At 36.3% G+C, this 57,671-nt stretch carries 48 protein-coding genes, 10 tRNA genes, 7 pseudogenes and 1 riboswitch (2 of these 66 running past the window's edge); of the genes and pseudogenes, 10 read left to right on the plus strand and 55 right to left on the minus strand.

Annotated elements, in window-relative coordinates:
- From THEBR_RS08275 to THEBR_RS12650, 11 genes and pseudogenes are all read right to left on the minus strand, one after another.
- Nucleotides 1-654: the 5' portion of a glycosyltransferase family 2 protein gene (locus tag THEBR_RS08275; protein WP_012269528.1), read on the minus strand. It extends 258 nt beyond the left edge of the window; only the first 654 of its 912 coding nucleotides appear in the window; its start codon is at nt 652-654; its stop codon lies off the left edge, out of view.
- Nucleotides 647-1,564 (minus strand): glycosyltransferase family 2 protein, encoded by a 918-nt coding sequence (locus THEBR_RS08280; RefSeq protein WP_012269529.1) that lies wholly within the window; start codon nt 1,562-1,564, stop codon nt 647-649. Before THEBR_RS08280 ends, THEBR_RS08275 begins: the two co-directional genes overlap by 8 nt.
- Nucleotides 1,561-2,697 (minus strand): glycosyltransferase family 4 protein, encoded by a 1,137-nt coding sequence (locus tag THEBR_RS08285; protein WP_012269530.1) that lies wholly within the window; start codon nt 2,695-2,697, stop codon nt 1,561-1,563. Before THEBR_RS08285 ends, THEBR_RS08280 begins: the two co-directional genes overlap by 4 nt.
- Nucleotides 2,666-4,066: an O-antigen ligase family protein gene (locus THEBR_RS08290; protein WP_012269531.1), complete on the minus strand. Its 1,401-nt coding sequence runs from the start codon at nt 4,064-4,066 to the stop codon at nt 2,666-2,668. Before THEBR_RS08290 ends, THEBR_RS08285 begins: the two co-directional genes overlap by 32 nt.
- A 111-nt stretch (nt 4,067-4,177) precedes the next feature.
- Nucleotides 4,178-5,191, minus strand: a pseudogene (locus tag THEBR_RS08295) (Rpn family recombination-promoting nuclease/putative transposase); the annotation flags it as partial.
- Between the two features lie 63 nt (nt 5,192-5,254).
- Complete coding sequence (locus tag THEBR_RS08300; RefSeq protein WP_009052698.1) at nt 5,255-6,454, minus strand: RNA-guided endonuclease InsQ/TnpB family protein; 1,200 nt, start codon at nt 6,452-6,454, stop codon at nt 5,255-5,257.
- Nucleotides 6,442-7,042: pseudogene (locus THEBR_RS11850) on the minus strand (IS607 family transposase). Before THEBR_RS11850 ends, THEBR_RS08300 begins: the two are co-directional and overlap by 13 nt.
- 454 nt (nt 7,043-7,496) lie before the next feature.
- The gene (locus tag THEBR_RS08310) at nt 7,497-9,191 is read right to left on the minus strand and encodes an ATP-binding protein (RefSeq protein ID WP_012269535.1); all 1,695 of its coding nucleotides are present in this window, start codon (nt 9,189-9,191) and stop codon (nt 7,497-7,499) included.
- A gap of 23 nt (nt 9,192-9,214) precedes the next feature.
- The gene (locus THEBR_RS08315; RefSeq protein WP_012269536.1) at nt 9,215-10,915 is read right to left on the minus strand and encodes an ATP-binding protein; all 1,701 of its coding nucleotides are present in this window, start codon (nt 10,913-10,915) and stop codon (nt 9,215-9,217) included.
- Nucleotides 10,916-11,106: 191 nt separating this feature from the next.
- A complete protein-coding gene (mgtE, locus tag THEBR_RS08320) occupies nt 11,107-12,456 on the minus strand; it encodes a magnesium transporter (RefSeq protein WP_012269537.1) in 1,350 nt (449 codons plus the stop codon).
- Between the two features lie 202 nt (nt 12,457-12,658).
- The gene (locus THEBR_RS12650; protein WP_083758527.1) at nt 12,659-12,955 is read right to left on the minus strand and encodes an AAA family ATPase; all 297 of its coding nucleotides are present in this window, start codon (nt 12,953-12,955) and stop codon (nt 12,659-12,661) included.
- A 66-nt stretch (nt 12,956-13,021) separates the two neighbouring features.
- Between THEBR_RS12650 and THEBR_RS08325 the strand changes: the two genes are divergently transcribed.
- The 5 genes from THEBR_RS08325 to THEBR_RS08345 all read left to right on the plus strand — a co-directional run bounded on the left by THEBR_RS08325 (nt 13,022) and on the right by THEBR_RS08345 (nt 18,259).
- Entirely contained in the window at nt 13,022-14,032 is a 1,011-nt protein-coding gene (locus THEBR_RS08325) for an ABC transporter substrate-binding protein (RefSeq protein ID WP_003868362.1), read from the plus strand.
- 81 nt (nt 14,033-14,113) lie between these two features.
- Nucleotides 14,114-14,860, plus strand: a complete 747-nt coding sequence (locus tag THEBR_RS08330) for an ABC transporter ATP-binding protein (protein ID WP_003868363.1) — start codon at nt 14,114-14,116, stop codon at nt 14,858-14,860.
- Nucleotides 14,853-15,665, plus strand: a complete 813-nt coding sequence (locus THEBR_RS08335; RefSeq protein ID WP_003868364.1) for an ABC transporter permease — start codon at nt 14,853-14,855, stop codon at nt 15,663-15,665. Before THEBR_RS08330 ends, THEBR_RS08335 begins: the two co-directional genes overlap by 8 nt.
- Before the next feature lie 71 nt (nt 15,666-15,736).
- Nucleotides 15,737-17,368 carry an NAD+ synthase gene (locus THEBR_RS08340; RefSeq protein WP_009052702.1) on the plus strand — a complete coding sequence of 544 codons (1,632 nt, stop codon included), beginning with the start codon at nt 15,737-15,739 and terminating at the stop codon, nt 17,366-17,368.
- Between the two features lie 30 nt (nt 17,369-17,398).
- A complete protein-coding gene (locus THEBR_RS08345) occupies nt 17,399-18,259 on the plus strand; it encodes a DMT family transporter (protein ID WP_009052703.1) in 861 nt (286 codons plus the stop codon).
- Here the strand turns inward: THEBR_RS08345 and yihA are convergent.
- The 23 genes and pseudogenes from yihA to THEBR_RS08455 all read right to left on the minus strand — a co-directional run bounded on the left by yihA (nt 18,236) and on the right by THEBR_RS08455 (nt 38,847).
- Entirely contained in the window at nt 18,236-18,814 is a 579-nt protein-coding gene (yihA, locus tag THEBR_RS08350; RefSeq protein WP_003868369.1) for a ribosome biogenesis GTP-binding protein YihA/YsxC, read from the minus strand. The two genes, THEBR_RS08345 and yihA, sit on opposite strands and share 24 nt — an antisense overlap.
- A complete protein-coding gene (lon, locus tag THEBR_RS08355; RefSeq protein ID WP_012269538.1) occupies nt 18,804-21,140 on the minus strand; it encodes an endopeptidase La in 2,337 nt (778 codons plus the stop codon). Before lon ends, yihA begins: the two co-directional genes overlap by 11 nt.
- 99 nt (nt 21,141-21,239) lie before the next feature.
- The gene (clpX, locus tag THEBR_RS08360) at nt 21,240-22,514 is read right to left on the minus strand and encodes an ATP-dependent Clp protease ATP-binding subunit ClpX (protein WP_003870584.1); all 1,275 of its coding nucleotides are present in this window, start codon (nt 22,512-22,514) and stop codon (nt 21,240-21,242) included.
- Between the two features lie 21 nt (nt 22,515-22,535).
- Complete coding sequence (gene clpP / locus THEBR_RS08365) at nt 22,536-23,123, minus strand: ATP-dependent Clp endopeptidase proteolytic subunit ClpP (RefSeq protein WP_003868372.1); 588 nt, start codon at nt 23,121-23,123, stop codon at nt 22,536-22,538.
- 5 nt (nt 23,124-23,128) lie between these two features.
- Nucleotides 23,129-24,427: a trigger factor gene (gene tig / locus THEBR_RS08370; protein ID WP_009052705.1), complete on the minus strand. Its 1,299-nt coding sequence runs from the start codon at nt 24,425-24,427 to the stop codon at nt 23,129-23,131.
- Nucleotides 24,428-24,600: 173 nt separating this feature from the next.
- Nucleotides 24,601-24,685, minus strand: a tRNA-Leu gene (locus THEBR_RS08375).
- A 142-nt stretch (nt 24,686-24,827) separates the two neighbouring features.
- Nucleotides 24,828-25,319, minus strand: coding sequence for an energy coupling factor transporter S component ThiW (gene thiW / locus THEBR_RS08380; RefSeq protein WP_012269539.1), 492 nt, complete (start codon nt 25,317-25,319; stop codon nt 24,828-24,830).
- Nucleotides 25,312-26,106 carry a hydroxyethylthiazole kinase gene (gene thiM, locus THEBR_RS08385; RefSeq protein WP_003870579.1) on the minus strand — a complete coding sequence of 265 codons (795 nt, stop codon included), beginning with the start codon at nt 26,104-26,106 and terminating at the stop codon, nt 25,312-25,314. The genes thiW and thiM overlap by 8 nt, the downstream gene beginning before the upstream one ends.
- A 1-nt stretch (nt 26,107) precedes the next feature.
- On the minus strand, nt 26,108-26,743 hold the full coding sequence (thiE, locus tag THEBR_RS08390; RefSeq protein WP_012269540.1) for a thiamine phosphate synthase: 636 nt from the start codon (nt 26,741-26,743) through the stop codon (nt 26,108-26,110).
- Between the two features lie 3 nt (nt 26,744-26,746).
- On the minus strand, nt 26,747-27,541 hold the full coding sequence (gene thiD / locus THEBR_RS08395) for a bifunctional hydroxymethylpyrimidine kinase/phosphomethylpyrimidine kinase (protein ID WP_012269541.1): 795 nt from the start codon (nt 27,539-27,541) through the stop codon (nt 26,747-26,749).
- Nucleotides 27,542-27,598: 57 nt separating this feature from the next.
- Nucleotides 27,599-27,701, minus strand: a riboswitch (TPP riboswitch).
- A gap of 65 nt (nt 27,702-27,766) precedes the next feature.
- A complete protein-coding gene (locus THEBR_RS08400; RefSeq protein ID WP_003870575.1) occupies nt 27,767-28,495 on the minus strand; it encodes a GltB/FmdC/FwdC-like GXGXG domain-containing protein in 729 nt (242 codons plus the stop codon).
- Nucleotides 28,492-29,760 (minus strand): NAD(P)/FAD-dependent oxidoreductase, encoded by a 1,269-nt coding sequence (locus tag THEBR_RS08405; protein ID WP_012269542.1) that lies wholly within the window; start codon nt 29,758-29,760, stop codon nt 28,492-28,494. Before THEBR_RS08405 ends, THEBR_RS08400 begins: the two co-directional genes overlap by 4 nt.
- Nucleotides 29,757-30,206, minus strand: a complete 450-nt coding sequence (locus THEBR_RS08410) for a 4Fe-4S dicluster domain-containing protein (RefSeq protein WP_012269543.1) — start codon at nt 30,204-30,206, stop codon at nt 29,757-29,759. The genes THEBR_RS08405 and THEBR_RS08410 overlap by 4 nt, the downstream gene beginning before the upstream one ends.
- A gap of 11 nt (nt 30,207-30,217) precedes the next feature.
- Nucleotides 30,218-31,723: a glutamate synthase-related protein gene (locus THEBR_RS08415; protein WP_012269544.1), complete on the minus strand. Its 1,506-nt coding sequence runs from the start codon at nt 31,721-31,723 to the stop codon at nt 30,218-30,220.
- Nucleotides 31,720-32,844, minus strand: coding sequence for a class II glutamine amidotransferase (locus THEBR_RS08420; RefSeq protein WP_009053034.1), 1,125 nt, complete (start codon nt 32,842-32,844; stop codon nt 31,720-31,722). The genes THEBR_RS08415 and THEBR_RS08420 overlap by 4 nt, the downstream gene beginning before the upstream one ends.
- Nucleotides 32,845-33,207: 363 nt before the next feature.
- Nucleotides 33,208-33,918, minus strand: a complete 711-nt coding sequence (locus THEBR_RS08425; RefSeq protein WP_009053035.1) for a type 1 glutamine amidotransferase — start codon at nt 33,916-33,918, stop codon at nt 33,208-33,210.
- A 19-nt stretch (nt 33,919-33,937) separates the two neighbouring features.
- Nucleotides 33,938-34,084 (minus strand): annotated as a pseudogene (locus THEBR_RS12125) (transposase); the annotation flags it as partial.
- Nucleotides 34,085-34,192: 108 nt separating this feature from the next.
- Nucleotides 34,193-34,531, minus strand: coding sequence for a P-II family nitrogen regulator (locus THEBR_RS08430; RefSeq protein ID WP_009053036.1), 339 nt, complete (start codon nt 34,529-34,531; stop codon nt 34,193-34,195).
- Nucleotides 34,532-34,577: 46 nt separating this feature from the next.
- Nucleotides 34,578-35,918: an ammonium transporter gene (locus THEBR_RS08435; protein ID WP_012269545.1), complete on the minus strand. Its 1,341-nt coding sequence runs from the start codon at nt 35,916-35,918 to the stop codon at nt 34,578-34,580.
- Between the two features lie 320 nt (nt 35,919-36,238).
- The gene (locus tag THEBR_RS08440) at nt 36,239-38,338 is read right to left on the minus strand and encodes a glutamine synthetase III family protein (RefSeq protein WP_012269546.1); all 2,100 of its coding nucleotides are present in this window, start codon (nt 38,336-38,338) and stop codon (nt 36,239-36,241) included.
- A 228-nt stretch (nt 38,339-38,566) separates the two neighbouring features.
- Nucleotides 38,567-38,642: transfer RNA gene (locus THEBR_RS08445), tRNA-Lys, on the minus strand.
- A 38-nt stretch (nt 38,643-38,680) separates the two neighbouring features.
- Nucleotides 38,681-38,757: transfer RNA gene (locus tag THEBR_RS08450), tRNA-Arg, on the minus strand.
- Nucleotides 38,758-38,771: 14 nt separating this feature from the next.
- Nucleotides 38,772-38,847: transfer RNA gene (locus THEBR_RS08455), tRNA-Gly, on the minus strand.
- Nucleotides 38,848-39,152: 305 nt separating this feature from the next.
- Here THEBR_RS08455 and THEBR_RS12655 point away from each other — a divergent pair.
- Nucleotides 39,153-39,275, plus strand: a complete 123-nt coding sequence (locus tag THEBR_RS12655; RefSeq protein ID WP_003868173.1) for a hypothetical protein — start codon at nt 39,153-39,155, stop codon at nt 39,273-39,275.
- 116 nt (nt 39,276-39,391) lie between these two features.
- Here the strand turns inward: THEBR_RS12655 and THEBR_RS08465 are convergent, their stop codons facing one another.
- The gene (locus THEBR_RS08465) at nt 39,392-40,834 is read right to left on the minus strand and encodes an ISLre2 family transposase (RefSeq protein ID WP_003868174.1); all 1,443 of its coding nucleotides are present in this window, start codon (nt 40,832-40,834) and stop codon (nt 39,392-39,394) included.
- A 104-nt stretch (nt 40,835-40,938) separates the two neighbouring features.
- On the opposite strand from THEBR_RS08465, the pseudogene THEBR_RS08470 reads away from it, so the two are divergent.
- Both THEBR_RS08470 and THEBR_RS11860 read left to right on the plus strand, forming a co-directional pair.
- A pseudogene (locus THEBR_RS08470) lies at nt 40,939-42,028 on the plus strand (transposase family protein).
- A 63-nt stretch (nt 42,029-42,091) separates the two neighbouring features.
- Nucleotides 42,092-42,361, plus strand: a pseudogene (locus tag THEBR_RS11860) (transposase); the annotation flags it as partial.
- A 385-nt stretch (nt 42,362-42,746) separates the two neighbouring features.
- Here the strand turns inward: THEBR_RS11860 and THEBR_RS08475 are convergent.
- From THEBR_RS08475 to THEBR_RS12800, 3 genes and pseudogenes are all read right to left on the minus strand, one after another.
- A complete protein-coding gene (locus THEBR_RS08475; RefSeq protein WP_003868179.1) occupies nt 42,747-43,004 on the minus strand; it encodes a type II toxin-antitoxin system RelE family toxin in 258 nt (85 codons plus the stop codon).
- Nucleotides 42,988-43,230 carry a hypothetical protein gene (locus THEBR_RS08480; RefSeq protein WP_003868180.1) on the minus strand — a complete coding sequence of 81 codons (243 nt, stop codon included), beginning with the start codon at nt 43,228-43,230 and terminating at the stop codon, nt 42,988-42,990. The genes THEBR_RS08475 and THEBR_RS08480 overlap by 17 nt, the downstream gene beginning before the upstream one ends.
- Nucleotides 43,231-43,638: 408 nt before the next feature.
- Nucleotides 43,639-43,892, minus strand: a pseudogene (locus tag THEBR_RS12800) (zinc ribbon domain-containing protein).
- A 29-nt stretch (nt 43,893-43,921) separates the two neighbouring features.
- Here THEBR_RS12800 and THEBR_RS08485 point away from each other — a divergent pair.
- Nucleotides 43,922-45,311, plus strand: a pseudogene (locus THEBR_RS08485) (IS1182 family transposase).
- Between the two features lie 35 nt (nt 45,312-45,346).
- Here the strand turns inward: THEBR_RS08485 and pdxA are convergent.
- The 16 genes from pdxA to rph all read right to left on the minus strand — a co-directional run bounded on the left by pdxA (nt 45,347) and on the right by rph (nt 55,817).
- On the minus strand, nt 45,347-46,342 hold the full coding sequence (gene pdxA / locus THEBR_RS08490) for a 4-hydroxythreonine-4-phosphate dehydrogenase PdxA (protein ID WP_012269549.1): 996 nt from the start codon (nt 46,340-46,342) through the stop codon (nt 45,347-45,349).
- Entirely contained in the window at nt 46,339-47,598 is a 1,260-nt protein-coding gene (locus THEBR_RS08495; RefSeq protein ID WP_012269550.1) for a four-carbon acid sugar kinase family protein, read from the minus strand. The genes pdxA and THEBR_RS08495 overlap by 4 nt, the downstream gene beginning before the upstream one ends.
- Nucleotides 47,599-48,564: a 2-keto-3-deoxygluconate permease gene (locus THEBR_RS08500; RefSeq protein WP_012269551.1), complete on the minus strand. Its 966-nt coding sequence runs from the start codon at nt 48,562-48,564 to the stop codon at nt 47,599-47,601.
- 18 nt (nt 48,565-48,582) lie between these two features.
- Complete coding sequence (locus THEBR_RS08505) at nt 48,583-49,743, minus strand: UxaA family hydrolase (protein ID WP_003868185.1); 1,161 nt, start codon at nt 49,741-49,743, stop codon at nt 48,583-48,585.
- Nucleotides 49,740-50,042 (minus strand): UxaA family hydrolase, encoded by a 303-nt coding sequence (locus tag THEBR_RS08510; protein WP_003868186.1) that lies wholly within the window; start codon nt 50,040-50,042, stop codon nt 49,740-49,742. The genes THEBR_RS08505 and THEBR_RS08510 overlap by 4 nt, the downstream gene beginning before the upstream one ends.
- Before the next feature lie 214 nt (nt 50,043-50,256).
- A complete protein-coding gene (locus THEBR_RS08515; RefSeq protein ID WP_012269552.1) occupies nt 50,257-52,134 on the minus strand; it encodes a sigma-54-dependent Fis family transcriptional regulator in 1,878 nt (625 codons plus the stop codon).
- 634 nt (nt 52,135-52,768) lie between these two features.
- Nucleotides 52,769-52,885, minus strand: a complete 117-nt coding sequence (locus THEBR_RS12805) for a tyrosine-type recombinase/integrase (RefSeq protein WP_156770936.1) — start codon at nt 52,883-52,885, stop codon at nt 52,769-52,771.
- A gap of 389 nt (nt 52,886-53,274) precedes the next feature.
- Nucleotides 53,275-53,361, minus strand: a tRNA-Leu gene (locus tag THEBR_RS08525).
- 33 nt (nt 53,362-53,394) lie between these two features.
- Nucleotides 53,395-53,470 (minus strand) — tRNA-Lys (locus tag THEBR_RS08530).
- Between the two features lie 7 nt (nt 53,471-53,477).
- Nucleotides 53,478-53,552: transfer RNA gene (locus THEBR_RS08535), tRNA-Gln, on the minus strand.
- A gap of 3 nt (nt 53,553-53,555) precedes the next feature.
- Nucleotides 53,556-53,632 (minus strand) — tRNA-His (locus THEBR_RS08540).
- 11 nt (nt 53,633-53,643) lie between these two features.
- A tRNA-Arg gene (locus THEBR_RS08545) sits at nt 53,644-53,720 on the minus strand.
- Nucleotides 53,721-53,724: 4 nt separating this feature from the next.
- Nucleotides 53,725-53,798 (minus strand) — tRNA-Gly (locus tag THEBR_RS08550).
- A gap of 176 nt (nt 53,799-53,974) precedes the next feature.
- The gene (locus tag THEBR_RS08555; protein WP_003870473.1) at nt 53,975-54,475 is read right to left on the minus strand and encodes a metallophosphoesterase; all 501 of its coding nucleotides are present in this window, start codon (nt 54,473-54,475) and stop codon (nt 53,975-53,977) included.
- Entirely contained in the window at nt 54,476-55,072 is a 597-nt protein-coding gene (locus THEBR_RS08560) for an XTP/dITP diphosphatase (RefSeq protein WP_004405389.1), read from the minus strand.
- A complete protein-coding gene (gene rph / locus THEBR_RS08565; RefSeq protein WP_003870475.1) occupies nt 55,032-55,817 on the minus strand; it encodes a ribonuclease PH in 786 nt (261 codons plus the stop codon). Before rph ends, THEBR_RS08560 begins: the two co-directional genes overlap by 41 nt.
- A 460-nt stretch (nt 55,818-56,277) precedes the next feature.
- Here rph and THEBR_RS08570 point away from each other — a divergent pair, with 460 nt between their 5' ends.
- Nucleotides 56,278-56,457, plus strand: coding sequence for a hypothetical protein (locus THEBR_RS08570; RefSeq protein ID WP_003868191.1), 180 nt, complete (start codon nt 56,278-56,280; stop codon nt 56,455-56,457).
- Between the two features lie 285 nt (nt 56,458-56,742).
- On the opposite strand, the gene THEBR_RS08575 is transcribed toward THEBR_RS08570, so the two are convergent.
- Nucleotides 56,743-57,671, minus strand: partial view of an ABC transporter ATP-binding protein gene (locus THEBR_RS08575; RefSeq protein WP_003868887.1) — the 3' portion only. 34 nt of this gene lie beyond the right edge of the window; the window shows 929 of its 963 coding nt (coding positions 35-963); its start codon lies off the right edge, out of view; its stop codon occupies nt 56,743-56,745.

The following is a 57,671-nucleotide window of genomic DNA, read 5'->3' on the forward strand; positions in this document are numbered from 1 at the left end:
CGCAGAAGGTTCATATAAGATTTTAATACCTGCTCTTTTAGCTCTCACGCAAAAATCTGTATCTTCGAAGTAAAGAAAATATTCTTCAGCAAGAAATCCTATTTTATCAAATACTGATTTATGTATTAAAATACAACAACCTGTGGCAAAATCTATTTCTTTTTGCTCATCAAACTGTCCCTTATCTATTTTATTAAATCCATAATGATAACTCAATCCTTTTTTCCAGTTGATGCCTCCACCTGCTGACCATATTTTATTAGGTTCATTATAATAATAAATTTTAGGCGATATAATAGCATTATCATTGCTTAACGAGGTTGAAACCATATTATGTATTAAATCTTTATCAATCACTGTATCATTATTTAATAAAATAACAAATTCACATCCATTTTGAAGCGCATATTCTATTCCAATGTTATTTGCACCCGAAAAACCAAGGTTTTCATTGTTTTTTATTATAGTAATCCGGTCTTTGAATTCTTCTTCTAAATTTTTGACTGAGTTATCAGTTGAAGCATTATCTACAACTATAACCATGTAATTCTTATAAGTTGATTCAAAAACAGAACGGACACAATCATTTATATACTTTCCTCCATTATAATTTACAATAACAATTCCAACTCTGAAATTATTTATCTTAATCACTTCCTTTTGTCCAATAATTTGGATTCATGCTTAATTTCTTTTTTAAAAATAATGGAATATGTTTGTGTTTTAATCCTAATCTATAACCTATAAATCTAGTTCCATTTTCCACAATGGCATACGGTATCCAAAGAAATTGTTTCTTTTCAATTAAATATTTTAACTCATTTATTAAGAATCTGATACCTTCACTTTCAGCAGTGACATATTTTAATATAAAATCATTTTCCATTAATGAAACGCCTATATCAAAATTCCGTTGAAATTGTTTTTTTAAGCCATAATTATGAGAATGCAATACTTCAGCAGTTGAAACATAAGCTACCTTGTACCCTTTTAAAATCAACTTTGACGCTAATATCATATCTTCATTTAATATTGTGTTATCTGGAAATTTACCAACCTCATAAAATTCTTTTCTCTTAACTGCTGAACATACATTTGTAAAGAAAAATGTTTTAATACCCATTGCTTTTATATCATCTTTTGATTTAAGTTTATCTTCTGGTGGATAATTAAACAGTCTTGAAAACTTTTCTGTTGGAATTGCCTCATCTCTAGGGACCTGCCTACCATATGAAGCTGCAATCGTAGGATCTTCCAAGGGTCTAATTAAGTTTTCTAAAAAATATTCATTTTTTGGTAACGCATCTTGTGTTAGAAATACTAATATATCTCCAGCTGAATGTTCAGCAGCTAAATTTCTTGTACCTCCATGATTAAAGTCTTTTCTTTTAATTTCTATAACATTTGCTCCTGCTTTTCTAGCAATTTCGCGTGTATTATCATCAGATTCAGAATCAATTACTATAACTTCTAGCGGTTTTATTGTTTGATTCCATAATTTTTCTAATAATAAACCGATAACATTTTCACAATTTAACGTAGGAATAATAACCGATATTTTCATTTCTTCTCACCTATTTCTTTTATCACTTTATAAATTTCTTCTGCTGTTTTCCTCCACGAAAATTTTTGAGCTTGTTTTAATCCTTTTTCTATCATTTCTTTACGTAAATTTTCGTTAGACAATACCATGTCAATTGCCTTTGCTATTTCTTCTATACTATGCGGATTTATCATTACTCCTGCATCACCTACAACTTCAGGTAACGAGGAAGTATTTGAAGTTATTACTGGACATCCACAAGCCATAGCTTCTAAAGGTGGTAACCCAAAACCTTCGTATAAAGATGGATAAACTAAACACCTCGCAGCTGAATATAAATATGGTAAATCTTCTTGAGGAACATAATTAATAAACAAAACTCTGTCCACTAAATTTAATTCTTTTGTTAATTTTTTTAAATAGTTTCTATACTCATCCTTACCACCAGCAATGATTAATTTGATATTTTTATCTAATGTTAAAGTGATAGCTTTAATTAAATTATCGTAATTCTTATGAGGATAAGATGCACCAACAGCTAATATATAATCTTCTATCCCATATTTTCCATAAATATAACTTTTTGCATCATCTCTTGGAAAAAATAAATTTCTATCATATCCATTATATATCCTTACGATTTTTTCTTCTTGTACATTGAAATATTTTACTATATTACTTTTAGTACAATCCGAAATAGTTATTATTTTTTTTGCTCTTTCAATTATTCGAGGTAATATGAATTTAAAATAATTTGTCTGCAATATTCTCTGTAAAGAATCCTTATAATTAAAATGAATTGGCAATAAATCATGAATAGTTATTATTTGGTTTTTATAAAATAATGGTCCATGATGAGTAGTAGAGTAAAGCAAATCGACTTTTTCTCCTTTTAGATTTTTTAACAAAGAGGTATTTATCCATTTAAATCTATAAATTGCAGCTTGTTTGCCGTATTTAGGCTGTGTTATTTCAGGTATTTTTTTTATTTTTATATTACTTTGCTCTGTAAAATATTGGGGAACAGAAGTATAAATAATTAGCTCATCATTTTTATCAACAATCTGGCATAAATAATTTACCACGTTTAAAGTATATATCCCTAAGCCTGATGGCCTGTCATCAAGAATCGAAGCGTTTATTGCTATTCTCATTTGAAACCTCCACAACTTTTGGTATAGTAAAAATAAATCCTAATATAATCCAAAAATAAAGAAAAATTAAATCGGGTATTGATATTGTAAATGCAAATATTGCATTTAATAAAGAAAACAATAAGCCAATCATTATAAATTTCTCATCATTCCTAGCAACTTTAATGTACTTCATCAAAATCTTTATCGCAATAATAATTATCATTGAAAATGAAATAAACCCCAGTATACCGGTATTCGATAATATTGTTGTTATCAAATCATATGTTCTATTTGAACCATATCCCACCCCTAAAACAGGATAATTAATGAATAAATTTAAACCATTTAAAAAACCTTGTAATCTTTCTTGCCCAGAAAGAGTATTAAACTTGTCAACTGTTAGTGAGGTAAATGCATTAATTACATTAGCTAATCCAAATACAAAAATATATATAATACTCAGCCCTGTAATAATACCAACTGTTCTAATTATGTAATAAAGATTTTGTTGATATTTTCTTCCTCCTCTTATACTATGCAGAAAATTATAGATAGTATAGATTGAAACAAAAAATAGTAAACCAATATAACCGGTAGAACTCGTAGTTAAAATAATTTCTGCAATAGTTAAATACAATAAAATATTAGCCATTTTTTTGCTAATTACGTTATTTTTACTTGTTATTACACTTAAAATTATTGGAATCATCATAAGCAAAAAAAACGCATACATAGAAGGTTCAGTTGCTATAGAACTAATTCTTTTTATATTTTCAACCGTTTGGCTAAAGCCTTGGCTATATCCAATATTATTATTAAATAGCCAATACGGAAAAGGTAACTTTAAGAGATAACACACTAATTGATATATACCATATACCAGCGCAAAAAAACAAGAATATAGTAATGTTTTTATTAATTTCTTCACTTCGGATAAATTCCTCAACCCTAATACTATTAATATTGTTACAGTTAAATTTGTTAATAAATATAGCAATTGTGTAATATTCGTCTTGCTAAAGGAAAGTAATACATCATATCCTTTTGGATTATGGACAGTTATATTTTTATCACTTAAAAACAACGGCATGATAATACTGGCCGTTGATACAACAAAGAAATTAATTAATAACATAATTATCGTTTTTTGTTCCTTTACTATCGTAAATTTTTTCCTTCTAAGAATATTAATTATTTCATGTATAATCCACAATATTGCAAAAAAATAACCCGGTTGCAAACCAAAATTTAAATTTTTAAAATTAATAACTGATGCCGCTTGAAATGGTGAAAAAAATACCAACAATCCTAACAAATATGATGGATATGAAAAAAATACAAAAAAACCCATCGGTATTAAAATATATCCTAATGGTGTTATAATCACTTTACCTTCTACCACCTTACAATTATACTAAATTATGATTTCGTACAATTAGTTTCTCTTTCTCGCTTTCTCTCCCTTAGGTAAGAGAAAATAATTCAAACTCATCTCAATTTATATATATTTCTTCAACTCTTCTAATTTCTCTATCTTTAAAATGTCTTTTGCTAACTGAAGTAAAGTTTTATCATCCAATTTTGCAATACCTTCCAAATATTCTGCTGGAATATCTGTGAATTTTTCCTTGAGTTGCTCAAACACTACCATGCGTATTCCTTCTATTTTGCCTTCCATTCTCCCTTCCATTTTTCCTATTTTTAAGCCTTCCAACTTCCCTTTTTTAAGTCCTTCTTTTAATCCTTCTCTTCTCGTTTTCCTAAACTCTTCTCTTAAGCTTCGTTCTAAATTTGAAATCATCTCTTCCACCCCCTCACTTTGTACTAAAATTTCTTTTATCTCTTTTTCTTTATCCTCTGGTAAAAATCTCGATACAACTGAGAAAAGCCAATTTCTAAGTATTATGAATTCTTCTTCCGATATGTCCTTTAAAACATCTGCTAATTTCCCCAATTTTTCTGTCAGCTCTTCCTTGTCTATTTTTCTATCCAATAGAAATATACTGCTTATCAAATTTGACAGCTGTAAAAGTTCTTCTTCATTATATCTGTTTACGTCAATTAGAATATACTTGAAATCTATTATATTTTCTCCAAATAATTGATATGAATCTATCGTTTCTTTAAAGCTCAAAGAAGCAGTCCATCTATTAACACCATTATACAACACGATAGGAATAATCGCTGGTAATTTATAGTCCTTCCTTTTTTGCTGGTTTAATGATGTATCTTTAAGAATTTCTCTCCACACTTCAATTATATACAATAACAATCTGTATGGCATTTGAAAATCAACTTTTGATTGTAATTCCAACAATATATAAAAGAAAACTTCTTTATCCTTCAATTTTACTTGATAAACCAAATCAGCCTCTTTATTTTTAAAATCTTGTAATATGAAGGATTTGTTTATTCGTATTACTTTAGATTCGTCTATTTCACTTACCCAATCTTTTTTGACAAAACTTCTTAAAAGTTCAATAAATACTTTTTTATGAGAAAGTAGGTATTTAGGTTATGAATAGTGTTTAACATATAAAAAATTATTAAAAATTTTGTTAAACACTATTCTTTGTTAGGCTACATTTTGCCTAACTGGATGTAACCCCACGCCCTCTATCCCCTCTGCAAATGCGTTGGGGAATACTTTTACCATGATATTATATGCAGCATTAACATCAGCATTTATTAAAATGCCTTTATTGCTTTTAAATAAACCTCTTGTAATACGGCGTTTTGGATTATAGTTCTCTTTACATACTTCTTCGCTATCAAGAAAACTGCATCCACTTGTGTAACCTTCTTCTACTAGAATTAAATTAATTCCTTCTTCCTCACATTTGTACTGAAGCATGTTAATAAATTGATAGTAAGGAATTCCAACAAAGTTTTGATTATTTACTTTTCCTAATTCTATTTCCTGCTTCCATCCTTTGTTATAACCAATGACAATAGTATCTATGTCGTGTTCTTTACACCAATTAACTATAAATTTACTTGCTTTATGCATAAAGTCTTTTATTTTGTTATTCCTTTTTAGAGTAAGTTTTTCTATTCTTCTACTTGTTCCTTTACTGCCAACATAACTCATAAGTTCTGCTTTTTTCTTATTATAATACTGATTTATTGACTTGATAACTTTGCCGTTAATAACAATAGGCTTTATACCTATGTTATTTGTTAACGTTACAAAGTTATCAAGTCCTAAATCTATTCCTGCTATCCTTTGAGGTTTTTTGAAAGTTTTATTTATTAGTACTCTTTCATAAACTATTTCAACAATATAAATATTTCCTTTGGGGATTACTCTCACCTCTTTTAAATTGCCTTCTACCATTGTTTTTAGTCTTAAATTTGTTTTCGGAAAAGTTAAATAACCACTTTTAATTTTGCATTGTTGATTTGTAAATATAGCAATTGCTCTACCATTTTTCTTTTTATATTTTGGTAATCTGGGCCTGCCTGAAAATTTACTTTTATCTTTTTCCCATTCTTTTATAGCTTTGAAAAATGATTTCCAATTTCTATCAAGCAGTTTCAATGTATGCTGTGCTGTTTGTGCAGGTAAGTTTTTATAAGTCTCGTGGTTCTTTAATTCTCTATTTAATTGCCTGTATCTTATCCACTTATTATTGTTTATAAATTCTTGTCTTATAATATAATTGGCATAATTGTATAAGTTTTTTGTAGCAAAACATATTTTATCAAAATATTTCCACATTTCATGATTTCTATTTATCTGAATTTGTTCAGCTCTTTTAACTACCTTTTCCATCTTCCATTCTCCAATATTTCTTTTATTTTTTTAATTTTTCTTTTGCTGTATAACTTCATGTTGTAATAGTGAATAAAATTTACGATTTCTTCAAATATTTCCTGAGCATCAAGTTTTTCGTCACCCACTTCTGACATAACTACTATTTCAGTGTTAAATTTTTTAACTAAATTTTAAAAAGTCCAAATACAACTCTGTTCAATCTATCTTTATAAGTTATAACAACTCTTTCTACTCTGCCAGCAAGAATATCATCGAGCATTTTAAAGAAATCTTTTCTTTTTTCAAAACTGATTTCACTGGCTATATCACTGAATACTCTATGTATTTTATAACCATTGCTAAAACAAAACTATTTTAATAACTCAATTTGATTTTCTAAATCCTTTTTCTGCTTTTGTGTTGAACTCTAGCGTAAATATAAGTCTTTCTTTCAACTTCTTTCATAAAGATTTTATACACATCTTCTTCATTATAATCGTAAAATCCGTTTGGCATAACTGTTACTCTTATTTTGCCTTCTTTAACATACTTGGTTAGTGTTGATCTTGATATCCGCAGTAGTTCTAAAAGTTCTTTTGCTTTCATATTTATATCGCCTCATAGATATTATAGCAACAACCAGCAAAGTGAAGTAAATATATTTTGTTAAAAATTTTAGTATGTTTAAACAAATAGGTTGATTTTTTAGTACTATATTATATCATTTTATTACCTACTTATAAAAAAGTACAAAAAAGGTAATGCTTCGCCATGCGGGCGCAAGTGCTTAAAAAGCACCGCCTCCGCTTTTTGTATCTATAATCTATATTACCACCAATAAAACTTATGGGCGCCGAAACAGCCTCATAAGTCCTATCGGATCATGTCAAAAAAAATGAATAACCAATCCAATTAATATATATTCGACATAAAATACTATTTTCCTTCTTTTCCAAAGGAATTTTTTATAATTTTATAGAATGATATTCCATGAAAAGATTATAGTAAACCTTTGAAGTCTGATATTATTCCTTCCTGATGCTGGATAACTTTCTTCTCATTACTCTTCAAATATTTTGTAATCTCCTTTTCCTATAAATACCACTAATGCTTTCTTTAAATTTTGTTTATCTTTAAATTGCATACTTTCACGGTATCTCTTTAATTGTTCTTTCCCTTTTTCTATTATCTCCTCAATATATTTTTCGTCACTTTTCTTTACATACTTTAGCTCTATCAACCATTCGTATTTTACATCTGGCATTCTTATGTCTTTTTCTAAATAAATATCTATATAACCTCCCTCTGTTTCTTTCTCACTTATAGGCTTGTATATGTTACTCATTGTCAAGTATGAAAAGAGTATTATTTTTATATATTTTTCATCAAATTTTATTGTATCTCTATTGGATAATACTTTTAGAACTTTTTCACTTATAAATTTTATAAAGTTCTTTATTTTTCCTTCAAATGCCATTTCCCATATGGCTTTTGCTATTTCCAGCATTTCATATTTTATGTTGTTTTCTTCCTTTAATTTTCTACCGAAGTACTCCCAATACATTGTTTTTATTACGTAATTAGGTATGCCAAGTTCTAAGATATTGTACCTGTAATCTTTTATTGTTAATAAGCCCATATAAAATAGAAGAGAAATAAAGTATTCTTCGTCGTACATTCTATCAAATGAAAATTTTGTTACTATCTCCGCTACTATCCCTTCCTCTTTTATGATCCTCTCTAATAATGCCCTGTTCTCTTCATTCATTGTAAGCCTGTTTAGCCTACCATAGTCTGTCTTTACATTGTCGTCTATTAGATACTCTGGATATCCTCCTGTGTTTTTGTATTGTGCTAAAAAGTATAGTACCATGTCTGGATTGTATACCCTTGTCTTGGCATTTTTGTTGAATTTATAGCCATCGTATAATTCCCTTAAGTTATTTATTAAATTCTCTTTTTCCTCTATCCCTACTTCTTCTAGTATCTTCACCACTTCTTCTTCTGTAAATCCCAGCATCTCATTTAAGCTTAAATCCATTGTGACGTTTAATGCTATGTTAAATCCACTTGTTAAGTCGTCCAACATTATTGGAGATATCCCTGTTATGAATATCCTGTCTATTACACTCTCTGTCCCTATCTTCAATGTCTCATAAAAGTCTCTTACAAAACCTGATGCCCTCACTATCTCTCTGTAAAATTCACTCTCACCCATCGCTATTATGTCATTGGCAAAATGATCATATTCGTCTATTATTAGGTATACCTTTTTACCTACTTTTTTTACTTCATTTATTATCGTCATTATAACCGCATTTATATCAGTTATTTGGTCAATTTTCTTCCTTATTTCTTCCGTATTTTCTATTATACCCTCGTATCTGTCTAATAAAGCATTTATTGAATTTTTCACACTTAACAAAAAGGACTCTTTTAGTTGGTCTTTGTTTTCTGTGTTTAGGCCTGAAAAATTCAGTTTGAGTATCATATAACTGTTCTTTAGTTTTGTAGGATTCTTCCCTATATATAAGTCGCTAAATAGTTTCTCAAAGTCTTTCTCATTTTTTATGTCATAGTAGTTCTCTAATGTGGAAAGAAAGAGACTTTTCCCAAACCTCCTCGGCCTTATGAAAAACAGGTATTTGCTATTTAAGTTCTCTATCTTCTCTATATACATCGTCTTGTCTACGTACAGGTATCCTTCTTCTCTCATCGCTCTGAAATTGGACATCCCATAGGGTATTTTCTTCATCTTTACCACTCCTAATTTCCCTTTTACACTTCAATTACTTGGTATTCGTCCTTGCCTATGAATATAAGCAGTGCTTGTTTTACATCTTTTCTCTCTTGTAGCCCTCTGCTTTCTCTATACCTCTTAAGCTGCCTTATACCTTCTTCTCTTATCTTGTCTACCTTGTCTTTTTCACTTTTCTTTATGTATTTTAGCTCTATTAACCACTCGTATTTTACATCCGGTATCCTTATGTCCCTCTCCAAGTATATGTCTATATACCCTCCCTCTGTCTCCCTCTCACTTATTGGCCTATAGGCTTTACTGTTTACAAGATACGTAATTAATATCACTTTGATATATTTTTCGTCAAACTTTATTATATCCCTGTTCGAAAGCACCTTTAGCACGTTCTGGCTTATATACTCTATATACGGTTTTATTCTCCCTTCATACGCCATCTCTTCTATGGTCTTCCTTAACTCATTTAGGTCAAGATTAATTTTGTATTCTTTCTTTAAATTCGTTTCTATATATTCCCACATTATTGTCTTGATTACGTAATTGGGTATTTTTAAAAATAATCTCGTTTTTTCTTGTCTCTCTATCGTTAGTAATCCCATATAGAATAACAGTGATACAAAGTATTCTTCATCGTACATCCTGTCAAATGAAAATTTTGTCACTATCTCCGCTACTATCCCTTCTTCTTTTATGATTCTCTCTAGTAATACCTTGTTCTCTTCATTCATTGTAAGTCTGTTTAGCCTGCCATAGTCTGTCTTTACATTGTCGTCTATTAAATTTCTAGGCGGTTTTTTGTATCTTACTATGCTGTCAAGATAATACAATACCATGTCGGGATTGTATATCCTTTTCTCCGCTTCTGCACTAAATAAATAACCATCGTATAATTCTTTTAATTCTTCTAGTGATTTTTCTCTTTCTTTTTCCTCTATCCCTACTTTTTCTAGTATCTTCACTACTTCTTCTTCTGTAAATCCCAGCATCTCATTTAAGCTTAAATCCATTGTGACGTTTAATGCTATGTTAAATCCACTCGTTAAGTCGTCTAGCATTATTGGGGATATTCCTGTTATGAATATCCTGTCTATTACACTTTCTGTCCCTATCTTCAATGTCTCATAAAAGTCTCTTACAAAACCTGATGCCCTCACTATCTCTCTGTAAAATTCACTGTCCCCCATCGCTATTATGTCATTGGCAAAATGGTCATATTCGTCTATTATTAGGTATACCTTTTTACCTACTTTTTTTACTTCATTTATTATCGTCATTATAACTGCATTTATATCAGTTATTTGGTCAATTTTCTTCCTTATTTCTTCCGTATTTTCTAATATACCCTCGTATCTGTTTAATAAGGCATTTATTGAATTTTTCACACTTAACAAAAAGGACTCTTTTAGTTGGTCTTTGTTTTCTGTGTTTAGGCCTGAAAAATTCAGTTTGAGTATCATATAACTGTTCTTTAGTTTTGTAGGATTCTTCCCTATATATAAGTCGCTAAATAGTTTCTCAAAGTCTTTCTCATTTTTTATGTCATAGTAGTTCTCTAATGTGGAAAGAAAGAGACTTTTCCCAAACCTCCTCGGCCTTATGAAAAACAGGTATTTGCTATTTAAGTTCTCTATCTTCTCTATATACATCGTTTTATCCACATACAGGTATCCTTCTTCTCTCATCGCTCTGAAATTGGACATGCCATAGGGTATTTTCTTCATCTTTACCACTCCTAATTTTTCCTTTTTCTTTAGAGTGAACTACATCGCCAATGAATTGGCGAGCTTCGTGCTCTCGGTGAAACCTTGTTGAAAGTCCCATCGGTACGCAACTGGGGTGTCCAACCCAAGTAACAGGCAAACCGCCGCCTATATAAAGACACGGTGCCGCTTATAAGCACCTGCCTGCATCTTTATATTTTAATGAACAATCCGGCGATATAAAAATATACCACTAACGCCATGGCGTCTACGATGGTGGTTATGAGCGGACTGGCCATGATGGCGGGGTCAATTTTAACCATTTTTGCTAAAAGCGGCAGTAAACCGCCGACTATCTTGGCCATAATCACTGTTACCACCAGTGTAAGACTGACCACCAGAGAGATGGTAGTGCTCACCTGCTCAATAACAACAAGCCGTAAGAAGTTCAAGCCAGCAAGAGAAAGGCCGACAATAACGCTCACCATAAACTCTTTTGCCACTACTCTAAAAACATCCCGTGTTTTTATTTCGCCCAGGGCAAGGCCCCGAATTACCATTGTCGACGACTGGGAACCTGCATTTCCTCCTGTATCCATTAGCATAGGTATAAAAGCGGCCAGGATTACCATATTCTGGAGAAAGTCTTCAAACTTTTGTATGATCCGGCCAGTGAATGTGGCCGAAATCATCAGAGCCATAAGCCAAAACAGCCTGTTTTTGGCCATGGTAAAGGGGCTCTGACTTATATAAGATTCTTCGGTAGGGCTTATTCCACCCATCCGCTGAATATCTTCGGTGTTTTCCGCTTCCAGAACGTCCATCACGTCGTCTATGGTTATAATGCCAACCAGCCGATTTTCCTGGTCTACTACAGGCATGCTTAACAGGTCGTATTTTTTAAACAATGATGAGACGAATTCCCGGTCATCGTGGGTTTTTACAGCGATGACCTGTTTGTCCATCAGGTCTTCGATCCTGGTGTCAGGGTCTGCCACCACCAGGTCTTTCAGGGAAACGACACCTAAAAGATGTCTTTCCTGGTCTATGACGTAACAGGTATAAATAGTCTCCTTTTTAGGAGCGGTATAGCGAATATGAGTAAGTGCTTGAGCCACCGTCATGTCGGCTTTCAGGTCTACAAATTCGATGGTCATGATGCTGCCGGCGGAATCTTCGGGATAATTTAAAAACTGGTTAATAAGCCTTCGTTCGCTTTCCGGCGTCGTTTGGAGTATTTTTTTTACTACATTAGCAGGCATTTCTTCCAGAAAGTCTATTTTATCATCGAAAAAGAGGTCTTCTACCAGGCTTTTTAATTCGTCTTCTTCGATCATCTGCGAAAAGGCTACCCTTATTTTATCCGACAGATATGAAAATACTTCCGCAGCCCCATCCTTAGGCAGCAGTCTGAAAGCCAGCAGGCTGTTTTTAGCGTCCAGATGGTTCAAAATTTCCGCTACGTCCTGTACCGGAAGTCTCGACATTTCTTTTTTTACGGCTAGAAAGTTTTTTTCCTGTAACCATTGGCGAAAAAGCTCTTCCATTTTTTCGATATGCACAATAATACCCCCTCTAGTTCGGAGGCGCCTCCGACGATGTGGGGTGCCGACGGAGTACCCCCGTTTTTTCGTATATGCTATTTATGGATAGAAAAAGGGTATAATATTGTCGAGGTAAGGGATCCATCCAGCACCACCACCTTTTTTATATCTAATTCCTTCATCTGCTATATTCCTTTGTTTTATTATATCATAATAATTATCATAATAAAGATAGTTTTAATAATTCATTGTCTCCCATCGCTATTATATCATTGGCAAAATGGTCATACTCGTCTATTATTAGATACATCTTTCTCCCTACTTTTTTTATTTCATTTATTAGCTGATTTATTATCGATTTTATATCTGGCTTCTCTTTTATATGTTGTTTTATTTCCTCTATGTCTTTAAATATGTTTTGATATTCGTCTAAAAAGCTGTTTATTGAATCAATTAGATTTTGTTTAAATGATATTTCTAATCTGTCTCTATTGCTATAAAAGTAAAAGAGTACAATTCACCTCAATCACACATTTTAATTGAAAGAATATAATAAATTGAAAAAAGAAAAAGGAGGATGGGTATGAGGCTTAAGTACTTAATTGTATTTGTATTGGTATTAGCCCTTACAGTTTCTTTATTTACAGGGTGTACAAATAAAAGTCAAAAACTTACAAAAATTAATTTTGTAGAAACAGTTCATTCTATTTTTTACGCTCCCTATTACGTAGCTGTAAGCCAAGGCTTTTTCAAAGAACAGGGGCTAGAGCTTGTCATTACAACTGCTCAAGGGTCAGATAAAGCAGCAACTGCGGTTTTATCTGGTACAGCAGATATAGGACTTCAAGGACCCGAAACCACTGTATACGTACTTAAAGAAGGAAGAGATGATTATCTTGTAAATTTTGGGCAATTGACAAGAAAAGATGGGTCTTTCCTCTTGGGGAAAAAGCCTGAACCGGACTTTAAATGGGAAAATTTAAGAGGTAAAAAGGTTATAGGTGGAAGGCCGGGTGGAATGCCTCAGATGACACTGGAATACATTTTAAAAGAGCACGGCATAAACCCAAAGACAGATTTGACCCTTATCACCAATCTTCAATTTACAGCCGCAGCGGGAGCTTTTATGTCTTCTGATGCAGACTATGTGGCGTTATTTGAACCTACAGCTTCCCTAGTTGAAAAACAAAAAGGGGGATATATTGTAGCATCAGTTGGTGCCTCCAGTCATGAAGTTCCTTATACCACTTTTAATGCAAAAAAAAGCTATATTGAAAAACATCCCGACATAATACAGCGTTTTGTAAATGCAGTGTATAAAGGAATGCTGTGGGTGGAATCTCATTCTTCTAAAGAGGTAGCAGAAGCAATTAAGCCTTTCTTCCCAGATACTGATGTAGACCTTATGGCGACAGCAATTGAAAGGTACAAAAATCAAAACACCTGGGGCACCACTCTAAAAATGAAAGTTGAGGATTTTGATTTTCTACAAAATATACTTTTGGATGCAGGTGTAATAAAAGAAAAGGTGGACTCACACCTTCTAATCAACAACACTTTTGCTGAAAAAGCTGAAAAAATGGTCAAAAAGTAAAGTTTTGGATTGTGCTCAATATGCCCCCCATATTGAGCACAACTCCCCTTTTATTAACTTCACATAGAAGGGAGTGCTTTTATGAATAAAATAATGGTCAGTCTTAAAGATGTATCCTTTAATTATCACACTTTAGAAGGTGAAACACAAGCTTTAAAAAATATTTCTTTTGATGTGTACGAAGGAGAATTTGTGGGAATTATAGGCCCTTCTGGTTGTGGCAAATCTACTCTTCTTTCGATTATTTCCGGCCTTTTAAAACCTTCTAAAGGGAGTGTAGATGTAAACGGGAAAATAGGCTATATGCTTCAAAAAGACCACCTCTTTGAATGGCGAAATATATGGCAAAATGTGCTACTTGGACTTGAAATACAAAAAAGTCTAACAGAAGAATCTAAAAAATACGTAGAAGGTTTGCTTGTAAAATACGGTCTCGGCGAGTTTAAAAACCATTATCCTAATCAATTGTCAGGGGGAATGCGACAAAGAGCCGCTCTCATAAGGACATTGGCTTTAAAACCCGACATACTTTTACTAGATGAAGCCTTTTCTGCTTTAGACTACCAAACGAGACTTGCCATATCCGATGAAGTGTATAAAATTCTTAAATATGAACAAAAAACTGCGATCATAGTAACTCACGATATCTCAGAGGCAATTTCTATGTGTGACAGAATTGTAGTTCTATCAAATAGGCCCGCCTATGTAAAAAAGATTTATGACATTGTCTTAACCTGCGAAGACCAATCTCCCATAGGTCGTAGAAAAGCTCCTGAATTTAGAGAATATTTTAATTCTATTTGGAAGGAGTTGGATGTTCATGTATGAAGCAGCAACCCCTTATATTTCAAAAGAGCACAGAGAATTTTTAAAAAAAGTAAAAAGAAAAAATGTATTAATACGAGTCACTCAATTTGCATTATTAATCCTCTTTTTCGCTACATGGGAAATTGTCGCAATGTATAAAATTGTAGACCCTTTTTTGGTCAGCCAGCCCTCCAGAATGTTAAAAACTATAATAACTTTAAGCCAGAATGGTTCTCTTTTTATGCACATATGGGTTACTTTGAGTGAAACGATAATAGGTTTTACTCTTGGCACAATAATTGGCATGATAATCGCCATACTTCTGTGGTGGTCAGATTTTTTGTCAAAAGTAGCAGAACCTTATTTAGTAGTACTTAATAGCCTCCCTAAAATTGCATTAGGTCCTATATTTATCGTTTGGATGGGAAATGGAGAAGCTCCAATAATTACAATGGCTCTTGCTATTTCATTGATAGTAACTATAATCAGCTTGCAAACGGGTTTTAAAGAAGTTGACGAAGAAAAAATAAAACTTTTAAAGACTTTTGGTGCCACAAAAATGCAAATACTTACAAAATGTATTCTTCCCGCCAGTGTCCCAACGATTATTTCCGCCATAAAAATAAACATCGGACTTTCCTGGGTGGGAGTAATTACAGGAGAATTCTTAGTTTCTAAAGCAGGTTTGGGATATTTGATTGTCTACGGCGGTCAAATTTTTAAGTTGGATTTGGTAATGACAAGTGTCCTGATACTCTCAATACTTTCTGCGTTGATGTACATTTTTATAGTGTATCTTGAAAAAAAGCTGATAAGGTGGAGATAGAAAACAGTGTTTTTTGTCTTTTTATGTGCTAAAATATGTATTGTAGTACTATAAATGCGGGGTGAAAACTAATGAAAATTGCATTGGCACAAATAAATCCAGTTGTAGGAGATATAAAAGGAAACTTCGAAAAGATAGTAGAGTTTATAAATACAGCAAAATACCAAAAAGCTGACCTTGTGGTGTTCCCTGAACTAGCTACTGTAGGTTATCCTCCTAAAGACTTTTTGTTTATGCAAGATTTTTTAGAGGCCAATGAAAAATATATAAATGAAATAGTCTTGCCCAATACTAATCAAATTGGAGTAATACTCGGTACGGTAAGACAAGACACAGAGGGCAACCTTTATAATTCTGCTTTTTTTATTTATGAGGGTGAAATAGTCGAGATTTTTGATAAGACTTTACTTCCAAACTATGATGTATTTGATGAAAAAAGGTATTTTAAACCAGCACAATTAAGAAAGGTCGCTTCTTTTAAAGGGATAAAATTAGGAGTTAATATATGTGAAGACATATGGAAAGATTATGTTTTTGAACCAAATGTAGATTATTCTGTTGATGTTTTAGAAGAACAATTTAAGCTTAAACCTGATATTTTTATAAATATTTCAGCATCTCCTTACTACCTGGGTAAGGAAAATATGAGAGTAGAAATGATAGAGAAAAAAATAAAAAAGTACGCAATTCCTTTTGTTTACGTGAACCAAGTTGGTGCAAATGATGAATTGATATTTGACGGTGCTAGCTTTGTAGTAAATGAAGAAGGCAAAAGAGTGGTACAACTTAAAGCTTTTGAGGAAGATATTAAAGTTTTCGATATAGATGAACTGAAAAATCTTAGGAAACTGCCCGAAATAAAAGAAGATATATCATGGGTATACAATGCTCTTGTCCTTGGTGTAAGAGATTATTGTAAAAAATCAGGTTTTAAAAAGGCAGTAGTAGGCTTAAGCGGTGGAATAGATTCTGCAGTAGTTTGTGCCATTGCAGTAGAAGCTTTAGGAAAAGAAAATGTTCTTGCAGTATCAATGCCTTCAAGATATTCCTCTGAAGGAAGCAAAAGTGATGCAAGAATACTGGCTGATAATTTGGGAATTGAATTTAGAGTAATCCCAATAGAGCCTGTGTTCAAAAGTTATTTATCCGTTTTCAATGGGGATAACAACGTTATAGGTGACCTGGCAGAAGAAAACATACAGGCAAGAATAAGAGGTAATTATTTAATGTTTATATCAAATAGGGAAGGGCACATTGTTTTAACTACAGGAAATAAATCAGAATTGGCAATGGGATATTGCACTCTTTACGGAGATATGAGCGGAAGCCTTGCACCAATTGCAGATGTACCTAAGACAATGGTATACGATCTGGCGAGGTTTATAAACAGAGAAAGAGAAATAATTCCAATTTCTATAATTGAAAAAGCTCCTTCTGCAGAATTAAGACCTAATCAAAAAGATGAAGACTCATTGCCTCCTTACAAGATTTTGGATGAAATATTAAAAATGTATATAGAGGAAAACAGGTCAGCAAAAGAAATAATAGAAAAAGGATATGATGAAAGATTGGTAAAAGATGTTATAAATAAAGTCAACAGAGTAGAGTACAAAAGAAAACAAGCAGCACCTGGACTCAAAATCACCACCAAAGCCTTTGGAACAGGAAGGCGTATGCCAATTGTTCACAACTTTAAACTGTGATTTTTAAATAACTTGTGAGGAGGAGATATTTTGTCAAAACAATTAAAAAGCGACATTGTGCTTATCTTAGTAACTATGGTGTGGGGGTCTACATTTATAATAGTCAAAAACGCTATACAGACACTTCCTGTGTACAATTTTCTTTTTATACGCTTTTTATTGGCTTTTTTGCTTCTGGCAATAATATTCCATAAAAAGTTAAAAAACATTGACAATAAAACATTGGCTGCTGCTTCAATAATTGGCACAATGCTTTTTTTAGGTTATGCCTTCCAGACAATGGGGCTTAAATATACTACAGCATCTAAATCAGGGTTTATAACAGGGTTTAGTGTAGTATTAGTGCCAATTTTAGAAGCAGTGCTTCTTAAAAGAAAACCAACCAAGCCTGCAATTGTAGGAATTGTCCTCGCTTTTATGGGACTTATATTGCTTACTACAAACATTGATTTTACTGTTAATATAGGTGATTTTTTGACGCTTTTGTGTGCCTTTTCTTTTGGAATGCAGATTGTTTTAATAGCAAAATACGCCTCCACCTTGGATACATATTTACTCGCTACTATTCAAATAGGAATAGTTGCACTTTTAAGCGGCATTATAACTTTGTTATTTGAAAAGCCTTTGGTACCTACATCTGTCGATGTATGGTCAGCCATTGTAATAACCGGTGTTTTTGCTACGGCTTTTGCATATGTTGCTCAAAACACAATGCAAGCCTACACTACTGCCACTCATACAGCTTTGATATTTGCACTGGAGCCAGTTTTCGCTGCAATAGCTGCTTTTCTAATTGCAGGTGAAGTGATGTCTTTTAGAGCAATAATAGGCGGAATTTTTATGTTTGCAGGTATAGTGCTTTCCGAACTAAGCATACTTCTCAAAAATTGATAAGACTTGTGATACTCCCATTTTTTCTAACGCAGAAAATATTATAACCTCTTCTCTATTAATTTTAAAAATTTTACAAATATCTTCCACTGCTTTCCTACTCTCTGATTTATTTACTTTATCTGCTTTAGTCAGCACCACAGTGAAAGGTAAATTTTTATGCTTAAACCAATTTATCATTAAAAAGTCATCTTCAGTTGGGTTTCTTCTTATGTCTATTAAAAATAATCCATGGCGTAAATTTTGGGAGGTATTGAGAAAAGTTTCTATATTATGTGCCCATTGTTTTTTCATCTCTTTTGAGACTTTTGCATAACCATATCCAGGCAAATCTACTAAATAAAATTTGTTATTTATTAAATAAAAGTTTATACCTCGAGTTTTCCCTGGCCTAGAACTTGTCTTTGCGAGATTTTTTCTGTTTAATACAGTATTTATCAAAGTGGATTTGCCCACGTTTGACCTCCCGACAATTACTATTTGTGGAAGATTATCTTTAGGATACTGTTCCTCATTAAAAGCAGAACGGGCAAATTCTACAGTTTTAATTTTCATAAAAGCCCTCCTTAACCAGTGCAAAGTCAAGAACTTCGTCAATCTTTTCTACAAACTTGAATTCTAATTTTCGCTTTACACTTTGAGGAATTTCATCTAAATCCCTTTTGTTTTCTTGAGGAAGTATTACTTTTCCTATTCCTGCTCTATGGGCTGCTAAAACTTTTTCCTTTACTCCTCCAATTGGAAGGACTTTGCCCGTCAAAGTTATTTCTCCTGTCATTGCTACATCTTTTCTCACAGGAACTTTTTTAAGAGCAGACACCATTGCTGTCACCATTGTTATGCCAGCAGAAGGTCCATCTTTTGGAATTGCACCTTCAGGAACGTGTATATGTATATCGATATTTTTGTAAAAATCTTTATCTATATTCAGTTTCTCGGCATTCGCCCTTATATAGCTAAAACCAGCTTGTGCAGATTCTTTCATCACATCCCCTAATTGCCCTGTAAGATTGAGCTTGCCACTTCCTGGCATTATAGAAGCTTCTACAGTTAAAATTTCTCCTCCTACCCTTGTCCATGCAAGTCCAAAAACTATCCCTACTTCGTCTTTTTGATTTGCTTTATCAGGGCGGTAAATAGGCTTGCCTAAATAAGACTGTAGATTTCTTTTTCCCACTTTTACTACTTGTGCGTTTTCTTCAACTATCTTCTTTATAGCTTTCCTCACAATTTGAGATAAATTCTTTTCTAAGCCTCTTACTCCTGCTTCGCGAGTATATTCTGAAATTATTCCGTAAATAGCAGATTCTTGGATTATTATTTTGTTATCTGGCACCCCATGTTCTTTTAAAATCTTAGGTATTAAATAATCTTTTGCAATGTGAAGTTTTTCTTCTTCAGTATATCCAGAAACATATATAACTTCCATTCTATCTAAAAGAGGTGCCGGTATGGTATCTACCGTATTAGCCGTTGTTATAAACAATACCTTTGAAAGGTCAAAAGGTAAATCAAGATAATGGTCTCTAAAAGTGGAGTTTTGTTCTGGGTCAAGAACTTCAAGCATTGCAGAAGCAGGGTCTCCTCTAAAGTCTGAGCTCATTTTATCTATTTCATCCAGTAAAAACACAGGATTTTTTGAACCGGCTATTTTTATGGAATTTATAATACCTCCTGGTATAGCTCCGACGTAGGTACGCCTATGTCCCCTTATTTCTGCTTCATCTCTCACTCCACCAAGGGATAATCTGACAAATTTTCTGTTCATAGCCCGCGCTATAGACCTGCCTAATGAAGTCTTACCAACACCTGGAGGACCTACAAGGCATAAAATAGGACTTTTAATTTTGTTGTAAAAACTTCTAACTGCTAAAAACTCTATTATCCTCTCTTTTACTTTCTTTAAGCCGTAATGGTCCTCATCCAATATTTTTTGTGCCCTTTTTAAATCTAAAATATCTTCTGTTTCGTAATTCCATGGCAAATCCAAAATCCAATCCAAATAAGTTCGCACTACAGAAGCTTCTGCAGAACCAGGCGCCATTTTAGAAAGGCGTTTTAATTCCTCTTTCGCCTTTTTTCTAACCTCTTCGGGTAAATCTTTTTCATTTATTTTCTTTTCATACTCCTCAATCTCTTGGTCAATCTCATCTGTCTCTCCTAATTCAGCTTTTATAGCTTTCAACTGTTCTCTTAAATAATATTCCTTCTGTAATTTGTCAATTTGACTTCTAACTTTGGCATTTATCTCTCTTTCAATGTTTAGTATTTCTAATTCCTTCATTAAAAACCCTAAAAGAGTTTCTAACCTTTTATTTACATCAAAACACTCCAAGAGCTGCTGACTTTGATTTGTATTTAAAGATATGTGAGCCGCAATCATATCTGCAAGTCTTCCAGGCTCTTCTATGCTTATAACACTGTATAAACTATCTATAGGCAGTCTCGAAGTCATATTTACATATTCTTCAAAAGCAGAAATAACACTTCTCATTAAAGCTTCAAGCTCTGGTGTCTTTTCAATTTCTTTTTGCTCTTCTTTTTCTATAACTTCTACCTCAAAAAATTCATCATCTCTTGTCACTTGCTGAATTTCAGCACGACTTATCCCTTCTACCAAAACTCTTATAAGTTCTCCTGGCAGTTTTAACATTTGTTTGACTTTTGTAATAGTGCCAACTTTGTAGACGTCGTCAATAGAAGGGTCTTCTATCTCAGCTTCTTTTTGCGTTGTAACAAATATCAACTGATTTTTCATAAAAGCTTCTTCCAAAGCCCTAATTGACTTTTCTCTTCCTATATCAAAATGAAGCACCATGTATGGAAAAATAGTTAATCCTCTTAAAGGAATCATTGGCAATATATACTTTTTTTCTGTCATATCTTCACCCTCTTTTATGCAATATAATCCAAGCCCCCTTCCCATTCACTATTTTAGTATGTGAAGGAGAAGGGGGATTGATGTAAAAATTTTATTTTTTTACGAAACAGACTCCGTCTTTTTTATTTTCTTTTTGGCTTTTTGAGCATCTGAGTAAACCAATGTTGGCGGAGCCTTCTTTAGTACCGTCTCCTCTGTAATTATACACTTTTCTATGTTGTCACTGGATGGTATTTCGTACATCACATCCAACATAATTTCCTCTAAGATTGCCCTCAGTCCTCTTGCGCCGGTCTTTCTCTCCAAAGCCATATCTGCAATGAGCCCTAAAGCTTTCTTATCAAATTCAAGCTTTACACCATCTAATTCAAACAATTTTTCGTATTGTTTTGTCAGCGCATTTTTGGGCTCTGTCAAAATCCTTACTAAGTCATCCTTACTCAATGGGTCTAATGTAACTACTATTGGCACCCTTCCTATAAACTCGGGTATCATACCGAATTTAAGAAGGTCCTGTGGCATTATATGACTTAAAATTTCGCTTAAGTCTTTTTCTTTTCTGCTCTGTACTTCTGCGCCAAATCCTAAGCTCTTTTTCCCTATTCGGGATTCTATTATTTTTTCTATGCCTTCAAAAGCGCCACCACATATAAACAATATGTTAGTTGTGTCAATTTGTATAAACTCTTGATGAGGATGTTTTCTTCCACCTTGTGGCGGCACATTTGCAATGGTCCCTTCTAAAATTTTTAACAAAGCCTGTTGTACGCCTTCTCCTGAGACGTCACGAGTAATAGAGGGATTTTCTGACTTTCTCGCTATTTTATCTATTTCGTCAATGTAAATTATACCTTTTTCAGCTTTTTCTATGTCATAATCTGCTGCTTGTATGAGTTTTAAAAGTATATTCTCTACGTCTTCACCGACATATCCGGCCTCAGTTAGAGAAGTTGCATCAGCTATTGCAAAAGGAACATTTAGAAGTTTTGCCAGTGTCTGAGCCAATAAGGTTTTCCCAGAACCTGTGGGACCTAAAAGTAAAATATTGCTCTTTTGAAGTTCTACATCGTCTGGCTTTATCCTGCTGTTAATTCTCTTGTAGTGATTGTAAACAGCAACAGCTAAAGCTTTTTTAGCTTTTTCCTGTCCAATTACATATTGGTCAAGAAATTCTTTTATTTCCTTTGGCTTCGGAAGTTCTCCAATTCCCATATCCATATCTTCTTCAAATTCTTCATTTATGATTTCTTGGCAAAGTTCAATGCATTCATCACAAATATACACACCAGGCCCTGCAACTAGTCTCTTTACCTGGTCCTGTGTCTTTCCGCAAAAGGAACACTTTAGTTGTTTTTGATTATCATATTTGGCCATAATTTCACCTCTTTTGGGGCATCATCTTTTATTCCTGATGAGAACCTCGTCTATAATGCCATACGCTTTTGCATCCTCCGCGTCCATGAAAAAGTCCCTCTCAGTATCTGCCTTTATCTTTTCAATAGGCTGCCCCGTATTTTCTGCAAGTATTTTATCCAACTTATCTCTTAATTTTAAAATCCTTTCTGCATGAATCTTAATGTCAGTAGCTTGACCCTGCATGCCCCCTAAAGGCTGATGTATCATTATTTCGCTATTAGGAAGTGCAAATCTTTTTCCTTTCGCGCCTGCTGCCAGTAAAAATGCAGCCATGGATGCCGCCATTCCGACACATAGAGTCACTACATCTGGTTTTATATACTGCATAGTATCATAAATGGCAAAACCTGCTGTTATTGAACCTCCTGGACTATTTATATAAAGCCAGATGTCTTTATCAGGGTCTTCAGCTTCCAAGAACAAAAGCTGTGCAATAACTAAACTTGCCGTAGTATCATTTATTTCTTCTCCTAAAAAGACAATCCTGTCTTTTAGCAAACGTGAAAATATGTCGTAAGAACGTTCGCCTCTATTTGTCTGCTCTACAACAATAGGTACAAGACTCATAATAATCACTCCTCTTTACTTATTATTTTACACTTACTGAAAATAAAGTCAATCGTCTTATAATAAGCTATATCCTCTTTTATGCTGTTTATCTGGCTTTCAGTAAGACTTTTCTTGAATTCTTCCAAATTTATTCTGTAATTCGCTGCCATCTCTTTTAATTTATTTTCTAATTCTTCCTCTGTAACTTCAATATTTTCCACTTTGGCAATTTTGTCTATGACAAGTTGAGTTTTTACTCTATTTAAAGCTCCATCCCACATCTCTTTTCTTAAATTTTCTAAAGTCTTCCCTGTAATTGATAAATAGCTATTTAAATCTAAACCTTGATATCTCAAATTATAATCTAAATCCCTCAAAGAAATATCTATTTGCCTTTCCACCATAACATCTGGTATATCAACTTTTGCGTTTTCTACAACTTTCATTACTGCTTTCTCTTTCATTTCATTTTCTGCTTCTACCCTATTTTTTTCTTCTAATTTCTTCCTTATATCAGCTTTTAATTCATCTAACGTTTCAAATTCACTTACATCTTTTGCAAATTCATCGTCTAACTCTGGCAGTTCTTTTTTATTTAAAGCCTTAAGAGTGACTTTAAAAACAGCTGATTTGCCTCTTAATTCTTCTACTCTATAATCTTCAGGAAAAGTAATATTTACATCAAAAGTCTCATTTACATTGTGGCCTATTATTTGGTCCTCAAACCCGGGAATAAAAGTATTGCTACCTAATTCTAATTCATAATTTTCAGCTTTACCGCCTTCAAAAGGCTTACCATCAATAAATCCTTCAAAATCTATTACAGCAATATCTCCGCTCTCAGCCGGTCTTCCTTCTACAGGCACAATCCTCGCATTTTGCTGTCTTAATTTTTCTAATTCGTATTCTACATCCCCATCGTACACATTATACTCTATTTTTTCAATTTCTATGCCTTTATATTCACCTAATTCTACTTCAGGCATTACAGGTACTGTTGCCTCTAAAATCAAATCTTTCCCTTTCCCAATTTGTAAAATATTAATATCTGGGTAATCAACAGGTTCTAAATTAAACGTTTTAAGAGCTTCCTTATACGCCTCATCAAAAACATACTCTACAGCATCTTCATAAAGGACTCCTTCACCATAATATCTTTCTACAATTACTCTCGGAGCCTTTCCTCTTCTAAAGCCGGGTACATTAAATTTAGATGCATTCTTTTTAAAAGCAAAATTTAAACCCTCTTCAAATTTTTCACTCGGTATTGTAAGTTCAATCGTCGCAACACTTTTCTCTAATTTTTTAAGACTCACACCCATTAAGCAAATCCTCCTATTCTCTTTCTTTCGTATAAAGTCTTCTAAACTTATAATATTATAACATAAAAAAACGGTGAATCAAACTCAAGTTGTTGTAATTTTATGCAAAAAAAATAATGCTTACTGCATTATTTTTCTGTCAAATATATATTTTTCTTCCTTAAAATTTTTATTGGTGCGGGCAAAGGGACTTGAACCCCCACGTCGAAAGACACCAGATCCTAAGTCTGGCGCGTCTGCCAATTCCGCCATGCCCGCATATTAATATGGTGCACCATTAGGAACTCGAACCATAGAGTAAGAATCTGTGCAAAGTAATTTTATCAGAGATTTATTGCCATGTCAAGAGTGCTATTGCAAATGGATGTTTTTTAATAATACAGTTTTTGTATTAGTATATTTAATTGCTATAATCCAACTTCTTATATTTTCCTAAAACCAATACCACTACATATCCTATAACCGAGCCTATTGTACTGGAAAGCGAAAATGGAATGACAAACATAAAAGCCGCACCGGAACTTCCAAGTATATACTTAGCTATAGGATAAGAAAGCAAAGCCCCTATAATGCCTGTACCTATAACTTCTCCTATAGAGGCAAAATAAAATTTACGTGTAAATCTATAAAGATATCCAGCAATGAACGCACCAACCATTCCTCCTGGAAATGCCAAAAGCGATCCAACACCAAGGATGTTCCTCAAAAGTCCTATAATAAAAGCTACTTCTAACGCTCCCCAAGGGCCCAAAAAAACTGCTGAAATAACATTAATAGCATGTTGAACAGGTGTAACTTTGGCAGCACCTACACTAAACCATACATATTGAGAAGCAAAGGTGCCTATAGCAATAATAAGTGCCATAAAAACCATACGATGTATTTTATTCATACTCCACCTTCTTATCTTTTTCTATTATCTCCGGCGTGAGATTATATATCTCATCAAAAAATGTCACTTTAAAACTGCCGGGCCCTTTGACATTGCTGCTTTGAGCGGCTCTTTCACCTGCTATTCCAAAAGCTACAAAAGCTTCTACTGTAGCTGCAAAATAATCTTCACATACTCCGCAGAAGCTCGCTACTACAGAGGTAAGCATACAACCTGTGCCAGTAACAGTGCCCATCATAGGATGCCCATTTTTTACATACGCAATTCTTTTTCCATCAGTAATTATGTCAGTAACACCTGACACTGCTACTACAACGTTGTACGCGTTTGCTAAATCTTTTGCAGCTTCAGAAATATCATCTGCTCCGCTTTGAGATTCTACACCGCGTATCTTCCCACCTTTGCCTGCAAGTATTGAAATCTCAGCACTATTCCCTTTTATCACAGAAATTTTTACCTCTTCTAATATCTTTTTTGAGCTTTGTGTCCTAAGCTTCGTAGCTCCCGCTCCAACAGGGTCTAATATAACTGGTACTTTAAGTCTATTTGCAGCCTTTCCTGCCTTTATCATCGCTTCTACTTGTTCATTTGTAAGAGTGCCTATATTTAAAACTAAAGCATCTGCTGCACTTACCATTTCTTCTACTTCTTCCAAGGCATGTGCCATGACTGGCAATGCTCCTATAGCCAGTGTTATATTAGCACAATCATTGACAGTAACTATATTTGTAATATGGTGAACTAAAGGTTTTTTCTCTCTTAAAATTTTCAACAATTCTTTTTTCATTTCAAATCCTCCTATCATTTATCGCTTTTTTTATAACCTCCAAGAGTTTTCTTGTATTGTTTTCTATATCCCCATAAAATACAGCTGAAACTGAGGATATCCCATCTGCTCCTGACTTTAACATGACTTCATAAGCATTATCCTTCGTTATACCTCCTATTGCAACGACTGGAATAGTAACAGCCTCTTTTATTTTTTTTAACCCTTCTATTCCAATGGCTTCTGCCTCCGGCTTTGTTGGAGTCTTAAACACCGCACCTACCCCTAAATAATCCGCTCCATCCCTTTGTGCCTTTAAAGCTTCTTCCACTGTTCTCGCTGATACCCCTACTATTTTATCACGACCTATTATTTTTCTTACAATATCTGCCGGCAAATCCTCCTGTCCAACGTGAACTCCATCTGCATCTACTGCCAAAGCTATATCCACTCTGTCGTTAATAATGAGAGGGATTCTATTTCTTTTTGTCACTTCTTTAACTTTGAGAGCAATTTCATAAAATTCCCTACTTGATATATCTTTTTCTCTCAGTTGAATTACTGTTGCACCGCCTTTTATCGCTAGTTCTACTGCTTCAGCAATATCCATATTCTTTATGTAAGACCTATCCGTTATAGCATAAAGGGTTAAGTCCATATCTCACACCTTCCTTATTTCTATATTCCAAAAATGGTTAGTAGGACCTACTCCATGCCCTATGGCCAACGAATGTTTTATAGCCCCTGTAATGTATGCTTTCGCTCTTTTTATCGACTCAACTAAATCATGGCCTAAAGCAATATTGGCAGCTATAGCTGAGGAAAATGTGCAGCCTGTACCATGCGTGTTTTTAGTATCAATCCTCTCTGATGTAATTTCATAAAACTCTTTTCCATCGTAAAATACATCTAAAGCATCTCCTGTAAGATGTCCACCTTTTACAATTACTGTCTTTGCTCCATAATCTAAAATTTTTTTAGCCGCTTCCTTCATATCCGATACATTTTTAATTTCTTTTCCAATTAATTCTCCCGCTTCCATAAGATTTGGAGTAACTACAAGGCTTAAAGGAATCAATTCCTTTTTCAAAGCCTCCACTGCTTCCGGCTTTAATAAATAGCTTCCACTTTTTGAAATCATGACAGGGTCCAACACAATATTTTTTACATTGTAATCTTTTAACCCTTTTGCAATCATTTTAATTATGCTTTCATTAGATACCATACCTATCTTCACTGCATCTGGATATAAATCCTCAAAAATTGCCTTCATCTGCAAATACACCATATCGGGGCTTATATCCTCAATTCCCAAAACCCCCATGGTATTTTGCGCTGTTATTGAAGTAATGACACTCATGCCGTATACTCCATGGGCTGAAAAAGTCTTTAAATCTGCCTGTATACCTGCTCCTCCCCCAGAATCAGAACCGGCAATAGTAAGGGCTAATTTCATAAAAACACCTCCAAATAATAAAATAAGCCCACCTGTGAGGTGAGCATTTTTACAAATGTTTTAAAAAGCATGCTTCCCTACGCAGGCATTACCCTGACAGGTTCAAAGGGTCGGGAACGAATCCCCTCTCAGCCACTTTTTGGCTCCCCTAGCACTTGTCATATTTAGTTTTGCCTAAATTGTTTAAGTTAATTATACCATAAACGCAAAAGAATTAAAATAATTTTATGCATACATATTTCCATAGGGTCTTTTGCCTATCGGATGCAATTTGACAAAAGAATGATTCATAATCTTTTGAAAATCATAATCAAAATATTGACAAAAATTTTCAACATACTTTTGGATAAACGCGTAATCTTTGTCATCTATCTTTTCTTTAATAACTTCTTTTCCAAGTTTATAGTCTTCTACATCTCCTCTCAAATATATAACTCCTCCATGCATACCTGTACCACAATATTCTCCAACTATATTTTCATCATTTTTCAAGTTTAGCACAATCATACATCCACCTGCCATATATTCACCAAAGAAATCTCCTGCACTTCCTCCAATAACTATTACGGGAACTTTATCCTTGTATTCTTTCATGTGTATGCCAACTCTATAACCAACACTATCTTTTATATAGATAGATCCACCCCTCATTCCGTAACCAACGACATCACCTGCATGTCCATGTATAATAATATTCCCATCGTTCATTGTATTTCCTATTGCATCCTGTCCATTGCCAAAAACTTCTATTGTAAGGCCGTCCATAAAAGCCGCCATGTCATTCCCAGGTGTACCTTCGATATTTATTTTTGTAGTCCCAGATAAATTATCTCCTATATATCGCTGACCATTGACATTTTTCAAATTAATTATATCTTCACCTGAACGAACTAACTCTTTAATTATTTCATTAAGGTCTCTGTAATAAATTCCTGACGCATTTATGGTTTTCATCGTACCACCTCCAGGTCAAGCATTTTTGCCTTTCTTAATTCTTTTGGCAAATATATAAATCCAAAATCATCATTTAAAAGATATTTCTTAAATGGAGTTATATCCGTTTCATTTTTTATAAATCCAGTAAATAATCCAGCCCTATCAATATCATTAATTAATATAAATCCTACTAATCTATTTTCTTTTACCACAAATTTTTTATAAGACCTTCTGTTATGATCAATTTTAGAGATAATCTCAAATTCCTCCTGCTGTGGATTTGTTATACCAGCTGTTATCATATTTGTATTTTTATAACCTATTGAGTTCATAGGAAAAATCCCTTTAAAACTTTTATTTATACCAATCATGTTGTACCCTGCAATTTCCCCTTGCATGTATGCATTTGGCCATATTGGCACAACCCTATTTGACTCAACAAGCATATCATACCCTTCGGCTACATCTCCTGCTGCATACACATCTTCAACGCTTGTTTTCATAGTATTATCTACTAAAATACCACGGTTTATAGAAATTGATGTGTTTTTTACAACATCAACGTTTGGCACAACGCCTATCGCGATAATAAGATTGTCGGCTTCTAATTCCTGCCCATTTTTGAGCAAAACCCCTTTAACATATTCATCTCCTATGATTTTATCCACTGTTGTTCCCGTAATTATTTTTATGCCGTCATTCTGAAGACTTTGAGATACCAAAGATGCTCCTTCTGTATCAAGAATTGTACTTAAAATTCTATCGGCAAGTTCAACTATTGTTACATCTACCCCTAAATGGTGAAGACCTTCTGCTGCTTTGAAACCGATGAGACCACCACCTACAATTACAGCTTTTGAACCCGGCTTGGCAGCTTCCTTTAATTTTTTAGCATCGTCCATTTTAATAAAAGTATGAACATTTTTTTTGTTTAATCCTTCTACTGGAGGTATTATAGGTTTCCCGCCCGTTGCAATGAGAAGTTTGTCAAAACTTATGCTATCCCCGTTTTCAAGATACACTTCTTTTTTTCTTTCATCAATAGAAACAACTTTAATACCAAATATAGTTTCTACTTTATTTTTGCGATAAAAATCTTTCTCTCTATATATCATTTTGTTCTCAGACACTAAATTCCCAAGATAATAAGATATAAGGGGCCTTGAATACACGTGATATGTTTCATCCGAAATAACAACTATTTCAGAACTTGTATCATATTTTCTTATTGCCTCTACTGCACCTACCATCGCAACAGAATTACCAATTATTACTATTCTCATGCAGAAATGCCTCCTTCACTATAGACAAGTGCCTCATTAGGACAATTCTTGACACAAGCCGGCTCTCCCGCTTCAGCACATAAGTCACATTTTGATGCAACCTTATTATTTACATCTCTTATAATTGCACCAAACTCACACACAAGCACGCAAGTCCAGCATCCAACACATTTATCTGTATCACAAATTACAACACCAGTTGACGGATCCTTTTGCATCGCTCCTGTAATACATGATTTAACACATGGAGCGTCATTGCAATGCCGACACTGGAGTGAAAAAGATACGGGTTTATTTTCTTCTATGACAATTCGTGGTGTCGGCCTCTGGGTTTGCAACTTAAATGCTTTTAAAACATCTTTATACTTTGAATGAGATGTAATACAGTATACTTCACATAATCTACATCCAACACACACTTCTTCTTTCACATAAACCTTTTTCACAAATATACCTCCTATTCGCCGGCAGCAAGAATGCCAAGTATATCAAGTTCCTTTTGTGTCATCCCTATGCCACGAAGCATTAACCTATTGCCTTTCAGACTTTCAATATCATTTATACCCATTCCACCAAGCATCTCTTTTATTTCATGACTCCATGCTTGAACAAGGTTAACAAGACGTTTATATCCGATTTCTGGGTTTAATCTTTTAACAAGGTTAGGATCTTGAGTAGCAATTCCCCAATTGCATTTACCAGTATGGCATTTTTGGCACATATGACATCCCAAAGCAATCAAAGCAGCTGTTGCAATGTAAACAGCATCTGCACCAAGAGCTATTGCTTTGACTATGTCTGCACTGTTTCTAATACTACCCGCTGCCACTAAAGATATTGTATGTCTTATACCTTCAGAACGGAGTCTTGCATCTACAGCAGCTATTGCAAATTCAATTGGAATTCCTACGTTATCCCTTATTCTCTTTGGAGCAGCCCCTGTACCGCCTCTAAATCCGTCTATTGCTATATAATCTGCTCCAGCTCTTGCTATTCCCGAAGCTATTGCCGCCACATTATTGACTGCTGCAATTTTAACACCAACAGGTTTTTGATAATCGGTAGCTTCCTTCAATGAATATATTAATTGCGCAAGGTCTTCAATTGAATAAATATCATGATGTGGTGCAGGAGATATAGCATCACTTCCAGGTGGTATCATCCTTGTTGCCGAGATATCCTCACTAACCTTTTCACCGGGTAAATGACCACCTATCCCAGGCTTTGCACCTTGACCAATTTTTATTTCAATAGCCGCTGCAGTATTGAGGTATTCTCTATCAACACCAAAACGACCTGATGCGACCTGTACAATTGTATTTTTGCCATATTTGCGAAAGTCCTTATGAAGTCCCCCTTCACCAGTATTATATAGTATCCCAAGCTCTTCAGCAGCTCTTGCCAAAGCTGCGTGAGCATTATAACTTATTGAACCATAAGACATTGCTGAAAACATTATTGGTGTCTCAAGTTTGAGTTGTGGAGGCATTTTTGTTTTAACATTAAGGTTTTCGTCTATTTCTATCTTGTCAGGCTTCCTACCTATATATACCCTTAATTCCATAGGTTCTCTTAGTGGGTCTATAGAGGGGTTTGTAACTTGGCTTGCATTTATAACCATTTTATCCCAATATACAGGATAAGGCCTATCATTTCCCATGGATGACAGAAGAACTCCACCTGTTTCTGCCTGTCTGTATATATCTCTTATAGCATCGTAAGTCCAATTGGCATGTTCTTTAAATGTTTGAGGATGTTTAATAACTGTAAGAGCTTGTGTTGGACACAATACGACACATCTTTGACAATTTACGCAATTCATATCATTTGAAATCATTTTATCTAGATGTTCATCATAACTGTGAACTTCAAATGAACACTGTCTCATACAAACCTTACAGTTAATGCATTTATCGTAATCTCTGAGTACTTTAAATTCTGGAGTAAGGTAGCTTAAACTCATGCAGTAACCTCCTTTGTAGAATACATTTCTTTTTCGTTGTCACGTATGAGCTCAGCTATAACAGGTTCTCCACCTCTAGGAATCCATACGCTTTCAGGATTTTTGCATACTTGCCTTATTGCTGACTCTTCGCTGGCTACATATATCATATCGCCTTTTTTTGCAGCAGTAAGTGGCCTTAGTTTAATCCTATCGTTTATTGCCACAAAGCCATCTTCATATGCTATTATCATTGAAAATGGACCATTTAGGAGTGCTCTCCCATAAATTATTTTCAGGTTAGTGTATAAAATTTTTTCTTTTGGTGACATCCTTTCAACCTGCTTCCACAAAGGCGATGCAACTACTTTGCATGCAAGTTCTATTGGTAAACCATGTCTTCTTAATAGAAGATCGAAAATGTATGCCGCAACTTCTGTATCAGTTTGCAAGGTGCAAATATATCCAAATTCTTCTAAATATTTACGATTAGTATCGTACGAAGAAAGCTCGCCATTGTGAACAACAGAGATATTTAATAGATTAAAAGGATGTGCACCACCCCACCATCCTGGCGTATTCGTTGGAAATCTCCCATGGGCCAACCACATATATCCTTTATAAGATTCCAATTTATAAAAATTTGCAACATCTTCTGGGTAACCTACCGCTTTAAATACTCCCATATTTTTCCCGCTAGAAAAAACATATGCGCCTGGTATGTTACTGTTTATATTAAATACAAATTTAATTGTAAATTCATTTTCATCCAGTTCTGACAATTTCAATTTCTCTGGCTTTGGTATGGCAAAATATCTGTAAATTAATGGTGCATTTTTAATATGCGCTGTTTTTCGTGTTGGTATTTTTTCTTCTAAAGCCACTATATAATTTGCTTTTAAAATATTCTCTGTTTCCTGTTTAGCTATCAAATCATCATAAAACACATGAAATGCAAAATAATCTTTAAAATCAGGATAAATGCCATATGCAGCAAAACCACCTCCAAGACCATTTGATCTATCATGCATTGTCGCGATGGAATCTGTTATAGATTGCCCCGAAAATAGACGACCAGTGCGATCAATTATGCCACTTATAGCACATCCCGAAGGTATTCTTACATAACCTTCCTTCAACATTTTATAACCCCCTTAAAAAATTTTTATATGCAATATTTTTTTTGAAAGTTGCATCAAGCGAAAATGTTTACTGTTTAAAATTGTCCTCAAATTGTGGTAAAATGCTTATCAATCCTAAATTACAAGTGTTATGTTTAATTATAATATATTTTATTAATTTTGCAATACGTTAATATGAAAAATTCATAAATTATTTTTAGGTTAATTCTTCAATTAAATGTAGTGGGCAAAAAAAACAGTTAGATACTTTAACATCATAGGTAACTTATATGTAGAATGACAACACCCCCACTTTCTACGCATAAAAAGTGGGGGTGCTTTTTTATATCTGCAATGCTCTTTCTATTGTTCTCGTTCTTCTCCCTAAACATCCAAAAGTCGGCAAAAATTCGCCCAAAAACGGGAAAAAACTTCCTGATTCTTTTCCCACAGCCTTTTTGTCTCCTCTTTAAGTTGAGCCACTGCTCCTGGTCCAGCAAACTCTATAAGTTCTTCTTGATAAATCTCAGTCCAATAACTAACGATTATAGGTGTAACTTCTGGGTGAAATTGTAAAGCCCAGGCACAATCCTGATAAGCAAAAGCCTGGTTAGTACAAGTATCACCTTCTGCAAGGAGAACAGCCCCTTCAGGCAGTTCAAAAGTATCTCCATGCCATTGAAAAGCCCAAAACTCTTCTGGCAAATCCCGGAAAAGAAAGGCCTTTTCCCCTGCTTCTGTCAAATGTATTTTATACCACCCAACTTCTTTTACCGGGTTAGGTTTAACTGTTGCTCCCAACGCCCTGGCAATAAGCTGCCCTCCCAAACATATTCCTAATACTGGTATTCGTCTTTCTATCGCATCGCGTATAAGTTCTTGTACTTGATAAAGATATGGGTACTTTTCTTCTTCGTATGCTCCCATTGGACCTCCCAATATTATCACAGCATTATAGTCAGCCACCGTTTTAGGTAAAATAGCTCCAGGTTGATTCATTACGCGAATATCTAACTTCCATCCTTTCTTCGAAAAAATTTCAGCTATAAGACCTGGTCCTTCCTGACTTACATGTTGGATAATTAAAACTTGCATTATCTCATCTCCTTTGCTAAACAATAGGATCAAGATTTTTACAAAGCTCAGAAATTGTAGATTTTGAAAATTCAGTATCACAGAGTTCATAAGTGATTTCTTCAGCTTTTCGTGTAGATACTTCGTTAACCACCATCTTCATTAATGCCAATAAAAGAGCCTGTTTCTTTTAGACATTTTTAGAAGGGTGCAAGAGGCAAGACAGACTATCTTTCATTTGGGGGTGTTTTGGATGCCTGCTATTGCCAAATTGTAAGTATGGCTCCCCCAAACTTTAAATTGCGCTTTCACCTTTTTCGCCAGTTCTGATTCTGACGGCATCTTCAACATTGTATATAAATATCTTACCATCGCCTATTTTACCTGAGCGGGCAACTTTGATGATTGTATCCACAATCCTATCAACCTCAGAATCCTTCACAATCAGCTCAAGCTTTATCTTAGGTAAAAGGTTGATATTAATCGCAACACCCCTGTAATATTCTGTCTTCCCCTTTTGAAGACCGCAGCCCATTACTTGTGAGACTGTCATGCCCTTTATCCCAAGTTGATTTAAAGTATCCTTTACCTCTTCAAGCTTTTCAGGTCTGATAATACACTCAATCTTTTTCATTGACCTTCACCCTTTTCAAATAAAATTTATCACAAAACCACCAAACTTAGTTTACTACCTCAGACTTCGTTACAAAGTCACCATAAGCTGTCGCACCATGTTCTGTAACATCCAGACCTTCTACCTCTTCCTCTTCGGAAACTCGCAAACCGACTGTGAGTTTGATTATCGCAAAGAGAATAAACGCTGTCACAGTAGTCCATACAAATGTTGAAGCAACCCCGGCAAGTTGGACTAAAAATTGCTTTATCCCACCACCATAGAACAGTCCTCCTTCTGTTGCAAAAAGCCCAACCATCAATGTCCCAAACGCACCGCAAACACCATGTACAGAGATTGCACCAACAGGATCGTCTATCTTGAGCTTTTTATCAATAAACTCAACAGAAACAACTACTAAAATTCCTGCCAGTCCCCCTATTATTGCAGCACCCCATGTGCTCACCGACGCACACCCTGCTGTAATTGCAACAAGCCCAGCCAAAGCTCCGTTTAGTGTCATGCTAACATCAGGCTTTTTGTACTTTAGCCATGTGTATATCATTGCTAAGTTTGCACCCATCGCAGCTGCCAAGTTGGTATTGACAGCAATATCGCCGATTTTGCCATTCATACCTGATAGTGTTGAGCCTGGGTTGAATCCAAACCAACCAAACCACAATATAAATGTACCCAGCGCTGCCAAGGTTATGCTATGTCCTGGAATCGCGTTGACCTTACCGTCTTTGGTATATTTTCCTATTCTTGGCCCAAGCATTGCTGCACCAATCAGCGCCGCCCAACCACCAACAGAGTGAACAACAGTAGAGCCTGCAAAGTCGATAAATCCTAATTTGCTCAACCATCCTCCTCCCCATGCCCAGTGTCCTACAACTGGATAGATAATGAGTGAAATTACAGCACTGTAAATACAGTATGCTATAAATTTTGTTCTTTCAGCCATAGCACCAGATACAATTGTTGCGGCTGTTGCTGCAAATACTGTCTGGAAAATTAAAAAGGACATCAAAGGAATTGAAAGCTCTAAATGTTCAAATGAATCACTGAAGAAAAACCCTGATGTACCAATAAAGCCACCTGCATCTTTTCCGAACATTATTGCAAATCCTATCAACCAGAACATAACTGAACCAATTGCAAAGTCCATTAGGTTTTTCATAACAATGTTGCTTGCATTCTTTGCTCTTGTAAAGCCAGCTTCAACCATTGCAAAACCTGCTTGCATGAAGAATACCAGGAAAGCTGTTACAAGTACCCAAACATTGTCAATAGCTGTTGCAACTTTTTCTGGTGTAATTTGGTCTGCTGCTTTTGCAGTACAGATTCCACCTGTTATTACAAAAATGAGAATCATAAAGCTTAAAAATACTTTCTTTACCTTATTCATTTTTAAAAACCTCCTCATAATTGAATTAAGTTTTAAGAAGACTTATAAATCATTAAGTACACCTACTTGCACCCCTCTTTTCAAATTTGAATTGATTTGATGTGATAAAACGATCTACATGTTTTAAAAAGGTTTTTTAGGGGATAATATTTGTTATAGTTTGACAGAAATTTAAGGGTTAATGATTAAAAAAGGCAAAGACAACCTTTTTCTAAAGGCGCCTTTGCCTTTTTTTCTATTTACTTGTTTACTTTAAATTACAATTGCTTTTTTTCGATTTGTCATTTGTACTTTAAAATACTAATAATCACTATAAAAAGTTAAATGTTAAATAACATGTCGGCATATGTCGGTAATGGCCACAATTCTGCATCTACAATGGTTTCGAGTTTATCGCCGATTTCTCTTAAAATGCCCATTTTTGCAAATACTACATCTCTGTAATAGCAAGCCTTGCTATAAGAATCACCATTCATATTTGAAGCTTCATTAACTGCATTTTCAAGTTCAGAGATGTTTTTCTTAAATTCACTCATTAGTGTAGAAACTTCTTCTAATAATTCAGTTTGTGCACTTATATCAGCATTTAGACCTGTTGCTTTTACAGAATTTATTGATTCTGCAATTTTTGTAGCAAAAGTTATTACAGCTGGGAGTATTTGTCGTTTTGCTATGTCTAACATTGTTAAAGCTTCAATATTAATTGTTTTTATATAATTTTCAAGAGAAATCTCATATCGTGATTCAAGTTCAACTTTGCTTAAAACACCGTGTTTTTCCATGACTTTGATATTCTTCTCTTTAATTAAAGCAGGAATAGCTTCAACTGTTGATCGAATATTTGGAAGTCCTCTTTTTTCTGCCTCTTTTACCCATTCTTCTGAATAACCATTCCCATTAAATATAATTCTTTTGTGCTTCTTTACAATTTCCTTAAGCAACAGTTGCACTTCTTCATCAAAATTTGTGGCCTTTTCCAACCTATCCGCAATCTGAGATAGACTTTCAGCAACAATGGTGTTTAATATAAAATTAGCAGTTGCAATTGATGAAGAAGAACCAACCATTCTAAATTCAAATTTATTTCCTGTAAATGCGAATGGAGATGTTCTGTTTCTATCTGTAGAATCCTTTGGTAGTGCAGGAAGAGTTGATACACCTACTTTTAGTACTCCTCCTTGTTTTGAAGTTGTTGCACCACCATTTTCGATTTGTTCAAGAATATCCGTAAGCTGTTCACCAAGGAAGACTGATACAATTGCGGGCGGTGCTTCATTAGCGCCGAGACGATGGTCATTTCCTGGTGTTGCAGCGGCTACTCTGACCAAGTCAGCGTATTCATCGATAGCTTTAATTACGGCACATAGGAATACTAAAAATTGTGCATTTTCGTGGGGTGTATGTCCCGGATCTAAGAGATTTTGACCATCGTCAGTGCTCATTGACCAGTTAATGTGTTTACCGGAACCATTGACTCCTGCAAAAGGTTTTTCGTGCAAAAGGCATACAAGTCCATGTCTTAAAGCAATTTTTTTCATTAGCTCCATTGTTAATTGATTATGATCTGATGCAATATTAGCTGTATTGTATACTGTAGCGAGTTCATGCTGAGCAGGAGCAACTTCATTATGCTTAGTTTTAGCAGGAATTCCTAATTTCCACAATTCTTCATCTAAATCTTTCATAAATGCTGATATTCTTTCTTTGATAGAAGCAAAATAATGATCTTCCATTTCTTGACCTTTTGGTGATTTAGCACCAAATAGAGTTCTTCCTGTAAGTATAAGATCTTTACGCTTATCATACATCTTTTTGTCAATTAAGAAATATTCCTGTTCAGGTCCTACGGTTGTAATAACCTTTTTTGCTGTAGTATTACCAAATAATCTTAATACTCGAAGAGCTTGTTTTGATAAAGCTTCCATAGAACGCAGTAAAGGTATTTTTAAATCTAGCGCTTCGCCTGTATATGAGCAGAAAACGGTGGGGATATATAGCGTATCATCTTTTATAAAAGCGGGCGATGTACAATCCCATGCTGTATATCCTCTTGCTTCAAAGGTAGCCCTTAAACCACCTGATGGAAATGAAGAAGCATCAGGTTCGCCTTTAATTAATTCTTTTCCTGAAAATTCAGTTATTACCCTACCATCTTGAGTAGGAGAAATGAAAGAATCCCGCTTTTCAGCAGTAATTCCAGTCAATGGCTGGAACCAATGCGTAAAATGAGTTGCTCCTTTCTCAATTGCCCAATCTTTCATTGCATTTGCTACAACTTCAGCAACTGCTGGTTCTAATGGAATTCCCTCATCGATTGTTTTTCTTAAAGCTTTGTAAGTCGCCTTGGGAAGGCGTTCTCTCATGACTGAATCGTTAAAAACATTTGAACCAAAAATGTCGCTTAAAGTACTCTGTGCCATATAAATCTCCTTCCTGTTTTATATTAATGTAATAAAACAATGATTAGGTAAAGTATAAAAGTAAAAATATTAAAAATAAAACAAAGGCGTCATCTCTACAATACAAGATGAAACGCCTTTGTTTCATTCACAAACTATTAAATTTTCATTCATATATAATTAATAATTCTCATGTTGATTTTATAATAGCATATTTTTATTTTGATTTCAAGTACTTTTTTATTTGTCTGGTGCGCCATCAGGGACTCGAACCCCGGACCCGCTGATTAAGAGTCAGCTGCTCTACCAACTGAGCTAATGGCGCACGTAGAACCGTTGTTATATATTTGGCTTTTTCTTCTCTGGTGCGCCCTGTAGGATTTGAACCCACGACCTCCAGGTTCGAAGCCTGTCACTCTATCCAACTGAGCTAAGGGCGCATACATAATTAAAATGGAGCGGACAACGAGACTCGAACTCGCGACCCTCACCTTGGCAAGGTGATGCTCTACCAACTGAGCTATGTCCGCATCTATATGGTGCGGGAGAAGGGACTTGAACCCATATGCCACTTTAGGCACTAGAACCTGAATCCTTCACTACACTCGCTATTTAATTATAAATATTTTTATCTTTTTTGTCAATAGGCTATTTTGTTATATCTCTCGAATAGGTATAAAGATATTTACCACTTTGAAAAAGCAGAGAAAGAAAATGAAGAAGGAACTATAAAAAGAATTGAGGCTGCCTCCCTTCTTTTTGATATAATTAAAAATGGAAACATTCCTTTCAAAAGAACCATAAACAAATTACCAGGATGGGAGGTCAGCCTTCTATGAATATTATAACATATCATGAGCTTAGAAAAATATCCCCTGAAAAAGCTAGGTCTGTGTCAAGATTTTGTAGGAGAAAAATTTTTATAACTGACCTCACCGTTAAAAATCTAGGAGTTTAAAATTAGTAGTTTATATATATTGCTAATTATGTTAAATTATTACTTCAGCAAATCATAAATATCCGCTTCCTTTTTCACTTTTTTAATGTAAAATATATACTAGAATTGTTTACTTCTCAAATACCTACTGCTAATCCATTTGCTCGTGTTAATTCCTTTAAAACGTATTTTATCCATGGCTTGCTCGCAAATGGACCTTTCAGTATCGGTAATGAAACTCTTAACCATTCTTCTACGTCTTCTTCCGTGTATTTTCTTTTTTCCTCCTGCTTTGAAATCTGCATTATCTTTTTTATTTCTTCTTGTTTTAAATGCCACTTTGTTGTATAGTCTTCTAACCTGCCATTCGCTTTTTCTGATAGTATCCTACTCATTTTGTCTCCACCTTCTTCTGTCCACCTGGCTCCAAGCCGTTTCATACGTCTTGCTATGTTATGCTGAACTTGGCCTTCTATGGCTCCTAATCTTTCCGTTCCTTCAGAACCTTTTATCCCCTCCCAATTCTCCGCAAGGTATTTTAATAGCTTAACAAGTTTCTTCCGGCGTTCTCCTTTCGCCTTCTTTATTGCTTCTTCTAATGTCCTTTGCGTTTTTTCTAAGTCCCCTTGATAAATTGCTTCTCTTACCTTGTCATATGTCTCTTCATCATACCACAGGGCCTCTAACAAGTTCTTCTGCAAGTGATAAGGATCCAGTCTATATTCTGCTCCTGAAAAGTATTCTAATCCTCCTTTTGGCCATTCCGCTCCGTCCCCTCCTATATACACTTTCTCTATTTTGTCTAATTTCCATTTACTTCCTACTTTCACGTATACTTCTTCCCACATGCTCTCTCCTTCTGCTACGCCGCTTACTACTAGTTTGTTCTTTAGTCTATATCTTCCCTGTGATTCTTCTTCTTTCCCTTCATAGATTACAAAGTGCTTTTTTTCTCCTCTCTTCTTATCCGACCTCTGCAGTCTTATTACTACCCCGTCTCCTTCTATATAAAGCTTTGATGCTTTTTCTTTCCCTTCTGGTATTTGTCCATATTCAAATACAGCTTCTTTCTTTTTTTCGCTCTCCTTCTTTATCTCATCACCTACTTCCTGGACTACATTCCATATCGTCATTGAGCTAATATGCGGAAAAAGGTAGCTTAATACTTTTGCTGCCCTCCTAAAGGTCATTTCTGTGGCTAGTTTTGTCGCTATCTCCCTTATCCCCGGTGTTATTCTGGCTCCTGTCGGAATCCCCAATACTTCGTCTAAAAGAAATTTCGTCTCACCTGTCTCTTTGTTCCTGTATAACCTCCTCCTGTACGTAAATTCCCCAAAAATGCTTATCACCTGCTTCGCTCTAAATCCTATTACCTCCCACACTCTTTTATCTCGGTTCTCCATTAGCTTTCTGTCAATCTCTTCTGCTGCCCACTCAAGAAGTTGTCTTGATACTTTTTGTGTAAGTTCATGTATCCCTTTCTCTAGTTCATAAAAATCTTTGCTCTCACTTATTATTTTCATTAAACCTTGAACAAAAAGCAGGATTATCCCCATTATGTGTCGAATATCTAATAACATTCAGACCTCACCTTCCTTTGATTTGATTTTTGATTTTTTTCCCGGTGAGGTCTTTTTTCTACATCTGTACCTTTTTTTCCTGCTTCATCACCTACTGAAATTTTATACTATCAAAAGCTAGAGAAGTCGTTAGAAAAGTTTATGAGCAAAATAATTGTAATATCTCTAAAACTGCAAAAATACTTTGTATCTCAACACACACTGTCCATAGAGCTATCAATGGCCCTCTTCATGATAAATCTCGAAAACCTAAAAATTCTCCTAGAAAAGCTCTTACTCATCTAGAAAATCTTATTATTCTTGAAGCAAAAAAACTGGTCTCAAGATACAGATGTCTGGCTTTTTATTTGTATAGAAAATATGCTCTCAGAATAAGTGAAAATACAATAAAATCTATTCTTAAAAGAAATAACGTCACCAAAAACAAAAGAAAAACGAAAAAGGGTGAAAGAGGTTTATATGATTATGAAACTTTAATCCCTTTTAGTAAATTTCAACTTGATACAAAGCATCTTCTAGATAAACAAAGTCTTCCTCCTGAAATAGTTCAACATATGGAGAAATATAATTTGCCTCGTTTTGAGTGGAATATTATAGATGTCGGAACAATAACTAGATTCACGGCTTATTCTTATGAACTTTCTTCTACTTTGGGTTTTATGTTCATAACTCTAGTTGCTTTGTGGTTAAGAACTCTCAATGTGAGAAATGCAATAAATATCAGATTGGACAACGGGCAAGAATTTTGTGGAGGTAGCCACAAAACTCTTGCATAATGGAATAATATATTCTCTTCCCTCGGTGTTGTACTTTCTCCAATACCTCCAGCAACTAAACATCTCATGGGAATAATAGAAAACTCTCACAGAGCAGATGACGAATATTTCTTGATGATTCATGCTGAAAGATGTAAAGCAAAAAACGAATTCCTCGCTAAAGCTCAAAAATGGCAAGATACGTGGAATTTCTTTAGACCTCACAATGGAAAAGGAATGAAAGGAAGGACTCCTTATGAAAAATTCAAGGAGTCCAAAGTACTGGTTTCTTCTCATGTATTTTCCTTTCCTACTTTGCTTCTTGAAGATATTCTTAAAAAAGTGGGCCCTTTTTATTCCCTTCTTCAACATAAATTTAGGTGGTAAATATGTCTTCACCAAGTCCCGAAGTATTGGACCTTATGATAGGGGACAGTGAATCAGAAGAAACTACCGCGAATTCTTTTTATGGTACAAGCAAAGAGGACTACATGGATAAATAGCAGTTCTAGAACTCCCTGAGCCTTATCGAAGAAGAAAGCTTCGCACTACTAATATGTTAGAGCGGTTAAATCAAGAAGTTCGCCGTCGTAAAAGGATTATAAGGATATTTCCGAGTAAGGAATCTGGCATTCGTCTAATAGGAGCATTGTTAATGGAACAAGATGAAAAATGGGGTTCAGGGAGGAAGTACTTAGATATGACTGAATATTTCGAGTGGCAGAAAGAAATTTCAAAACAGGTGAAAGACAAGGTTATTTCAGTAAAATAACCTTTGTCACCACCGTTACTTTTTAATAACTGCCGAAGCCTCCTGGTGCCAAGAACGGGCGAAAGCCCGAGAGTAGCGTATCCTTGACATCAGGATGGCAGGAGCAGTACAATGAATTGACGGTGGTGATAAAGAAGAATTATATTCTAACCAAAGGGACTTTATACAAAAATTTAGCCTTGACCTTAATTTATCAAGTCTTCTTCATTTAATATACTGTCTTGTAAAAATTTTCTTACTTCTGAACTAAGTATTAATTTCATAAATAGTACTTTCCTTTTTATATATTTATTGCTGAAAGAGTGCTCTTAAAAGAGACAAATAGGGTACGTACTCTTTCAGATCATACATACCCTCTCCTATTTATTTGCTTATAGGCTAATCTTTATAATTTTTTATATACATCTCCACGATTACCTATAATTAAAATACGAATTAGCAATTCATTCTCTTCGATCGTAAAAATAATCCTGTAGTCTCCTACTCTTAATCTATAAATGTCATCATATCCTTTGAGGAGTCGTATATCACCTTCAGGTAATTTGCTAATTGCCTGCGCAAGTCTTTTTTGCTGCTGGGGTGGCTGGTCTTTGAAGAATTTTGCAGCTTTTTTACTAAATTGTATTTTATAATTCTTTTTCATTAATTCCAGCCTCCCTCAGCACCTCCTCAAAGGGTATAAATTCTTTTTCACTGGCAATAATTTGTTTAGCTTCTTCTATAAGTTGAATATCAAATTCATCTAATTCTTCATCTATTATTTCTTTTAGATTTTTGAGTATAGTTAAAACTTTTGCCATTTTTTCTTCGGGAATTGCATCTATTATCTTATAAGCCTGTTCTTTTAAGGTCATCGTACTCACCACCATTTTATATTCCTTCTTTCTTTATTTTACTATAAAAAATTAAAAATTAACATACCATTGTGTATTTTGTTTTTTACTTTTTTATTATGAAGGAAAAGCTCTTAACCTTAACTAGAGTATTTTCTGTAGAAAAAGCGCAGCAACTTCTAATATAAGTAAAACAATTGCTGCGCTTATGTTCTTTATATTTTTATACGTTCTTTTATTATCACCTACTGCTTGTCATTTTTAAACTGTCTAATTCTGTAGGGTTTGTCTTTTTGCCTTTCTTTGTAAGAGTTCTGTGAACTACCACCACCTACCTAGGTGGTGGCTTCCTGCTTCTTTGACCAGACTTGCTACGAAAGAAGAAAAATTTTCTCCGCAGTAGAAGCCCGATCTCCACAAGCGTGAATTCGGGTAGTTCCTACCTTATTGTTCTTTTACGCAAGCAGCACCATAGTTTCGCAAGTTTGCTACTGCATTTCCGTCTCTGTCATGAACAGCGTCACAAACAAGACATTCCCATATCCGCTCTGATAATTTAAGTTCGCTATAATAGTATCCACAATTACTGCATATTTTGATGATGGGAATGTTCTATTTGCAATAATGAGTGTCCTACCATACCACTTTGCCTTGTATGATAGATATTCTAAAAATTTTGCCCATGAGCTGTCTGAAATATGCTTTGCGAGATTTGTCTTGACAAGTCATAGTTCCCCAAGATCACCTATTGAGAAAAATAGAAAAAGTCATCAAATTTGATTTCATATATGACTTAGTAAAAGACAAATACTCCGAAAATTATGATAGACCAAGTATAGACCCAGTAGTACTGATAAAAATATTATTCATTCAATACCTATTCGGTATACCATCATTGAGGAGGACAATAGCAGAAATACAAACAAATGTGGCCTACAAATGGTTTTTAGGATATGGATTAAACGAAGAAATACCCCACTTTTCTACCTTTAGCAAGAACTATGAAAGAAGATCCAAAAATACAGACATATTCGAAAAAATATTTACGAGGATACTAGAAGAAACAATAAAACACAAATTCATAAATGTAGAAGAAGTATTCATAGACGCAACCCATGTAAAAGCAAGTGCCAACAAGAAAAAATACTACAAAGAAATAAATAGAAAAAGAGAGCAAAACTATCAAGCAAAATTAGAAGAAGAAATAGCAAAAGACAGAGAACTACATGGGAAAAAGACATTAAAGCAAAAAGAAAAAATCGAGACAAAAGAAGTAAAAGTGAACAAAACAGATCCTGACAGTGGGATATTAAACAAAAGTGGGAAAGAAAAATGCTTTGCATATTCCTTTCACACAGCCTGCGATAAAAATGGATTCATTTTAGCAGCGAAAGTAACAAGCGCAAACTTGCATGATAGCGTAATGTTCGAAGAAGTATTAGATGAAGTCATAAAGAATGTAGGAAAACCCAAGGCAGTAGCAGTAGACGCAGGCTATAAAACACAGTACATATTAAAGACAATGTTTGACAGAGGGATAATACCAGTAGTACCATACACAAGGCCAAATGACAAAAGATGGGTTTATGAAAAAACACCAATACGTATATGACGAATATTATGACTGTTATATATGTCCTTAAAACGAAATATTAACATATGTTACGACTAACAAAGAAGGATATAGAGAATACAAATCAAATCCAGAAAAATGCAAGAGCTGTCTATTAAGGGACAAATGTACAGCGAGTAAAGATTACACAAAAAGGATATTTAGGCATGTATGGGAAAGATATGTAGAAGAAGCGGAGCATTTAAGGCATACACCATACAATAGAGAAGTATATGCAAGAAGGAAAGAGACAATAGAGAGAGTATTTGCAGATATGAAAGAGAAGCATAGTTTGCGATGGACAACGTTAAGAGGGATAAAAAAATTGTCCATGCAGGCGATACTTGTTTTCGCATGCATGAATTTAAAGAAATTAGCAACATGGCTATGGAAAAAGTGCAAGGGTTTTTCAACTTTGCATGATTTTTATCCAATATTTATCAGATTATATACAATTATATCCAAATACAAAGCAAACCCCACTTTTTACATGTATAAAAAGTGAGGTTTGTCGTCAATCTGAGAGAGCCACTATAGGCTCTATTTTTTTTCGTTTTTATATTTCACCATCTCAGCAGCAAGTTTGACAGCTTCCACCATGCTTCGCTCATCGGCAATTCCCCTGCCCGCTATGTCAAAAGCGGTGCCGTGGTCAACCGACGTGCGGATGATGGGCAGGCCCACTGTTACGTTTACTCCCCTTTCAAACCCCGCCATTTTCACAGCTATATGCCCCTGATCGTGGTACATAGCCACGACCACGTCGTACTCGCCTCTTGATGCTTTCAAAAAAACCGTGTCAGGTGGCAGCGGTCCGTAAACGCTGAGACCCTGCTCCCGGGCTTTTTCCACGGCGGGCGCTATCTCGTATATCTCTTCGTCGCCGAAAAGACCTCCCTCCCCTGCATGAGGATTAAGTCCAGCGACGGCTATCCGAGGATCGCGCACCCCTAGAGAAGCAGCAGCTGTAGCTGCCAGGGTTACGATCTTGTAAACTCTTTCCTTTTTTACCATATCGCATGCCCCTCGAAGGGCCACGTGGGTGGAGACGTGCATTACCCGCAAGTTTCCCGCAACCAGCATCATGGCGTAATCCTTAGTCCCCGTCAGTTTCGCTAGTATTTCGGTGTGACCTGCAAATTCCAGGCCGGCTCTGTGAAGGGCCTCTTTATTCAAAGGGGCTGTAGCAATGGCAGAAGCTTCTCCCCTGAGGGCCATTCTTATGCCGGCCTCCAGGTACTCGTATGCCGCCCGCCCGCAGAGTGGCGAAACTTTTCCTATTTCAAAATCGGCCAGTGAAAGATTATTTACGGATATATAATTTACAAATCCATCCTGGTACTCCGCCGGCGAATCTATGCTCCTTAAAGGCACGGATATCTTCAGCAGGTTCGCGTAATACCGAAGTACTAGACCAGAACCTAGGATCAAAGGTCTTGCAAAGCTGGAAACTTCCGCCGACACCGCGGCTTTCAAGCTTATCTCCGGACCGACCCCCGCCGGGTCCCCCATGGTTATTGCCACGAGAGGTCTCATCTTCCATCCCCCCTCAAAAACTTAACCGCGTTTAAGATCGATTCATCATTTCCAAAAGCTCCGGCTTTCGTCACCACTCTAAGGCCGTCTACAGACCCTTTTATCAGAACAAGTTCAGGTATGCCCGGTTCCAGTTCAGAATTTATCCTACATCCCGCGGTGGAAAGGCTCTTCACAACGTGTATGGCCGTATCTCCACCGGTCAGCACTAAACCTCCCGGCCTTTTTGCCTCTACGATCGAGCAGGCAACTTCCCCCAAGAACTGCGCCAGAACTTCGCTGGTATCCTGTGGTGAAAGCCCTTTCCCCCTCGCTGCTATTAGTGCTTCGGATACTGCATCTTCCTCTGCCGCCGATGCTATTATTACGTCCTTTGCTGCGTTCATAAAATCCAGAACAATTTTTCGGATCCGATCTATTTCCTCTTCGGGATGCGACAAAGCCCTTTTTACGTCGAGTTTTACTAGGACGATACGGCTGTCTTCCAGCGCCTTGAACACCTGCCGTCTGGTTACCTGGCTGACGCTTCCCGCTATAACCAGCACAGGATTCTTCTTTTCTTTTTTCTCAAGAGAGGCAATTAAGGCCTCGGCCAGGCCGGCGGAACCAACCCACAGCGTTTTCTTACCCAGGTCCAGTACGCTAGTAGCTATTTTTATCAAATCGTCATCGGTTTTCGCATCAAAGGAAAATACATCGTATTCTCTCATCTCTTTTTCTATGTCTTTCCGCAGATCCCGGCTTATTTCCTCCAGGACCTTATGCTTAACCGGAACCTTCAAGCCTTCTTCCAGGATTTTTTTAACATCCGCTGTGGTAACGGGGTTTTTCGGGTCCCTAGCAAGTTCGGTCTTATCCACCGGCACGCCCTTAAGATAGTGGACACCCTTTTCTGTCGTTCGTCCGTTTTTGGGAAAGGCCGGTGCGAATATCGTCAGTTCAGGCTTAAGTCCCTCACGCAGCGCCTTGATTTCGACTCCGATGTTACCCCGGAGAGTAGAGTCGATTTTTTTATAGACCACCGCCTCCTTATACTCACCTACAATGTTTGATATTTCTTTCAGTTTTTCATAGGCAACTAAAGCCGGTATGCTCCGGGTCTCAGTATCTATCACCAGGGCGTCGGCAACATCCTCGTATTTTTTTACCCCTGCCGTACCGATCAGGGTAATCACATAATACCCGTGCTTTACCAGTTGTACCCCGGTATCATTGCTTCCGGTAAAATCATCAGCTATTACTATAACTCTATACAACTATACAACTTCCTCCCTCCTCAAAGAATTATTGTTTTTCCGCTCCAGCTTATCCAGATAGGCTACCAGCAGAGGAGCGAGTACAGCTGTAACTATTACCGAGGCTGCAATCTGAGCTGTAGCAATCTCAACCAGAGGCGCCAGGGTTGGATCGGCGGCGGCAACAGCGGCGGGAGTCGCTACGGCATTACCAGCGGTAGTACCAATAGCCGCCCCAACAGCCTTTTTCTCCCGAAAAATGTACTTTATCGTAAGATAACCTCCCATACCGGTAAGTACCACTGTTAGAAGTCCTAGCAAGAATCCTGGTAGGCCGGCCTTAAAAATAGTCCTAAAGTCCAAGGCTGCACCCAGGGGAAAAGCAAAAAACGGTATGAGGAGTTTTTGTCCGGGTTCAAGGAATTTTTTCCAGTCCTCGTCCAGATTGCCCAGCACCATACCGACCAGGATTGGGATTATGACAGCCACAAGGTATATAAATGGGATATTGGCCAGGCCGGTGGCCCCCATGGCCACCATAGTTAAGAAGGGGCCGTCATTTATGGACAGTACAGCTATTGCTCCCACGTCGTCCGGGTCACCGTACTGTGAAGCAAGTGCTGTATACAGACCACCATTGGAATTTGTGAGGGCTCCTATTATGGCGAGGGATGAAAGTCCGAAAAAGCCAAAAGGGCCCATAAATTTTCCGACGAACCATCCCAAAACAACCCCTATAAAAAGCTTTACAGCAGTGAGGGCAACGCCCTTGCTCAGAGAAACTCCAGCCTGTCTGATCGTAATCTGCGAACCGTTGCACAGCAGGAAAAGGGCAATCAGGGGCATAGCACCTTGTTTAAAAAGAGCAGTGGTAAAGCCGCCTATCTCCAGGATCTGAGGAAAAAAAGTGTTTATTGTTGCCCCAAGTAAAAGTGGAACCACCATCAAGCCTCCGGGCACCCGGTTGATAGCTCTTAATATTTTCACAGGAATTCACCTCTCCTTTCAGAAAGTGGATATGAGTTTGTATATTCCAAATTCTCTATGCTTTAACACCTCGGCTTTTGTAAGCTTGCCGTTGACGACTTCTATCATCTCTTTGAATAACCGTTCTCCAGCCTCTCTTATAGTTTCGTCGCCTTGGACTATGGTACCGGCGTTGAAATCTATGTTATCCTCCATCTTTTTATACGTATCGGGGTTAGCAGTTATCTTTATAACTGGAGCAATCGGCGAACCGGTGGGCGTACCCCTGCCGGTCGTAAAGATCACCACTTGCGCTCCGCCTGCGGTCATACCGGTTATTGACTCTATGTCCTGCCCGGGGGTATCCATGATATAAAGACCGCCCTTCTCAGCCGGTGGTTCTGCATAATCCAGGATTCCCTGTATCGGTTTCGTACCGCCTTTATATATAGCGCCCATGGATTTTTCCTCTATGGTGCTTATGCCTCCCTCGATATTGCCCGGAGTAGGCTGTCCTCCCCGCATATCGACTCCCATCGTCTTGGCTTTTTCTTCGCACCTTCTTACGATCTCCAGGAGCTTATCAGCCACTTCCCTAGAAACGGCACGCTTTGCCAGTAGATGCTCGGCGCCTATTATCTCCGTGGTCTCCGAAAACATGGATGTGCCGCCCAGTTCGATTAATTTATCTGAAACATAGCCCGCCACCGGATTCGAGGCAAGTCCTGAAGTGGTATCGGAACCGCCACATTCCACCGCAAGTATTAAATTGGATATATCCACTTCTTCCCTCTTCAGCAGTGCGGCTTCCTGCGCCATTTGTCTTGCTATTCTAGTCCCGATCTCTTCGGCTTTCAGCGTCCCGCCGCAGTCCTGAATTATTATATACTCCACCCTCTTGCCGGTCGCCGCTATTTCCTCGGCCACCTTTTCGGTAGGAACACCTTCACAGCCCAACCCTACCACCAGGGCAGCCGCCACGTTCGGATTCTTGCCGAGGCCGACCAGAGTCTTCGCGGTAAGTTCCAGGTCTGCTCCGATCTGACAGCAACCGTGCTGGTTGGCAAGCGCTACCGCTCCCTCCACATGCGAAGCTATACGCATAGCCACCTCGCTGGCACAGACAGAAGAAGGTATTATAAGTATGTGATTTCGGATGCCTACTCTGCCGTCCGGTCTAACATAGCCCATTATTTTCATTTTTTCTCACCCTCCCAATCGCCCCTGCCTCGCAGGCTTTCTATGTTATGGACATGGACATGCTCTCCTGTCTTAATGAACCGGGTAGCCCTGCCGATGACCTCTCCGTATTTTATCACGTCCATTTCCGCTTCGATGTCCTTCAGCGCAAACTTGTGGCCAAAGGGAATATCGTCTATCAATTTTACCTGCATCTCATTACCGTCCACATCCACACGCACCTCCTGCCCTTTGCTCAGATTTTGTACTGCAGTGGCTACGTTGTCTTCAGTATGTACTACCACTGCCAACTTTTTCATAAAAATCACCTCCGTAAAATGGTAAAGCAAGAACCGTGCCACATATTCTTGAAGTCCCATCCCATTACCTGAACCGCAATGGACCTGCTCCGAGCATTTATATGCCTGTTTATGCGATTATAATTTATAAAATTTTGCAACATGTAATGTTGCAAAATTAAAACTACCGCTACATTTTGCAACAACAATCTTCGCCGTCCATTATTTTTGAATCTTATTTTTTATTTTCCTTTAACTTTCTCCAAAGAGTCGTCCTGTTAACGCCCAGCTTCCGTGCAGCTTCAGATAAATTGCCTCCTGCTAACCTTATAGCCTTTGCGATGTACTCTCTTTCTATCTCCTCCAGGGGTTTTATATCATGACTCTCCATTTTCGGCATTACATCACTCTCTTCCCGTTGATAAAACCTTATATCCCCAACGTCTATTAAAGTCCCCTCGCAGAGGGCGCATGCTCTTTCTATAATGCTCTCAAGCTCCCTTACGTTTCCCGGAAAGTTAAAGGTTTTCAAAAAGTCCATTGCCCTTGAAGTTAGGCCGTTTATATACTTTCCGCAGCCAAGCGAATATTTTTTTATGAAATGGGGCACTAGCACATCCAAGTCCTCTTTTCTCTCCCTGAGAGGTGGTATATTAATCTGCAGGACGTTTATGCGATAGAACAGATCTTCCCTGAATTTGCCCTGTTTTATCATTTCAACGAGTTCCCTGTTTGTGGCGCATATTATCCTTACATCCACTGGGATTAACCTGTCATCCCCTATCCTCATAACCCTTCTTTCCTGAATTACACGGAGCAGTTTGGACTGGAGGCCCGGAGGCATTTCTCCGATCTCATCGAGAAAAATGGTCCCCCCATGGGCCAGCTCAAACAATCCGGCTTTTCCTCCCTTCCGTGCACCGGTAAAAGCGCCTTCAGCGTAGCCGAAAAGCTCGCTTTCCAGAAGGTTTTCAGGCAGTGCAGCACAGTTTATGGCTACAAAGGGGCCGTTTTTCCTCCTGCTGGCATTGTGAATGCTCTGGGCAAAAAGTTCCTTACCCGTGCCGGTTTCTCCGAATATGAGTACTGTAGAGTCGAGCAGCGCGTATTTTTTGGCCTGATTTACCACATCCTTCATCTTTTCGCTCGAATAGATAATATCATCGAATGTGTACATAGCCACCAGACCCCTGTCGGCAAGCTGCCTTCTTATTTTCTGTTCCACTTTCTGGAGCATGGTGACGTCTTGAAAGGTGGCCACCGCTCCCACGACCTCGTTCCCTACCACTATAGGTACCCGGTTTGTGGTGATCATGGTACCCAAAACTTCCTGCAACTCTCCGATCTGGGGTTTTCCTGTCTCTATCACCTCGTAAAGCCTGGTGTTGGGCACTACCGTCTCAACCTTTCGCCCGACGGCTTCGGCCGGCGGCCTTTTGAATATTTTCTCGGCCATCCTATTGTATATAGAAACTCTGCCCTCTTTATCTATGGCGATAATTCCATCGTGCACGAAGTCTACTATGGTCCTGATCTGTTCGGCTTTTTCTTTCTCCGCCTTGAGTGCTTGGGCCAGCCTGAAAGACTCGCTTACAGCAGCAGCCACGGCTTCCTTTCCAGAGGTGATGAGGCGGCTCTTCAGCCCTAATCTTTTGGCACTGTAAGCGCCGATCGTGTCCCCTATAATTAAACTTACACCCTTTTCTTTGGCTGCGGCAACCTGCCGCAGGCCTTCTTCCTCTTTTTCGATGACCACCTTAATTAAATTTAAATCTAATATCTCCCCGATAACTTCGCAGCCGTATATTACATTTTTATATCCGGCTACACCTATAATTTCTTTGCACCCTATCAATCCGTTAAACTGCCTTAAAATGTCGAAAGCACTTACCTTAATTTCCACTACAGGCACAGAAACTGATTCTTTTATAAGCTGGTACGTGCCCCCTCGACTTATTATGATATCGACACCCTTTTTCTCCCATTCTCTGGCCACCTTGACACCTTCGCTCAAATCTCCTAGCTCCAGTTCGATATCGACATTCAGGTCTTTTTTTACTGTAATTGCGGTCTCCAGCAAATCTCTATAAGGAGCAATAAGCACAATTTTCATTTGTGATTCACCCCCGTACGCCAATCAGGGCCTGGGATTGAATTTATGTTGATAAGCCTTCAGGTTATAAAATTTTTTTCTTTCAAAGGCCATGCTTCCTACTTGAAATTTACTTCTATTTACTTATTAAAGTAAATGCCTTTGGAACATCATTGATAACTTGTTATTCTTTTAAAATTAACGCTTTTCTATCAAAGTCGCTAATTTTTATAACTCAACGATGTTAAATACATCATAAATACATCAAAAATTTGTAAATATCCCAATAATATGTGTAAAGCAGCTTGATAACCCTGATTTTTAATGAACTTTTATAAATTGCAATATGCCAAAAAATTTGTTTTAAAAAACTTTTTATAAATTTTACATTTTAAAAAGAGTCTAATATTTTAGGCTATAATAAATTCTTTGAATGCTTTTTTCTGATACTTACATTCTATTCTTTAAGCAGTTCTTTTAACTGCTCTACCGTATATAAATTTCCCCTAAATTTAATTTTTTTAGGTAGTTCTACTGTATTAGCAACGTTACTGCTAACAAATTTTTGTTTTAAAGCAAAATCTAGAATCTAGAACTTTTCGTATGTTTGTATGGTGTTTATATACAGTATTGGGGAACAATTCAGCTTCTTCAATCAAATATTTATAGTAACTTTGGATGTGTTAACCTTTGCAAATTGTATATTGCCCAACTTGGGGATAATGTATTTGTCTAATATATGTCTGTATGCAGTTTGTGTTGTTTTTTTCATTTTTGATTTTTACGTAATTATCAAACCAGTAATTTAAAAATTCTCCAAAGGTCACCTCAGTGGGGATAACAAAACAATTTTGCTGCAATTGATACTCTTGTTCTGTCAAAATCTTTTTAGCTTCTGCTTCAGAATTAGCAGTGAAATATCTTCTAATTCTTTTTTCATTTATATCCTTCTCCAACTCAATTATTACTTGATATTTATTACCTCTCTTTTTAATCGAACCCACTTTACTTTCTCCCTTTTGGGAGAATATAAAAAAACTTGACTACCTAGCGTGTAGTCAAGGATGAGGTTCTGAAATTGTCTGACAATTTATGTAGTCAAAATGTAGTCAACAATGTCTTTGTAAAATTCTTCAAAATCCTGAAACCCTTGATTTTTTATGGTGCGGGAGAAGGGACTTGAACCCATATGCCGCTTTAGGCACTAGAACCTGAATCTAGCGCGTCTGCCAATTCCGCCACTCCCGCACAAATTCAGGCCCTCACTTTTCTCTTTAAAACTGGTGACCCATCCGCGACTCGAACGCGGGACACCCTGCTTAAAAGGCAGGTGCTCTACCTCCTGAGCTAATGGGTCACATAATTGGCTGGGATGGCAGGATTCGAACCTACGAATGCCAGAGTCAAAGTCTGGTGCCTTACCACTTGGCTACATCCCAGCATGGGGTGGATAGTGGGACTTGAACCCACGACCTCCAGAGCCACAATCTGGCGCTCTAACCAACTGAACTATATCCACCGCACAATAAATGGTGCGCCTGGAGAGATTCGAACTCCCGACACACGGCTTAGAAGGCCGTTGCTCTATCCAACTGAGCTACAGGCGCATATTGGAGCGGGTGATGGGAATCGAACCCACGTAACCAGCTTGGAAGGCTGGGGCTCTACCATTGAGCTACACCCGCATGTGTTAACTTACTTGAGATTTCAGAAGAATTTTCCTCGCTTGTTTCTTAATCCGTCTGACATTTTTAGATTATATCAGATGCCTTTATCTTTGTCAACACCTCGTTTTAAAAATTTTTTCTGGATTAAATTGTATAGAAAACATAAGAGGGGTAATTCCCCACTCTTACGTTTTCTATGCTTCTTTTAGCACTGAGACTTCTTCTAAATTCACTAATCTTGGGAATATACCAGTCTTATCAATTGTCACTAATGCTATAGTTTTTTTTGCACCTTCTCTTGGCAAAGAAGGACTGCCTGGATTTAAAAGTAAAATATCTTCATGTTTTGAAATCATAGGGATATGAGTATGCCCAAAAAATACAGCATTTACTCCCAATTCTCTTCCTCTATCTAAAATCGTTTGATACTCGTATTTAACATAATATCTGTGTCCATGAGTTAACAAGATTTTTTGGCCTTCTGTTTCAATTACTTTCTCCAATTCATCTTTTGTAGGGAAATCACAATTCCCTTTAACATACTCTAATGGAATCCCAAACTCTTGAGATAATTGAATAGCATCTGAAGCATTATCTCCTAAATGAATAAGATAATCTATTCCTTTAAGCTCCCGCAATTTTTTTCTAACCAGCGCAAATATACCATGTGTGTCGCTAATAACTGCTAAAACCATTTATTTTTCCTCCAGACGTTTTAAAATATAATTTTTTAACTTCATAAGAGCATCAGCTCTATGACTTATCTTATTTTTTTCTTCCATAGTAAGTTCTGCCAAACTCTTTTCTAAATTATCGACATAAAAAACTGGGTCATATCCAAAACCATTTTTACCTCGAGGATGATCTAAAATGTGCCCTTCTAATTTACCTTCTAATAAAGTTTCTTTTTCCCTTTCTACCACTGCTATTACTGTCTTAAAATAAGCTTTTCTTTTTTCGTAAGGAACGCCCTCTAATAGTTTTAATAATTTTTTGTTGTTATCTTCATAGGTAGCATTTTCACCAGCAAATCTTGCTGAATATACTCCAGGTTGTCCATTTAAATGCTCCACAAACAATCCTGTATCGTCAGCTATAACAATTCCATCAACCTTTTCTTTTAAAAAGCGAGCCTTGATAAGAGCATTTTCTTCAATCGTATTTCCTGTCTCTTCTATGTCTTCTTTTATACCCAAGTCTGCCATAGAATAAATTTCAACAGGATAGCCTTTAAAAAAATTTTTTATTTCTTCAGTTTTGTGAGGATTGTGGGTTGCTATTATTATTTTCAACTGAATCAACTCCTATTTTATCTACAATATCTGAAAGAACTTCTTTTTGAATTTTGATAATCTGTTCAATCCCATATTCTGCAAGGCTTAAAAGGTCTGTCAAATTCTGCTTTGTAAATGGTCCACCTTCACCTGTTCCCTGTATTTCTACAATTTCTCCTTTGTCTGTCATAACTACATTCATATCTACTAATGCATTCGAATCTTCTTGAAAGGATAAATCTAAAAGCTCATTTCCCTCCACAATTCCTACACTTACAGCCGCAACAAAACCTTTCAAAGGAATCTTAGGGATGTCACCTTTTTCTACCAATTTGTTAAGTGCATCTGCCAATGCTATAAATGAGCCTGTAATAGAAGCTGTTCTTGTACCCCCATCTGCTTGTATAACATCGCAATCTATCCATATAGTCTTTTCTCCTAACACATCCAAATCCACTACAGACCTTAAAGAACGGCCTATAAGCCGCTGTATTTCCATAGTCCTTCCACTAGGTCTTCCTTTAGTTACTTCTCTTGGATTCCTTGTTTCAGTTGCTCTTGGCAACATACCATACTCACTGGTTATCCAACCCTTACCTGTACCTTTTTGAAATGGAGGTACCTTATCCTCAATGGAGGCAGTGCAAATGACTTTTGTGTTTCCCATCTCAATTAGCACTGAACCTTCAGCAAACTTATTAAAATTTCTTGTAATTTTTATAGGTCTCAGTTCATTAAATTCTCTTCCATCAATCCTGTTCATTTCTTCAACCCTTTCATTTCATAAAAATAGTTTAAAGTTAATTTATTCTGCTTTATTGTTTTTATCGCTCAATATTATTTTAAAACCTTTATTAATATTTTACAAGAACATAAAGACAAAAAAATCTGGTTTAAAAAACCAGATAAATCAAGGATTGTTATTTGCATCATTTGTGCTATATACAGAATTAGAAACAGTCGTAGAAATACTTATACGCAAAAGCTATACTATATGAGGCTAAAATTGCTACAACCATTGCAACAAATAATGCTATTTTTTCACTAAAAGCCCCCTTTTGGTGAAAAAATTCGACTTCAAATATATCATAATACATTAACATTACAAAATGATTACAAACTCATTACAATTTCTTAACTTTATTAGTAATTACATATATTGTATCGGTTAAATGGATTAGTTTTTTGAGTTTTAGGAAAAATAAAAAAGGGAGGTGGCACTTGTGACTAATATAAATTGCACAGCCGATTGTATTTATCAAAAAGAAGGAAAATGCACTTTATCTAATCTCTCACAGATGACCAAAATCAATGAATTAATTGATGATAATATCAATAAAAACAACGTCAACGGTGAAAATTCAAGTATCAATTGTGCATATTATGTAAAAGCAAAAAAATAACAGCAGAATGCTGTTGAAAGCTTGTTGACAAAGTCAGTTTCGCTTTTATGCGTAGAGGTATGGCAAATTTTCTTTTGAAGAAGAAATTCAAAAGGATGTGGAAGGCATGTAGCTATACCAAATGGCAAGCTATAAAAATGTTCTCCATCTTTGTAGTTCATTTTTGTAGTTTATTAATGATAAATGAGCTACAGAACGTATGTTGAAAAGAGTTTACATATATTGTGGAAGCCAAATAAAAAAGCCGGCCGTCAGCCTTAAAATGCTGTTTGGCCGGTATTTTATCTAATATAGGTGACATGCTACAAAGTGGTTCTTTTCCACTTCTTTGAGTTCCGGTTGCTGTTCGGTGCAGATGGGTTTGGCGTACCTGCATCTTTTGGCAAACCTGCAACCTTTCGGCGGATTGATGGGACTGGGTACGTCTCCTTCCAGCAGGATCCTCTCCTTTTTCCTCTCGGTCTCCGGATCGGGAACCGGTATGGCCGAAAGAAGCGCCTGCGTGTACGGATGCAAGGGCCTGTTGTGAAGGTCTTCAGACGTAGTCAGCTCCACAACATGCCCCAGATACATAACTGCAATCCTGTCGGAAACGTACTTTACCATGCTCAGGTCGTGAGCGATGAAGATATAGGTTAGTTTTAGCTTTTGCTGGAGTTCCATAAGCAGGTTTATAACCTGTGCCTGTATGGAGACGTCCAAGGCGGAAATGGGCTCGTCGGCGACTATGAATTTCGGTTCTACTGCCAAGGCACGTGCGATACCTATCCTCTGCCTCTGTCCACCGGAAAACTCGTGGGGGAATCGGTTAGCGTGCTCCTTGTTCAGGCCGACAAGGCTTAAAAGTTCGTATATTCTATCGGTACGTTCTTTGTTCTTATATAAGCCGTGGATATCAATACCTTCTCCTATTATATCCCCCACAGTCATCCTGGGATTCAGCGAAGCATAGGGGTCCTGGAATATCATCTGAACCTTCCGATTGAATTCCTTCAACTGCTGGCCGGTTAGCTTGTGCACATTTTTGCCTTCAAAAAGCACCTGTCCTGCAGTGGGTTCGTAAAGTCTTACTATCGTCCTTCCCAGAGTGGTCTTGCCGCACCCAGATTCACCAACGAGGCCCAGGGTTTCGCCTTCTATTATCTGTAGATTCACGTTGTCGACGGCCTTTAAAACCGCACCCCTACCCACATTAAAGTATTTTTTCAGATTCT

This window comes from Thermoanaerobacter brockii subsp. finnii Ako-1 (assembly GCF_000175295.2).
In the GTDB taxonomy this organism is placed as follows: Bacteria; Bacillota; Thermoanaerobacteria; order Thermoanaerobacterales; family Thermoanaerobacteraceae; genus Thermoanaerobacter; species Thermoanaerobacter pseudethanolicus.

Bases quoted from the DNA above. Each gene is read 5' to 3' on its own strand.
- THEBR_RS08280 (WP_012269529.1), bottom strand. From the start codon at position 1,564: ATGAAAATATCGGTTATTATTCCTACGTTAAATTGTGAAAATGTTATC.
- THEBR_RS08285 (WP_012269530.1), bottom strand. From the start codon at position 2,697: ATGAGAATAGCAATAAACGCTTCGATTCTTGATGACAGGCCATCAGGC.
- THEBR_RS08300 (WP_009052698.1), bottom strand. From the start codon at position 6,454: ATGGAAAAGGTAGTTAAAAGAGCTGAACAAATTCAGATAAATAGAAAT.
- THEBR_RS08310 (WP_012269535.1), bottom strand. From the start codon at position 9,191: ATGAAGAAAATACCCTATGGGATGTCCAATTTCAGAGCGATGAGAGAA.
- THEBR_RS08315 (WP_012269536.1), bottom strand. From the start codon at position 10,915: ATGAAGAAAATACCCTATGGCATGTCCAATTTCAGAGCGATGAGAGAA.
- THEBR_RS08325 (WP_003868362.1), top strand. From the start codon at position 13,022: ATGAGGCTTAAGTACTTAATTGTATTTGTATTGGTATTAGCCCTTACA.
- THEBR_RS08330 (WP_003868363.1), top strand. From the start codon at position 14,114: ATGAATAAAATAATGGTCAGTCTTAAAGATGTATCCTTTAATTATCAC.
- THEBR_RS08335 (WP_003868364.1), top strand. From the start codon at position 14,853: ATGTATGAAGCAGCAACCCCTTATATTTCAAAAGAGCACAGAGAATTT.
- THEBR_RS08340 (WP_009052702.1), top strand. From the start codon at position 15,737: ATGAAAATTGCATTGGCACAAATAAATCCAGTTGTAGGAGATATAAAA.
- yihA (WP_003868369.1), bottom strand. From the start codon at position 18,814: ATGAAAATTAAAACTGTAGAATTTGCCCGTTCTGCTTTTAATGAGGAA.
- lon (WP_012269538.1), bottom strand. From the start codon at position 21,140: ATGACAGAAAAAAAGTATATATTGCCAATGATTCCTTTAAGAGGATTA.
- clpX (WP_003870584.1), bottom strand. From the start codon at position 22,514: ATGGCCAAATATGATAATCAAAAACAACTAAAGTGTTCCTTTTGCGGA.
- clpP (WP_003868372.1), bottom strand. From the start codon at position 23,123: ATGAGTCTTGTACCTATTGTTGTAGAGCAGACAAATAGAGGCGAACGT.
- tig (WP_009052705.1), bottom strand. From the start codon at position 24,427: ATGGGTGTGAGTCTTAAAAAATTAGAGAAAAGTGTTGCGACGATTGAA.
- thiW (WP_012269539.1), bottom strand. From the start codon at position 25,319: ATGAATAAAATACATCGTATGGTTTTTATGGCACTTATTATTGCTATA.
- thiM (WP_003870579.1), bottom strand. From the start codon at position 26,106: ATGAAAAAAGAATTGTTGAAAATTTTAAGAGAGAAAAAACCTTTAGTT.
- thiE (WP_012269540.1), bottom strand. From the start codon at position 26,743: ATGGACTTAACCCTTTATGCTATAACGGATAGGTCTTACATAAAGAAT.
- thiD (WP_012269541.1), bottom strand. From the start codon at position 27,541: ATGAAATTAGCCCTTACTATTGCCGGTTCTGATTCTGGGGGAGGAGCA.
- THEBR_RS08400 (WP_003870575.1), bottom strand. From the start codon at position 28,495: ATGAAAACCATAAATGCGTCAGGAATTTATTACAGAGACCTTAATGAA.
- THEBR_RS08405 (WP_012269542.1), bottom strand. From the start codon at position 29,760: ATGAGAATAGTAATAATTGGTAATTCTGTTGCGATGGTAGGTGCAGTA.
- THEBR_RS08415 (WP_012269544.1), bottom strand. From the start codon at position 31,723: ATGAGTTTAAGCTACCTTACTCCAGAATTTAAAGTACTCAGAGATTAC.
- THEBR_RS08420 (WP_009053034.1), bottom strand. From the start codon at position 32,844: ATGTTGAAGGAAGGTTATGTAAGAATACCTTCGGGATGTGCTATAAGT.
- THEBR_RS08425 (WP_009053035.1), bottom strand. From the start codon at position 33,918: ATGCAAGTTTTAATTATCCAACATGTAAGTCAGGAAGGACCAGGTCTT.
- THEBR_RS08430 (WP_009053036.1), bottom strand. From the start codon at position 34,531: ATGAAAAAGATTGAGTGTATTATCAGACCTGAAAAGCTTGAAGAGGTA.
- THEBR_RS08435 (WP_012269545.1), bottom strand. From the start codon at position 35,918: ATGAATAAGGTAAAGAAAGTATTTTTAAGCTTTATGATTCTCATTTTT.
- THEBR_RS08440 (WP_012269546.1), bottom strand. From the start codon at position 38,338: ATGGCACAGAGTACTTTAAGCGACATTTTTGGTTCAAATGTTTTTAAC.
- THEBR_RS12655 (WP_003868173.1), top strand. From the start codon at position 39,153: ATGAATATTATAACATATCATGAGCTTAGAAAAATATCCCCTGAAAAA.
- THEBR_RS08465 (WP_003868174.1), bottom strand. From the start codon at position 40,834: ATGTTATTAGATATTCGACACATAATGGGGATAATCCTGCTTTTTGTT.
- THEBR_RS08475 (WP_003868179.1), bottom strand. From the start codon at position 43,004: ATGAAAAAGAATTATAAAATACAATTTAGTAAAAAAGCTGCAAAATTC.
- THEBR_RS08480 (WP_003868180.1), bottom strand. From the start codon at position 43,230: ATGGTGGTGAGTACGATGACCTTAAAAGAACAGGCTTATAAGATAATA.
- pdxA (WP_012269549.1), bottom strand. From the start codon at position 46,342: ATGAGACCTCTCGTGGCAATAACCATGGGGGACCCGGCGGGGGTCGGT.
- THEBR_RS08505 (WP_003868185.1), bottom strand. From the start codon at position 49,743: ATGAAAATAATGGGCTATGTTAGACCGGACGGCAGAGTAGGCATCCGA.
- THEBR_RS08510 (WP_003868186.1), bottom strand. From the start codon at position 50,042: ATGAAAAAGTTGGCAGTGGTAGTACATACTGAAGACAACGTAGCCACT.
- THEBR_RS08515 (WP_012269552.1), bottom strand. From the start codon at position 52,134: ATGAAAATTGTGCTTATTGCTCCTTATAGAGATTTGCTGGAGACCGCA.
- THEBR_RS12805 (WP_156770936.1), bottom strand. From the start codon at position 52,885: ATGAAAAAAACAACACAAACTGCATACAGACATATATTAGACAAATAC.
- THEBR_RS08555 (WP_003870473.1), bottom strand. From the start codon at position 54,475: ATGGTTTTAGCAGTTATTAGCGACACACATGGTATATTTGCGCTGGTT.
- rph (WP_003870475.1), bottom strand. From the start codon at position 55,817: ATGAACAGGATTGATGGAAGAGAATTTAATGAACTGAGACCTATAAAA.